The following is a 57,671-nucleotide window of genomic DNA, read 5'->3' as shown; positions in this document are numbered from 1 at the left end:
CACGGCCGGCGGGATGATCGCGCACGTGCTGACGTTCGCGGCGTACCGGCGGACGCTGGTTGCCGGGGCGCTGCACGACGCCGGGTGCGAGGACCTGGACAGCGGCGATCCGATCCGGTGGATCAGCTGATGTCCGGCGTGCTGGTGGCGGTCAACGTGGTGCACGAGCTGATCCGCGGGCCGACCCGGTGGACGGCGATCGACAAGCGGCCGGTGAACGGACCGGTTTCCGTGGGTGTGCTGGGCCTGATCGGCGACCGGCAGTGCGACACCCGGTACCACGGCGGCCCGGACAAGGCGCTCTACGCGTACGCCGCGGAGGACGCGGACTGGTGGGCCGCCGAGCTCGGGCGGGAGATCCCGCCGGGGCTGTTCGGCGAGAACCTGACGACGCGCGGTCTCGACGTCACCGGCGCCGCAGTCGGCGAGCGGTGGCGGATCGGTGAGGTGCTGGTGGAGGTGCGGTCACCGCGCACGCCGTGCGGCAACCTGTCCGGGCGGATGGGCATCAGACGCTTCCACCAACGCTTCGCCCGCACCGGCCGGGTCGGCGTCTACCTGAAGGTGCTGCAGACCGGCACCATCCAAGCCGGCGACCCCATCACGCTCGACGCAGATGCGTGACATCTCCAGCCGCCAACGGCCGGGGGCCGTCAGCTGTGTCCACGATGAGCCGACCGTCGTCCGCCAGGTCGCGGGCGGTTCCTTCGAGGAAGGCGCCGTCGGGGAGTTCTACGCGGACTGCTTGCCCGAGGGTGGCGGAGAGCTCGCGGTACTCCGGAAGCACCACCGCCGGATCCCCGTCCGCGTTGACCCAGGACTGATAACGGGAGGCGAGCTCCCGCAGTACGGCCGCCATGATCGTGGCCCGGTCGGTGGTGATCGCGTGCTCCAGAGCGAGAGAGGTGGCGGCCTCGTGAGGCTTCTCGGCTTCGCGGAGGGTCACGTTGAGGCCGATGCCGACCACGGCGGCCGGGCCCTCGATGCGTTCCAGCAGGATCCCCGCCAGCTTGCGGTTCTCCACCAGTACGTCGTTGGGCCACTTCACCTGGGCCGGCACCTCAGCGACTCGCCGTACGGCGGCCGCAACCGCAAGAGGCACCAGCAAGCCCAGCCACGGCCACCGTGCCGCGTCAACGCTCGTAGGGCGCAGCAAGGCCGACATCAACAAGGCAGAGCGCGGCGGTGTGGTCCACGTACGACCCAACCGCCCACGACCGGACGACTGGTACTCGGCAGCGACAACCAGACCCTCAGGCTGACCACCTGCGGCAGCAGCCGCCACAACAGCGTTCGTCGACGGTGTCTCGGCGACAACGTCGAGCTGCGTCCAGAACGAACCAGGACGCACCAACCGCCCCCGCAGGAACTTCTCGTCCAGCGGGGGCCGCTCCAGGTCGCTGAAACTCATCCTGTGTTCTGCAGACCCGCGGCAACACCGGAAACGGTCAGCAACAGCAGCCGTCGAGTCCTGACGATCTGCTGCTCGTCCAGCGAGTCATCGGTCCGCAGGGTCCGCAACGCCCGCAGCTGCAGGTAGCTGAGCGCGTCGACGTACGGGTTCCGCAGCTCGACCGCACGACCCAGCACCCGACGCCCTTGCAGCAGGCGTTCCTGGTCGAGCACCTTGAGCACCCACTCGGTCGTCAGCTCGTGCTCGTCCAGCATCTGCCGGGTCAGCTCGGGCCTGTCGCCCAGCTCCAGGTAGCGGCCGAGGATGCGCCGATCGGTCTTGGCCAGCGACATCTCCGCGTTCTCCAGCATCACCTGGAAGAGCGGCCAGTTCTGGTTCGCGTCCCGCAGCAGCTCCACGTCGCCGACTGCGGCCAGCGCCGTACCGAGGCCGTACCAGCCGGGAGCGTTCACCCGGGCCTGCGACCACGCGAACACCCACGGAATCGCCCGCAGGTCCTCCAGCGACGACACCGCGACACCGCGCCGCGCCGGCCGCGAGCCGAGCGGCAGCTGCCCGAGCTCCTCCAGCGGCGTCACCGTGCTGAACCACTCCGCGAACCCGTCCGCCTTCACCAGCCGGTGGTACGCCGTACGCGCCGCCTCGTCGAGCGTCTTCTCGACCACCGCGAATCGGTCCGCCGCCACCGCCGCGCGCTCCTCGACGGCCGGCGTCGACGCCAGCAGGGTCGCCGCGGTCACCTGCTCGATGTGCCGCTGCGCGATCGGCGCGTTGCCGTACCGGGCCGGGATCGCCTCGCCCTGTTCGGTGAGCTTGAACCGCCCGGCCACCGATCCGGGAGCCTGCGCCAGGACGGCGCGGTTCGCCGGGCCGCCACCGCGCCCGAGGGCGCCGCCGCGGCCGTGGAACAGGGTCAGCCGGATCGCGTTCCGCTGCGCCCACGCGGTGATCCGCGCCTGCGCGTCGTACAGCGCCAGCGTCGCCGACACCGGGCCGACGTCCTTCGCGGAGTCGGAGTACCCGAGCATCACCTCGAAGCGCCGGTCGTTCGCGGTCAGCCGGTGCCGGACCCGGGTGAGCTGGATCGCGTTGTCCAGCACCTCCACCGAGTTCTGCAGGTCCTCACCGGTCTCGAACAGCGGTACGACGTCCAGCTCGATCGGGCGCCCGTCGAGCGCGGCATCGGCCAGCTCGTACACGGCCGCCAGGTCCGCGGCGTTCCGGGTGAACGACACGACGTACCGACGGCACGCCTCCGGACCGAAGCGCTGCTGGATCTGCGCGATCACCCGGAGGGTGGCGAGCACCTCCTCGGTCTGGTCCGACAGCTCGCCGCCGCCGAGGACCTCCTCGAGCGCCTTCGCGTGCACGGACGAGTGCTGGCGGATCTCCAGCTCGGCCAGGTGGAAGCCGAACGAGTTCACCTGCCAGATCAGCTGCTGCAGCTCGCCGAACGCCTGCCGCGGCGCGCCGGCCGTCACCAACGAGTCCTGCAGGACCTTGAGCTCGTGCAGGAAGTCGGCGGACCGGGGGTACCCGAAGTCGGCGTCCCGGGACCGGGTCGCGGCCAGCCGGCGCGCGGCCAGCAGCAGGAGCTGCCGGTGCGGCTCGGCCGGCGAACGGGTCTCGATGTCCGCGATCAGCTCCGGGTTGACCGCGCGGGCGTCCTCCAGGATCCGGCGTACCGGCGCGGACGGCGGCGTGGTCGCGGCGTCCAGGGTCAGCGACCGGCCCAGCGCCTCGGTGGCCCGCTCCAGCGCCTGCAGCACGTGGTCGGCCTGGATCTGCATCGCCTCACGGGTGATCGCGGCGGTCACGTTCGGGTTGCCGTCCCGGTCGCCGCCGATCCACGAACCCAGGTGCACGAACGGCGCCACCACCGGCGTCCGGGTCCCGGCCGCGTCCCCGGCCAGCGCGTCGTCGAGCCGGCGGTACACGTTGCCGACCACGTCGAACAGGGTCTCCTCGAAGACCGCCATCGCCGAGCGGACCTCGTCCAGCGGCGTCGGCCGGCTGGTCCGGAGCTGCGACGTACGCCAGAGCACGTCGACCTGCTCGATCAGGCGGCGCCGGTTCTCCGCGAGATCGCTGTCGCCGGCGCGCGGGTCGTGGCGCTCGTCGAGGAGCGACGTGATCCGGCGGATCGTCGCCAGTACGGCGCGGCGCCGCGCCTCCGTCGGGTGCGCGGTCAGCACCGGGCGGAACTCCAGCCCGTTCAGCAACGCCCGCGCCTGCTGCTCGCCGCTGTCCCTGGTGATCTGCTCGACGGCCTGGGCCAGCTCGGACACCACTGCCTCGCTGCCGGCCCGGTCCCGCTCGCGGAGCACCCGGGCGCGGTGCAGCTCCTCGCTGAGGTTCGTCAGGTGGAAGTAGCAGGTGAACGCCCGGGCCACGTCCTCGGCCCGCTCGTGCGGCCACGACGCGACCAGCTCCTCGGCCGCCGCGCCGTCACCGGCGATGGTCAGCTCGCGCAGTTTCTCGACGTCGTCGAGCAGCGGCTGGCCGGCGTACTCGACGAGCACCTTGCCGAGGATCTCGCCGAGCAGGCGGACGTCGGCCCTGAGTTCCTCAGGCACCTCGAACCGCGCGCGGGTACGGGTCTCACTACCGGTCTCGGTCACGTTCGCCCACCCTATCGGCGGACGCCCGTCCGTGCTGCCGAGTCCGCCTACTGGAAGCCGATCGTGACCGTGCGTTCAGCTACTTCACAGTATGTGGATCAAACGTTTCGGAAACCGCCCGCGACCACCCGGGAAACGGTCCAGGCGAGCTCGGCCGGGGTGCGGTCGGTCGCGTCGTTGACGAGCAGCCGGGCACACCTTTCGGTCATCGCGGCGAGCAGCTCGGCCAGGACCGGGAGCTGGGCGTCCGGGTCGGAGACGTCCGGCAACGATTTCATCAGCGTCAGCCGCAGGCTCTCGACCAGGAACGCGCGGGCTGCCCGGACCCGGTCCTCGACGACGGGCGCGGCGCCGTACTGCGCCCCGAACACGATCCGCCAGGACTGCGGCTGCTTCGCGACCGCGGTCAGGACGGCGGTCAACCCGTCGCGGACGTGCTCCTCCGGCGTACCGGCGCTGGGATCCGCGGGCAGGGCTCCGACGATCGTGATCACCAGGTGCTGCTCCTCGCGGGCGAGCAGCGCCAGCAGGAGCTCGTCACGATTCGGGAAGCAGTCGTAGACGACGGGCTTGGTGACTCCTGCGGCGTCGGCGACCGCCTGCATCGTCGTACCGGCGTACCCCTTGGCCGCGAACACCTCCAGCGCCGCGTCCAGGATCAACGGCCGCCGCCGCTCCGGCCCGAGATGCGGCGCGCGCCGGCGTTTTCCACCGTCCCCAACCACTTGACAAAGCTACAACACCGTAGGAAATTCCTACAGTCTGGTAGGAACTGCCGCGGGGGTGGTCGATGACCGAACGAGGCAGTGCCCGCTGGCTCGAGTCCGAGGGTGTGACCGCCCTGGACGCGAGCGAGCTCGCTCGACTGGTCGACCGGACGTCGGAGCGGGAGCTTCGGCATCGACTCATCGGGGGAGTACGAGAGGTCGCGTTGCGCGAGATCTTTCGGCGGATGCCGGAGTACCTCCGACCCGCCCGGGCCGCCGGATTCGAGGCTGTCATCAACTGGCAGATCACCGGCGCGGGCGGGGCCGGCCGCACGGTCGACGAGTACTGGCTGCGCATCCACGACGGCCGCTGCACGCCCGTCGAACCGCAGCCGACTCCCCCCGACATCTCGATCCGCACCGACCCCACCACCCTGCTGCGCATCGTCACCGGCAACGAGGACCCGATCCTCGCCCTCCTCAAACAACGCCTCACCGTCCGCGGCGACCTGGCCCAGGCCGCCCGCCTCCCCAAACTCTTCACCACCGGCCCGGCCTGACGTCAGCTCACCGAGTGCCGGACGCACCGCCGTTCACGTGCAGCACGCTCGGGCTACCTGCCCGGACTGTCGGTGGTCCGGCCGGCCGACTGCTCAACGCCGCGCGAACCATCGCGCCGCGCCGAAGCCGCCTGACCGCAAGGCACTCGCGTCGCGTCTGACGCGGGCGCCTGGTTCTCGAGCACCGAACGCAACGCAGCCACCTCCGAATCCCGCGCCGCCGCCCCTCCACCCGCACCACCAGGCCCAGCACCCGGCCCAGCCTGACGCGCCTGCCCCTGCTGCCACCACTGCCCGTTCTGCACCCCTTGCCCAGCCCCGGTCTGCTGATGCGGCGACTGCTGCGCCTGCTGGTTCTGAGGCTGCTGGTACGGCGACTGCTGCGCCTGCGAGTTCTGAGGCTGCTGCGTTTGCGAGTACTGCTGATTCTGGGGCTGCTGCCATTGCTGATACTGCCCCAGCCGGGGCGCCGCTTGCGCCTGCTGGGATTGCTGGTACTGCTGCGGCTGACCAGGCTGCTGATACTGCGATTGCCCTTGCGCAGGCGCCTGCTGCTGGTACGGCGACTGCTGCTGCCACTGCGGCTGCTGCGGCTGTTGCCACTGCGCAGGCTGCTGCGGCCGAGCCGACTGCTGGTGCTGGTACTGCTGCTGAGGCTGCACCGGCTGTTGGTGCTGCGGCTGCTGCGGTTGTTGGGGTTGCTGCCACTGCGCAGGCTGCTGCGGTTGACCAGGCTGCTGATACTGCGGCTGTTGGTATTGCGGCGGCTGCTGCCACTGCGTCTGCGGCTGCTGCGGTTGTTGCGGCTGTTGCCACTGCGCAGGCTGCTGCGGCCGAGCCGGCTGCTGCGGTTGACCAGGCTGCTGATACTGCGGCTGTTGGTATTGCGGCTGCTGCTGGTACTGCGCCTGCGGCTGCTGTGGTTGCTGCCACTGTGCAGGCTGCTGTGGCCGAGCCGACTGCTGGTGCTGGTACTGCTGCTGAGGCTGCACCGGCTGTTGGTGCTGCGGCTGCTGGGGTTGTTGCGGTTGCTGCCACTGCGCAGGCTGCTGCGGCCGAGGCGGCTGCTGGTGCTGCGGTTGTTGCGGCTGGGGTTGTTGCTGCCACCACTGGTGGGGCTGCTGGGGCTGACCAGCACCTGGCTGCTGCTGAGTCTGAGCCTGCTGTGAGTGCGGCGATTGCTGCTGCCACTGCGCATGCTGCTGCGGCTGGGGCTGCTGTTGGGGCTGTGCCTGTGGCTGCTGCCACCACTGGCCCTGCGGCGACTGACCTGCGCCCTGCTGCGGTTGCCTCTGTCCAGGCGTCTGCTGTGAGTGCGGCGGCTGCTGTGGCTGGGCAGGCTGCTGGTGCCACCACTGCCCCTGCGGGGGCTGTCCGGGGCGTTGTTGCGGCTGCGCCTGGCCAGGCGTCTGTTGCGGCTGGCCGGGTGCGAACTGCGGGCGCGGCGTGGCCTGCGGCTGCGCCGGTTGGTGCTGGGGACGTGGTGGTGTCTGGGGTTGCTGGTTCGGTGGTTGAAGAGGCCTCGGCGGCAACGGCTGAAGCCGCGGGAACTGCTGCTGGGGCTGCTGCTGGGGCTGCTGCTGGGGCTGCTGCTGAGGCTGCTGCTGCGGGCGGGGGAATTCGACTGTGGGGCGTTCGCGGTTTGCGGTTTGCTGGAGTTGTTGGGTTTGTTGCTGACCCAACTGGTTGCGGTACTGCGTTTCTGTTGCGCGGACGGTCTGGCGGACGCCGTCGGCGATCTCGGCGCCGCGGAGGCGGGAGATCGTGCTCAGGTTGGGGTCTGTGCTCTCGCCCAGCTTCTGCAGTTCGCCGAAGTCGCGGTCGATCTGTTCGGCGAGGCGCTGGCGGACGCCTTCCTGCTCGTCCGCGGGCACGAGGTTGGGCAGGTCCGAGTTGTCGAACATCGCGTCCGCGGCCGCTCGGCCCTTCGACCGGGGTGGCTGGCTCGCCATCCGGCGGAGTACCTCGTCGCCGGACAGGTTCGACTCGATGCCGACCTGGTTCGCGAAGGCGCGGGCCGCCGGCTCGTACGCCGGGTACGAGTGCGGGCCCCGGACGGCCTTGACCTGTGCGGCCAGGTCCGGCGGAAGCGAGCGGTCGGCGATCTGGTCGAGCCTGGCCTGGCTCCAGGCCTCGGTGACACCCTCCTCGAGCGGGCGGTACTCCATCGGCACCAGGTCGGCGTGCCAGCGGGCATGGGTGTGGTCCGCAGGGCCGGCCAGATGATTGAACTCGTGGCTGACCGTCTTCAGTGCGTTCCGGCGTTCGATCCACTGGTTCTGCGTCGCGGGCTGCCCACGGGTCGCGTACATCTCCTGCAGCGGCTCGACCACCAGCGTCCGGTTGAGCTCCATCGTGCCGTCGGGGTACGCCGCGCCGCGATAGTCCGGGTTGGTGGTGTAGTTCAACTGGCCGTTCCACAGCGAGACGGGCGAACCGGACTCGGCCGCGACCGCGTTCATCACGCGTTCCCACAGCCCGTTGTCCAGGTCGGGCACCTGGCTGCCGGGGTTCCGGACGATCGGTCCAGCCATGTCAGTCCGCCGCGGGTCCGAGGTCGATCACCGCGATGATCGACATCAGGGTCCCGTTCATCTCGAGGGCGGCGTCGCGCTCGCCGACGGTCGGCGCGGCAGCGGCGATCCGGGCGATCTCGGCCATGGCGGCCTCGGCACGCGCCCTTCGCTCGGCCGGGGTGCCTTCGGGGCCCGATGCGCGCAGCAGTACGTCGGATGCCTGCCGTATAGTCGGGCTCTCCGGGGTCCGGGTCTCCTCGACGAGGTCGTCGAGTGTCGTGAGGTACCGCATCGCCTTCGCCCGGTCGGCGTCGTCGGCGATCGTCGGGGCCTGCGCCCGCAGTCGTTCGACGGCGGCCACCAACTGGTCCGTGTCGGTGATCTCGGTTCCCCAGGCACGCACGATCCGGCGGCGCTCGGCGTCGAACTCCCCGTAATCCATCCCGCCATCATCGCATCCGGCAGGTTGAACGCTGGGTCAACGGTCGCGGATCGGCTGCTTCGGAACTCCGGTGCCGGCGGACCGCGACGCCGGGGCACCCGCCGGGGGCCCGATCCGGCCCGGGGGCGTCATGGCCGGGTCACTCGCGAACCTGGCCGCCGGCTCGCCCGGGCCGCCCCGATCCCCGGCGATCATGACCAGGGTCTCGTTCATCTCGAGTACGGCGTCCCGCTCGCCGACGCTCGGCGCCTCGGCGGCGATCCGGGCGATCTCGGTGACGCCCGCGGCGGCGCGGGCCTGGCGTTCGGCCGGCGTACCCTCCGGGGCAGATGCCTTCAGCAGGACGTCGGATGCCTGCCGGATCGACGGGCTCTCCGGTTCCGAGGCCGCGGCGACCAGGTCGTCCAGCGTTCCCAGGTACCGCGTCGCCCGGTGCTGGTCGGCCGGGACGGTCATCGTCGCTGCCTGTTCGCGCAGTTGCCGGACAGCCTCCGCCAACTGTTCGGGTTCGGTGATCTCGGTACCCCAGGCACGAATGATCCGGCGGCGTTCCGCATCGAAGTCGGCGTAGTCCACGCCTCAATCCTGGTCAGTCGAAGGGTCAGCGGTCGTGGGTTCGGCTCGGGGTGGGCTGGGCGGGTCTGGTGGCGGTCGTGGACCGAGTGGCTGCGATGGGGACTGCTTGACGCGGCTTCGTAGGGGATGTCGCGGTCGGCGGCCGCATGGTCGTGGTGGCCTGTACGGCGGCGTACGAGCCTGTCGACACCATCCTTCGGCAGTCGGCGAACGTATCTGCGGCGGAGGTCACAGGCGGTACGGCGTACTGGCGCGTAGGCTGCCCGTTCATGGGAGAGACCGTGAACATCCACACGACCGCGGGGAAGATCGCGGACCTCGAGCACCGGCTCGACGAGGCCGTGCACGCCGGGTCGGAGCGGGCGGTGGAGAAGCAGCACGCCCGCGGCAAGAAGACCGCCCGGGAGCGGATCGAGCTGCTGCTGGACGAGGGCTCCTTCTCCGAGCTGGACGAGTTCGCCCGGCACCGGTCGACGAGCTTCGGCCTGGAGGCGAACCGCCCGTACGGCGACGGCGTGGTGACCGGGTTCGGCACCATCGACGGCCGGCAGGTGTGCGTGTTCGCGCAGGACTTCACCGTGTTCGGCGGCAGCCTGGGTGAGGTGTTCGGCGAGAAGATCGTCAAGGTGATGGACCTGGCGATGAAGATCGGCTGCCCGCTGATCGGCATCAACGACTCCGGCGGCGCGCGGATCCAGGAAGGCGTGGTCAGTCTCGGCCTGTACGGCGAGATCTTCCGCCGCAACGTCCGCGCGTCCGGGGTGATCCCGCAGATCTCGCTGATCATGGGCCCGTGTGCCGGCGGCGCGGTGTACTCGCCCGCGGTCACCGACTTCACCGTGATGGTGGACGAGTCGTCGTACATGTTCATCACCGGCCCGGACGTGATCAAGACCGTCACCGGTGAGGACGTCACCCAGGAGGAGCTCGGCGGCGCCCGGACGCACAACACCAAGTCCGGCAACGCGCACTACCTGGGCTCCGACGAGGAGGACGCGATCGAGTGGGTGAAGGCGCTCGTCGGTCACCTCCCGCAGAACAACCTCGAGGATCCCCCGGTGTACGACGCACCGGCCGACCTCGAGCCGAACGACACGGACCTCGCCCTGGACACGCTGGTCCCGGACTCGCCGAACCAGCCGTACGACATGCACACCGCGATCGAGGCGGTGCTCGACGACGGCGACTTCCTCGAGGTCCAGGAGCTGTTCGCGGCGAACATGATCGTCGGCTTCGGCCGGGTCGAGGGCCGCCCGGTGGGCGTGGTCGCGAACCAGCCGCTGCAGTTCGCCGGCACGCTCGACATCGACGCCTCGGAGAAGGCGGCGCGGTTCGTCCGGACGTGCGACGCGTTCAACCTGCCGATCCTCACGTTCGTCGACGTCCCCGGGTTCCTGCCCGGTACGGACCAGGAGTGGAACGGCATCATCCGCCGCGGCGCCAAGCTGATCTACGCGTACGCCGAGGCGACCGTGCCGATGATCACCGTGATCACCCGCAAGGCGTACGGCGGCGCGTACGACGTGATGGGCTCGAAGCACCTCGGCGCCGACATGAACATCGCCTGGCCGACCGCGCAGATCGCGGTGATGGGCGCGCAGGGCGCGGTGAACATCCTGCACCGCCGCGAACTCGCCGCGGCCGACGACGTCGAGACCCGCCGCCAGGAGCTGATCACCGAGTACGAGGACCACCTGGCGAACCCGTACATCGCGGCCGAACGCGGGTACGTCGACGCCGTGATCAAGCCGAGCGAGACCCGCGCCGAGATCGTCCGCGCGCTCCGCCTGCTGCGCACCAAACGCGACACCCTGCCCCCGAAGAAGCATGGGAACATCCCACTGTGAGCACTGTGAAGGTCGTCAAAGGAAACCCGACCCCCGAGGAACTGGCCGCTCTCGTCACCGTGATCGCGGCCCGCGCCGCGGCCCCCCGACCCGCGCCCGACACCGGCCGCGCCGGCAACTGGGCGACGTACTGGCGCAACACGCGCACCCCGTTCCACCCCGGTCCCGGTCAGTGGCGGGCGTCCGCACACCCTTAGTCAGCGTCGGCGGAAGCGGACCACGGGGTACGTCGGCGCGTTGCCGGTGTTGCGGACCGGGCCGGGGAAGGTGGTGGCGCCGTCCAGGACGAGGCCGTGCCGGGCGGCGAGTGCGGTCAGGTGGGCGAGGGAGTCCTGGGAGCGGGTGTCGTTCGGGCCGCGGGTGTCGGCGTACCTGCTGGCGTCGGTCTTCTCGGTGGTCGTGACGAAGACACCGCCGGTCCGCAGGACGCGGGCGACCTCGGCGATCACCGGTTCGCTGTCGTCGAGGAGGTGCAGCAGCCAGACCGCGACCACCGCGTCACACCGGCGGTCGGCGACCGGCAGGCGCGCGGCGTCCGCGGCCGCGACATGCCCGGGCAGCCGGACCTTCGCACGTTCCAGCATCGCGGTCGACAGGTCGAACCCGTGCACCAGGTTGCCGAGAGCAACAAGCTCGGCCCCCACAATGCCCGTACCCACAGCCAGCTCCACCACTCTCCCGGGGCTCTCAAGAAGACTGTCGACGGCTGCTGCGGCGCCTTGGGCTCGGGGTTCGCCGCCTCGGGTTTCGTCGTAGGTGGAGGCTACGGATTCGTCGTAGGTGAAGGGTTTCTGGGCTTTCCAGAGGGCCGGCCAGGAGACGCCTACCTCGGCGAGCATGCGGCGGAGCAGCGGAAGGGAGAGGCCGACGACGTTGTGGTAGTCGCCCTCGATCGCGGTCACGAACGGGCCGCCGAGCCCGTCGACGGTGAAGGCTCCGGCGACGACCAGCGGCTCGCCGGTGGCGACATACGCGTCGATCTCATCGTCGGTCAGGTCCGCGAACTGCACCTTCGTCGACGACAGTTCCCGCAACTCCTGCTTGCCGGAGGTGTCGATCAGGCAGTGCCCGGTGTGCAGTACGCCGCTCCGCCCGCGCATCATCTTCCAGCGCTCCCGGGCGACCTCGGGCGTCTCCGGTTTCCCGTACGGCTGCCCGTCGAACTCCAGGACCGAGTCGCACCCGAGCACCGTCGCGTGGTCGGTCAGGTTCGCGACCACGGCCCGCGCCTTCAGTGTCGCGAGCAACCGCGCCAGCTCCCCCGGACTCTCCGCGGTCACGTCGTCCTCGTACACGCCGGAGACGATCACCTCCGGCTCGATCCCCGCGCTGCGCAAGGTCTTCAGCCGGGCAGGCGACGCCGACGCCAGCACGAACCGGATGCTCACAGTTTCGCCAGCGCCCGGCGCAGCGGGTCCAGGCCGAGCGACCCGAGGTTCAGCGCGTCCCGGTGGAACTCGCGCAGGTCGAACGCGGACCCCTTGCGCTGCTTGGCCTCCTCGCGCGCCTGCAGCCACATCCGCTCGCCGACCTTGTACGACGGCGCCTGCCCCGGCCAGCCGAGGTAGCGGTTCAGCTCGGCCCGGAGGAACTCCGTCTCCATCCGGCAGTGCGCCCGGAGGAACTCGAACCCGAGCGCGGCGTTCCAGCGCTCCCCCGGCCGCCACCCGAACGGGTTGTCCCGCGGCACCTCCAGCTCCAGGTGCATGCCGATGTCGACGATCACCCGCGCTGCCCGGAAGCCCTGCGCGTCCAGCATCCCGAACCGGGCGCCCGCGTCCTCGAGGTAGCCGAGCTCCTCCATCAGCCGCTCGGCGTACAGCGCCCAGCCCTCGCCGTGACCGGAGACCCAGCAGGCGAGCCGTTGCCACCGGTTCAGCAGGTCGGTGCGCAGCATGGTCTGGGCGCACTGGAGGTGATGGCCCGGAACGCCCTCGTGGTACACGGTGGTGACCTCGCGCCAGGTGGCGAACTTCTCGACGCCGCTCGGCACCGCCCACCACATCCGGCCCGGCCGCGTGGTGAGGTCCTCGCTCGGAGTCGTGTAGTAGATCGAGCCGTCGGAGGTGGGCGCGATCATGCACTCCAGGGTGCGGATCTCGTCCGGGATGTCGAAGTGCGTGCCGCCGAGGTCCGCGACGGCGGTGTCGGACAGCTGCTGCATCCAGTCCCGGAACGCGTCCTTGCCCTGGATGGTCCGCGCCGGGTCGTTGTCCAGCAGCGCGGCGGTGGCCTCGATGTTCCGGTCGCCGCCGTTCAGCCCGGCGGCGATGTCCTGCATGTCGTTCTCGATCCGGGCCAGCTCCTGCCAGCCCCAGGCGTAGGTCTCTTCGAGGTCGACCTTCGCGCCGAGGAAGTTCCGCGAGGCCAGCTCGTACACCTCGCGGCCGCACGCGTCCCGCTCCGGCGCCCGCGGCGCGAGCTCGGCGGTCAGCCAGGCGCCGAACTCCTCGAACGCCTTCCGTGCCGACGACGCCGCCGCCTCGACGGCCGGCTGCACCGCACCGGACGGCGCCTGCGCGGCCAGTCCGGCGAAGAAGTCGTCGCCGTCGGCTCCCGTCCAGCTCGCGATCCGGTCGGCGAGACCGGTCACCTGCCGGACGGCGGACACCCGGCCCCGCGCGGCCTGCTCGAGCAGCGTGTCGCGGTACCCGTCGAGCGTCGTACCGATCTGGTTCAGCCGGATCGCGACCACCTCCCAGTCCTGCTCGGTGGCCGTCGGCATCAGGTCGAACACCTGCCGGAGCGCGGCCGGCACCGACGAGATCGCGTTCAACTGGTGCTGCGGTACGCCGGCCTCGTACGTCTCCAGCTGCAGCCCGAGCCGCTCCACGAAGGCGTCCTTGGCGACCTCCTCGCGGGGGCTCGACGGCTCGATCGCGCGGGCCTCGGCGAGCGACCGCCGGGTCAGGTCGATCCGCGCCGCGAACCCGTCCGGGGTGAAGTCCGGCAGCTCGTGGTCGTGGCCGGCGATGCCCATCTCGGTGGCGCCGATCGGGTCGAGTACGACGTCCTGCTCGAGGTGCCGCTCGGCAAGCTGGTCGATCGGGCTGTTCGGTGTCGTCACAGGCCGACCCTACCCGTCGGGGGGCCCGCAACCTGACCCGTTTACCGGTCGATACTGTGGCGGTCGCACTGCCTGCACAGAGGGACGAGAGGAACGGCGCGTTGAGCCAGCCACCCTATGGGCCGCCGGGCCAGAACCCGCCGTACCAGCAAAATCCGCAGTATCAGCAGCCCGGGCCGCCGCCGCAGTACGGCCCTTCGCAACAGCCGCAGTACGGCCCTCCGCAACAGATGCCCCAGAACATGCCGCAGTACACACCGCAGTTCGGGCCACCGCAGCAGGGTCCGGGCTTCGGCTGGGGACCGAACTTCGGCCCCGGCCCGGGAGGTCCCGGGTGGCAGCCGCCGCGGCGGAAGAAGTCGAAGGCCCCGCTGATCGCGATCCTGGCGCTGGTCGCCGTGGGCATCGTCGGCGGCACGCTGATCAGCCTGCTGCGGACGGCCACCGACGATACGACCACGTCGCCGGTCACGCCGAGCCGGTACACCCCGAAGCCGACCGCCTCCCCGACCGGACAGCCGACGTCGACCTCGACCGGCTCGCCCTCGCAGGCATCCAACGCGACGATCGTCGCGAAGAACCCGATCTACACCGTCGGCCAGATGGCGTCGGTGGGCTGCACGGAGCCGAAGGTCCGGCCGACGAACGCGAAGAACGCGGCCGCCTACTGGATCGCGGTCAAGCCGTGCCTGGACAAGTCCTGGAAGCCGCTGGTCGAGAAGGCCGGGTACACGTTCGAGTCGCCGCAGATGGAGTTCTGGTCCGGGACGACGGTGACGAACCCGTGCGGTGACGGCGCCATCAACGTGCCGTTCTACTGCTCGGCGAACAACATCCTGTACATGAAGGTCGACGTGTTCGTGGAGGCCTACACCGAGTACCCCGGCGATCCGATCGCGCAGGCGTACGCGCGGATGTGGTACACCCGGTCGATCGCCCACGAGTTCGGCCACGGCGTACAGAACATGACCGGCATCCTGCAGGCGGCCAGCAAGCTGCGGTACGAGCAGAGCGACTATGCCGGCCAGACCCGGATGACCCGGCGGATGGAGCTGCAGGCGAACTGCTTCGCCGGAGTGTTCCTGGCGGTGAACAAGGCCAGCTACCCGATCAACGGCAACATGCTGTACGTCTGGAACAAGTACGTCGTCACCGCGGGCGACAAGCCCGAGGAAGGTGACCACGGCAGCGTGGCCAGTCAGGGCCGGTTCATGGGCCAGTCGTTCAAGACCGGGAACCCGGCCAGCTGCAACACGTTCTCGGCGTCACCCTCGAACGTCAGCTGACAACTCGGGCGGCGCGACCTGCCGCCAGGAGTCGAACAGGATGTCGTGCAGCTCGTCGGCGTCCTCCAGCGCGCCGAGGCGGGCTCGAACCCAGTTCGAGCCCGCCTCGTGTTTCGGCACCCAGAACTTCTCCGGCTCGGCGGCGATCAGTTCGTCGCGTTCCAGCCGCGGGCACCGGACCGCGAACGAGGTCCGGTCGTCCGGGACCGTGACGAACATCCGCCCCGCGACGTCGAACGTCGGGTGTCCCCACCGCTGCTTCTCCACGGTCTCCGGGAAGGACAGCGCGATCCGTCGTACGTCGTCTGCGTCGAGCACGGTCACACTGTAATCACCGGAGAAGATCACACCGCGGACCGCCGGCGGCCGGGGAGAAGAAGCCCGACGAGAGCTCCGGCCGCGACCACCGCGGCGCCGGTCCAGACCGCGGGCACGAGCCCGTCGACGTACTGCGCCGGCGACCCGTACGAACCGGCCGAGGCGAACACCGACGCGAGTACGGCGACACCCATCGCGACCCCGACCTCGCGGATCGTGTTGTTCGTCCCGGACGCCACGCCCCGGTCCGCCTCGGACGCGCTGTCCATCACCACGCTCGCCGACGGCGCGAACGTCAGCCCCATGCCGACCCCGGCCAGCACGAACGGCGCGACCATCTCCCCGTACTGCGTGGTCGCCGTGGTGATCAGCGCGATCCAGGCGAGCGCGGTCGCGAGGAACAACTGCCCGGTCACGATCAATGTCCGCGCACCGACCCGGTCGACGATCAGTCCCGCGATCGGCGCCACCACGAGCGGCGCCGCGGTCCACGGCAACGTCCGTACGCCGGACTGGAACGGCGTGAAGCCCTGCACGACCTGGAAGTACTGCGCCAGCAGGAACACCGACCCGAACACCCCGACCGCGAACGTGAACGCCAGGACGTTGACCACGCTGAACGAGCGGACCGCGAACAACCGCAGCGGCAGCATCGGTGCCGCTGTACGACGCTCCCAGCCGAGGAACGCCGCGAGCAGGACGCCGCCGGCGATCAAGGTGCCGAGCACTCCGCCCGAGGTCCACCCGTCGTCGGCTCCGTGCACGACACCCCAGACGACGGACAGTACGCCGGTTGTCGCCAGGACCAGCCCCAGCGGGTCGAGGCGCCTCGACGTACCGGTGGACTCGGTCAGGACGCGCGCGGCGAGCAGGACGGCGACGACGCCGACCGGGACGTTCAGCCAGAAGATCCACTGCCAGTTCAGCCCGTCCACGACCGCGCCGCCGACGACCGGGCCGACTGCCACACCGAGTCCGGAGATGCCGCCCCAGATGCCGATCGCGGCGCTGCGTTGCTGCTCCGGTACGGCGTCCGCGAGCAACGTCAGCGACAACGGCATCACTGCCGCGGCGCCGATGCCCTGGATCGCCCGCGCGCCGGTCAGCATCCACGGCTCGGTCGCGAGAGCGCAGACGGCCGAGGCGATCGTGAACAACGTGATGCCGGCCAGGAACATCCGCCGCCGGCCGAGCCGGTCGCCGATCGCGGCCGCGGTCAGCAGCAGGGCGGCGAACGACAGCGTGTAGGCGTTCACGAACCACTGCAGGTCGGACAGCGACGCGTTCAGTTGGTGCTTGATCACCGGGAGCGCGTTGGTCACCACCAGGTTGTCCAGCGTGACCATGAACGTCGGGATCCCCACCGCCGCGAGCACCGCACCGAAGCCGCGGGTGGCCGTTGCCTGCCTCTCACCGAGAGCGGTCGATGTCATCTCGTACCCCTTGTTGTAATTGACTGATAACAAGCCTGATCACGACAGTATGCATCGACTGATAACATGTCAACCGATGAGAGGAGAACGCGTGACTCCGAAGGTCCGGCTGACCGCGAAGGAACGTGGTGACGAGGTGCTGCGGGCGGCGGTGCGGGCGTTCGCCGCGTCCGGGTACGAAGGCACCAAGACCGACGAGATCGCCCGGCTGGCCGGGGTCTCCCAGCCCTACGTGATCCGGCTGTTCGGGACCAAGCAGCAGTTGTTCCTGGCCGCGATCCGGAGCGTCTGCGACCGGATCGAGGAGATCTTCCGCGAGGCGGCGGCCGAGTCACCGGAGCTGAGCGCGCTCGGCCGCAACTACGAACGCCTGCTGGCCGAACGCGAACTCCTCCTGGTCCTGTTGCACGGCTTCTCCGCCAGCGGCGACCCGGTGATCGGCGACTGCGTCCGCGAACGATTCGGCAGCATCTACACGCTGATCCGCGACCTCACCGGCGCCACTCCGGAACAGGCCCGCGAGTTCCTCTCCGCGGGCATGCTGATGACCGTGATGTCCGCGATGCAGCTCCTCGGCCCGGACCCGATCCCGATGCCCTGGGCCGCCGAGATCGCGAAGACCTTCGACAACTAGTCGCGGTCGAGTTTCTGGCCGGCGGCCAGCCAGATGGTGACGGCCGTGAGGGCGATCGCCGCGGACGTCACGGCCAGGGAACCGGGGACGTTCGCGTAGTGGACGAGAGCCGCGGACCCGGCGATCAACCCGGTCAGCAGCGTCGCTGTTGCCGCGGGCAACCACCAGCGCCGCAGCGCGGAGCGGTGCACGCGGGCGTACGACGGGAGCTGGGCGGCGAAGGCGGACGACAGGTGCAGGACCACCAGGGCGACCGCGGCCAGGACCAGGCTCCAGCTGACCGCCGCGGGTGCGCGCAGCATCCAGCCGAGGGCGATCACCAGCATGAACACCGTCGCAGCCAGCGAGTCCGGTAGGACGACGGCGACGAGCAGCAGCGGTACGCCGACGTACGGCACGAGGTCCAACTGGTCCCACGACTGGACGGCCGACACGACGAGCGCGACCGCACCGCTCAGCGCGATCACCAACCGGGCGAGCAGCACCGTACGCCCGGCAGCACGCAACTGCGCCAGCCAGAGCGTGATCTTTTCGTCAGCCGTCATGAGCGGATCCTCGGTGCGGCCGACAGGCGGGCAGCGTCGCGGAGGACCTCGTCGAGTGTGCCGGACCCCTGCCACGGGACGGTCGGTACGCCGAGGTCGCTGAGCCGGTCCAGGTCGCGCCGTCGTTCGAGCAGCCGCAGCCGCCAGGCGAGCGGCCAGCACCGTGCGTCGTGGGTGTCGACGTCGATGATCGACGCGACGTCCGGCGGCAGCGTGTCGATCGCGATCACCGTGCAGCCGGAGTGCACGAGCGTGACGATGTAGCCGAGCATCGTCTGGCGGAGCAGCGGGCTGAGCACCAGCACCAGGCTGTCCGAGCGGACCCGGTTCCGCCGCGCGAGTTGCTCCTCGTCCTGCTGCCGGCCGCGCCGGTCCGCGTGCACCAGCGTGTCCAGGATCCGCCGCAGATGCCCGCGCCCGCTCCCCGACCGGACGCCGCGGAACAAGCTGCCGGTGTCGATCAGCCGTACCCGGTCACCGTTCCGCAGGTAGTGCTCGGCGACCGCGGCGGCCGCGCGTACGGCGGTGTCCAGGCTCGACGACCGTCCGTCGATGCCCTCGCTGATCCCGATCTCGCCGCCGGTGTCGACCATGATCACGACCTCGGTGTCGCGGTCCGACCAGGTCGACGTGACGTGCAGTTCCTGCGTCCGCGCCGACACCGCCCAGTTGATCCGGCGCAACCGGTCACCGGTCCGGAACGGCCGGACGCCGGACAGCTCGGTCCCCTCGCCCGGCCGCCGCGACCGGTGCAGCCCGACCAGCCCGGCCGGCCGCGGTACGGCGTCCACCGCCTCGAACCCTTCCCGCAGCGGCAGCGTGGTGACCGCCTGCGGCTCCGCCGAGGTCACCTGGATCCGGTACGCCCCGACCGCCGACGTCGCCGTCACCGTTGGCCGCTCCAACGACCGCAGTCCCCAACGCTTCGACCGGACGCCGACCTCCAGCGTCACCTCGCCGTCGGCGACCGGCTCCGCGATCGCGGCCTGCGGCGGGTCGTACTGGAACCACAACGTCCGCGGCAACGCCGCCACCACCAGGTCGATGTCCGGATCCACTTCCCCCGGGACCCGCAGGCGGTACGTCGTTCCCTGTCCTTCGAACAGCACGTCCGCGTCCAGCTCGGTGTGCACGTCGGGCCGCGCGTGCGGCCGGAAGTACCGTCCCCAGACGGCCAGGAACGCGATCGGCAACCCGAACACGGCCGCGTCCGGACGCCGCAGCAGCACCGCGGCACCGAGCAGCACCGCGGCAACACAGACCGCCCGGATCTGCGCGTGGGTAGGGCGCCACCTCATCGGGCGACCGCGACCGTGGGCGGTGCGGGCACCGACCCCAGCACGGTGCGTACCACGGTCGCGCCGGTCACCTCGTGCAGCCACAGCTCCGGCCGTACGGTGATCCGGTGCGCCAGCGCGGCCACGGCGACCGCCTTCACGTCCTCCGGTACGACGTAGTCCCGGCCCTGGATCACGGCGTACGCCCGCGCCGTCAGCAGCAGCGCCAACGATCCGCGCGGCGACGCCCCGACCAGGACCTGCGAGTCACGGCGGGTCGCGGTCGCGAGATCCACGCAGTACTGGCCGACGGTGTCGTCGACCGTCACCGTCTCGACGGCCCGTTGCGCGGCGAGCAGCCCCGCGGCGTCGGTCACCGCGTCGACGGCCTGGTCCTCGCGGCGGCGGCTCATCCGGCGACGCAGTACCTCCCACTCCTCCGCCGGGCTCGGATACCCGAAGCCGATCCGGAGCATGAACCGGTCGAGCTGCGCCTCGGGCAGCGGGTAGGTGCCCTCATATTCGACCGGATTCGCGGTGGCGAGCACGTGGAACGGCGTCGGCAGCGGGAACGTCTGGCCCTCGACGGTGACCTGGTGCTCCTGCATCGACTCCAGCAGCGCGGCCTGCGTCTTCGGCGGCGTCCGGTTGATCTCGTCGGCGAGCAGCAGCCCGGTGAAGATCGGGCCCGGCCGGAAGACGAACTCGGACTCCTTCTGGTCGTACACGAACGCGCCGGTGACGTCCGAGGGCAGCAGGTCCGGCGTGAACTGCACCCGCCGAAACTCCAGCCCGAGCGCCTGGGCGAACGACCGCGCGGCCAGCGTCTTCGCCAGGCCCGGGTAGTCCTCGAGCAGCACGTGCCCGCCGGCCAGGATGCCCGCCAGCACGAGCTCGAGCGCCTCGCTCTTCCCGACCACGGCCTGGCCGACCCGCTCCAGCACCTGCCAGCTCAGGTCGGAAACCTCTGCGAGCGTCAGCTCCTCAGTCACTATCCCTCACAGGTTCTCGATGGTGTGGATCGCGTCCTCGACCTCGTCGAGGGACGCGGTGCGTCTGTCGTCGCCGGTGATCAGCGCCCAGAGCCGGTCGCCGGTGAGCTCGCGAGCCCGGTCCGGTTCGAGCTCCGGGTCGATGCCGTGCCGGTGCACCAGGCGGTCGGTGGCCAGCTCGAGCAGCAGCGGACGGATCCGCCGGGCGAACGTCGGTGAACCCTCGCCGGCCCGCCGTTCGCGGCTCGCCTCCTGCAACCAGGTGGCGAGGAACTGGGTCCGGTTGTCGCTGTTCCGGCTCCGGAGCGCGGCCAGCCGGTCGTCGTGCCGGCCGGGCCAACTGGTCTCCAGCACCTCCGGCAGCAGCAGCCGGATCGCGAGCGTGACCAGCCCGGCGCCGAGCGCCGCCACCACGAACCACAGCGGGCGCGGCGCCATCCCGGCAGCACCGAAGATCGCCACCAGGACCAGGCTCACCAGCATGGCGATCCCCAGGTGCTGCACGAGCATCTTGTTCGGCAACCGCCGCTTCTTGACCTCGGGCGGCGGACCCTTCTCCTCGAGGGCACTCCAGCGGTAGGTCATGGGGCGACCTCCGACCGGTCGTCCGCAGTGTGGTCAGTGTGGTCGGCGTGGGCCAGTTCTTCGCGGAGGCGGAGGAGTGCGGCGCGGGCGGTCGCGCGGGCTTCCTCGGTCGAGCCGTGGCTGGAGTAGCGCGCCTCGCGGTACAGCCGCCCGAGCCGGATCAGCTCCGGCTCGGAGATCCCGCCGACGCCGAGCACCCGGACGGTGAACTCGGCCGGCGTCTCGGACGGCTCCCGCGCGGCACCCGCCGACGCGGCCGCCTCCTCGAGCGCCACCCAGCACGCGATCACCGCGTCGGACGCGGTACCGCTGTCGATCTGTGCGAGACCGGTGTCGACCGCCTCGGCCAGCCGCACGGCCTTGACCCGCTCCCAGTTCTCGTCCGCGGGCTCCGCCTTCGGCAACCGGATCCGGCGTACCACGCGGACGATCACCAGTACGACGAACACCAGCACCGCCGCGATGATCAGGTACACGATCGCCTGCCACAGCCCGAGCAGCCACCCGGGCGTATCGTGCTGCGGCAGCATCCGCGGCGACGGGGTGGCCTGGGCCGGCGGTGTCTCGGTGACGAGCCGGGTCGGCAGCGGGCGCGGGCTCGCTTTCAGCGTGCTCTCGCTGACCGGCCGCACCGGTCCGCTCGCCGACGCGAGCACGACGAACCCTGCCACCACGATCCCCACGAACACCACGACAGCCGCCGCGAGCGCACCCCTACGCTGCGTCTGCATCTGGGCAGATTACCCCCTCAGAAGCCCGTGTCGAGGAAAGGAAGTCGAGATGTGGAAAACGCTTCCGCGGTTGCCGCCACCGCGCCCGGGGTGTGTTCGGTGACCAGGCCCGCTCGACCGAGTCGTGCGAGTGACGGGCGGCCGAGGTACACCGCACCCAGATCGCGTACGTCGAGCGTGAGGTCGGGATCGCGCCGGACCTGCTCGCAGGACGCGCCGTCCGTACCGCCGGACAGGTGCCAGCGACCCGCGTTCCACGGCAGGAAGTCGTCGACGACCTCGATCACCACGTCGAGGTCCCGCGCGTAGGTCCGCCCGGCCAGCGCGCGGCCGACGTCGACCGTCCGCAGCCACAGCCCGTCCCGGGTGATCGCGCCCGGCGCCCTCGGGTCGAGCAACAGGTCCAGCAGCGGGTCGTCGGACGCCAGCAGTTCGCAGTGCGTCTGGCTGAGCAGATCCGGCTCGAGCAGGTAGCGCCAGAGCGCGGCGTGCGACGCGACGTCGACGGCATGCACGCGCAGTACGTCGACGTACCCCTTCTCGGCGCGCTTGGTCCGGTAGTGCGCGAAGCCGGTGAGCTCGCCGTCCCGCTCGGCGACGACGCACCGGATCTTGGACGCGCTCGCGATATCGCTGACGACGGTCGGGCTGATCGTGTACCGCTGCCAGTTCTCGTTGTGCTGGAACATCCCCGCGCGGTCGAGCGCGAGCTTGTTCCGCAGCTCCGCGCAGCGCGCCAGGCTCTCGGCGGCGTCGACGTACCGGATCCGGACGTCGTCGATGCCGGCGACCGGCCGCAGCCCGCGGGATGCCTTCGGTACGACGATCTCCTGGTGATCGGAGGCCAGGCCGTACCCGAACCGCGGGTAGATCACCGGCTCGCTCGCGGTCAGCGTCGCGAGCGGCTCGCCCGCCTCGTGTACGGCGGTCAGCTGCGCCCGCATCAGGTCGCGCAGGATCCCGCGCCTCCGGTGCGTCGGCCGGACGCCGACCATCGTCACGCCCGCCGCCGGCAACTGCCCGCCCGGCACCGTCATCAGCTGCGAGAACGTCCCGGTATGCCCGACGAGCTGACCGTCCTCACTCGCGACGATGCTGCGCTCACGTTCCCAGATCCCGCGCTCGGACTCGTACTGCTCGTCGGTCCACGGCGAGGAGAACGCCATGTCCAGCAGCTCCAGCAACTCGGCCCACTCACCCGCGAAGTTCCCGATCTCGATCGCCATGTGCCTTGCCTACCAGAAGAACGCGGTCTGCCGCCTCTTGTTTCGGACACGCCGTACCGGTGGACTGATGAAAACCGTTTTCATATAATGTGTCCCATGACCGCCCGAGCGAAGACTCCGTTGTCCTTGTTGGTGGGGCTTTCCGCGACCTTGCGGGCGCCTGTCCTGGAGGCGATGACCGACGCGACCACCGTGGTCGTCGAGGTGGACCAGGACGAGCTCCCCCGTCGCGGCGTGCTGTCCTGGCGCGTGCACGACCGGTCTGGGCCGATCGACGCCGGTGAGTTCACGGTCGGCGACGACTGCGGTGCGTGCCAGCTGATCGAGTCACTGGTGCCGTTGCTGGAGACGCTTGCCGAGCGCGCGCACTGGGACCACATCGTGCTCGCCGCGCCACCTGCGATGGAGGCGCGGCCGCTGGTCAGCACGCTCGTCTCGGTGCTGCCGGAGATCGTCGTCGACACGGTCACCTGTGTGGTCGACGCCGTACTGCTGGTCGCGCAACTGTCCGGCGACGAACTGCTCGCCGAGCGCGGTCTGGCGCTCGGGCTCCCGGACCGGCGCAACGTCGCGGAGCTGACCGCACGCCAGATCGAGTACGCCGACGTGTGCGTGCTGGCGAACGCGCATCGCAGTGCGTCCCCCGAGCGGCTCGAGCACCTGCTCGGGCACCTGAATCCGCGGACGGAGGTCGTGCCGGCCGGCGGTTCCGGCGTACCGGACGGTCAGGTGGCACGGACCGGGCGGTTCGACTTCGACGCCGCCGAGGCGTGGGCCGGTGAGCTGGCCACGTCCGACCGGCTGCAGCCGAGCGACGACGGGGTGACGACGGTGCTGTGGCGGTCGACGCGACCGCTGCATCCGGCCCGGCTGAACGACGCGCTCGAGGACATCGTCACCGGCGTCGTCCGCAGTCGCGGTGTGGTCTGGCTGGCGAACCGCCCGACCCAGCGGGTGCGCTGGGAGTCGGCCGGCTACAGCGCCTCCCTCGGGATGCTCGGCGAATGGTCGGACACCGAGCACCTGGCCGAGTGCACGGTGGTCGCCACCGGCATGGGCCTGGACCCGGCGCGGCTGCAGGCGATCCTGGACGCCTGCCTGCTCACCGAGTCCGAGCTCGCCAGCCTCGACTGGAGCGATCTGGAGGACCCGTTCGACGGAGTGTTCTAGGGATTGTCAGACATGCCCTAGCCGAGCAGCGGCAGCCGGCTCGCGTGCGGGCCGAGCATGTCGAGGTCGGACTCGTCGAGCGGGACCCGCCCGGTCGCCTTCAGGATGTACGTCGTGGTGTCCCAGGCGATCACGTCCCACGCCTCCGGGCCGAACAGTCCGTCCAGCGTCCGCGCGGTGACCTGCAGGGCCTCGGGATCCGGCTCCGGCGCATCCGGCAGGCCGACGGTCAGGTCGAGATGATGAACCGTTGCCTCCAGCACCAAGGTGGCGACGAAGTCCTTCGCCCGCAGCACGTGCCCCTGGGTCTCGACCCGACGGTTCCCGGAGGCCAGCCCGGCCGCGGCCGCGCGCGCCGCCGCCTCGGACACCTCGCGCCAGTGCTGCACGAGCTGGGCCGGTTTCCGGTACGCCGACGCGACCGTCCGCACGAAGGTGGTGCCGCCCTGCGGTGGCACATCCTTCCAGTACGTGACGAAGTCGCGGTCCGGCTCGACGGCGGCCGGGCTGGCGAACGCGATCAGCGCACGCTCGGCGTCGTACAGCAGGTGGACCAGCAGTGGACCGACGGGCATCCCCGGGCAGCGCGTCTCACGCGCGAAGTCCGCATCGTTCAACCCCTGCACGGTCTCCGTCAGCCGCCGGTACTCGCGCCCCAGCGTCGCCGCCAGCCCCAGCGGCAACGCGCCGCGCTCGGGTGCCCTCATCCCGGCCTCCTCGATCTGCTCTGTCTGAACTTAACCCCAGACCGCACCGAGGTGTTCCGGACCCGCACCACTCACTAACCTCCGCCGGCGAGCGCGCCCGGCCCTCCACCGAGCGCGAGCCGCCCGGAATGCGCGGAGTTGGTGAGTGCTGCAGGTCCGCCTACGACCGAGCTGTCTCCAGGTGGGCCGCCGCGATCGCCTCCAGGTGGCTGAGGTCGGACGAGACCGTGGCGAAGGTGTAGCCCTGGGCCAGGCGGAGCCTCGCGGACTCGCCGTCGAACGTGTGGATGCCGGCCGCGATCCCCGCCTCACGTGCGGTCCGCGCGATCAGCTCGAGCGCCTCCTCGAACGGCCCGTCGACGTCGGGGTCGCCCGGGAACCGCGCGCCCAGGGCGAGGCTCAGGTCCGACGGGCCGACGTACACCCCGTCCAGACCCGGCGTCGCGCAGATCTCCGCGACGTTCTGCAGCCCGAGCGGCGTCTCGATCATCGCCAGTACGACGGTCGCGTCGTTGCTCTCGGCCGGCACCGGGCCGATCCGCAGCGCCGCCCGCATCGGCCCGAACGACCGCACGCCCACCGGCGGGTACTTCGCCGCCCGGACCGCGCGCGCCACGTCCTCCGCGCCGTCGACCAGCGGCACGATCACCCCGCTCGCGCCGGCGTCCAGCGCCCGACCGATCGGCGTCGGGTCGTTCGCCTCGACCCGGACCAGGCCGACCGACGGCCGCGGGCCGATCGACGACCCCGCGTCGATCGCGAGCAGCCCGTTCACCAGGCCCTGGTACCCGATCAGCCCGTGCTGCGCGTCGAGCACCACGTAGTCGTACCCGAGCCGCCCGATCCGCTCGGCGGCCGCCGGCGAGTCCAACGTGATCCAGTACCCCACCAGTTGCTCACGAGCCCGGACCTTCAACGCGAAATCGTTTGCACTCATGGGTCCGGACACTATCTAGACCGGCGGGACCCCGTGCCGGCGGTGTGAAAACGTCCGGTCCTTGGACTGCGCCGCGGCCAGCCGGGCGATCAGGTCGGCGCGCAGGTTCTCCGGCTCGACGATCGCGTCGATCACCAGATCCGCGGCCAGCCGCAGGATGTCGATGTCGGTCTCGTACTCCTCGCGGAGCTTCGCGACGTACTCGACCCGCTCGCCCTCGTCCGCGATCTCCTGGATCTTGTTGTAGTACACGGCGTTGATCGCCGCCTCCGGCCCCATCACCGCGATCTTCGCGGTCGGCAGCGCGACGCACGCGTCCGGCGAGAACCCGGGCCCGCACATCGCGTACAGTCCGGCGCCGTACGCCTTGCGGACGATCACCGACACCGTCGGCACGGTCGCCTCGGACACCGCGGTGATCATCTTCGCGCCGTGCCGGATGATCCCGGCGCGCTCCACCTCGCTGCCGATCATGAACCCCGGCACGTCGCACAGGTACACCAGCGGCACGTTGAACGCGTCGCACAACCAGATGAACCGCGCGGCCTTGTCGGCGGAGTCGACGAACAGTACGCCGCCCTTCACCGCCGGCTGGTTCGCGACGATCCCGACCACCTGCCCGGCGAGCAGCCCGAAGCCGACCACCAACTCCGGCGCGTACGCCGGCTTGATCTCGAAGAACGTGTCCGCGTCCAGGACCGCGTCGATCACGTCGTGGATGTCGAACCCGACGCTCTCCTCGGCCGGGACCAGGTCCCGGGTGAAGTCGCGGCCCGCCTCCGAGGCGTCGTACGACGGTGGCCGCGAACGCCACGAGCCCGGCAGGTACGAGAAGTACTGCTTCGCGAGCTCGATCGCCTCGGTGTCGTCGGACGCGAGCAGGTCGCCGCAGCCGGAGACGCTGGTGTGCATCCGGGCGCCGCCCATCTCCTCCAGCGTGACCTTCTCGCCGACCACCATCTCGGCCATCCGCGGCGAGCCCAGGTACATCGACGCGTTGCCGTCGACCATGATCACGATGTCGCAGAACGCCGGGATGTACGCGCCACCGGCCGCGGACGGTCCGAACAGGCAGCAGATCTGCGGGACCTTGCCGGACAGCGCGACCTGGTTGTGGAAGATCCGCCCGGCGCCGCGGCGACCCGGGAACAGTTCGACCTGGTCGGTGATCCGGGCACCGGCCGAGTCGATCAGCCAGAAGATCGGCAGCTCGTCGCGGAGCGCGACCTCGGTGACCCGGACGATCTTCTCGACCGTCCGGGCGCCCCACGATCCGGCCTTCACGGTCGGGTCGTTGGCCACCAGCAGCGCCGGCCGGCCGTCGACGAGCGCGCGGCCGGTGACCACGCCGTCGGCGGGCAGGCCGGGGTTCAGCGCGTTCGCGAGCTGCGCGTCCTCGACGAAGCTGCCCTCGTCGACGAGCAGCGCGATCCGGTCGCGCACGTACAGCTTGTTCTGGCTGTCCAACTTCGCCTTGGCCTTCTCCGGCGGGGCGAGCGTGGCCTCGCGGGCGACCTTGACCTCGGTCCAGTGATCGTGGGTCATGCAGCCATCATTCCACCGGGAGGCCGAGGCCCCGGGCGATCAGCATCCGCTGGACTTCCGACGTACCCTCGCCGATCTCCAGGATCTTCGCGTCGCGGTAGAACCGGGTGACCGGGTACTCCTCCATGAAGCCGTAGCCCCCGAAGACCTGCGTGGCGATCCGGGTCGCGGTCACGGCGGACTCGGTCGCGTACAGCTTGGCGACCGCGGCAGCCTGCTTGAACTCCTGCATCGGCGCACCGGCGTCCTTCAGCGCGGCCGCCCGGTAGACCAGCAGCTCCGCGGCGTCGGCCATCACCTTGAGGTCGGCGATCTGGAACGCGACACCCTGCTTGCGGCCGATCGGTACGCCGAACGTCTGCCGCTCACCGGCGTACTGCGTGGACATCTCCAGGCAGGCCCGGATACAGCCGAGGGCGACCGCGCCGATCGCCACCCGCCCGTCGTCGAGCGTCGCGAGGAACTGGCCGAACCCCTTGCCGCGCTGACCGAGCAGGTTCGCCTCGGGGACCCGGCAGTTCACGAAGGACAGCGGATGCGTGTCGGAGGCGTGCCAGCCGAGCTTGTCGTACGCCGCCTCCGCGGTGAAGCCCGGCGTACCGCTCGGGACGATGATCGTGGAGATCTCCGGCTTGCCGTCCGCGCGCTCACCGGTGCGCGCCGTGACCGTCACGCAGGAGGTGATCGAGGAGCCGGAGTTGGTGATGAACTGCTTGGAGCCGTCGATCACCCACTCGCCGTTGTCGAGTACGGCGCGGGTCTTGGTGGCGCCGGCGTCCGACCCGGACTCCGGCTCCGTCAGCCCGAACCCGGCCAGCCTGGTGCCCGCGACCAGGTCCGGCAGCCAGGTGGCCTTCTGCTCGTCGGTGCCGAACGTCAGGATCGGGTTGATCCCGAGCCCGACCGCGGCCTCCAGCGTGATCCCCATCGACTGGTCGACCCGGGAGATCTCCTCGATCGCCACGCACAGGCTGGTGAAGTCGCCGCCGGCACCGCCGTACTCCTCCGGCGCTGTCAGCCCGAACAGCCCGAGCCGCCCCATCTTCTGGACGACCTCCACCGGGAAGTAGTGCTTCCGGTCCCACTCCGCGGCGTGCGGCGCGATCTCCGCCTCCGCGAAGTCGCGAACGCTACGGCGGAACTCCTGATGCTCCGCGGACAACTCGAACATGCCGCACCCCTTCACGCTTGACGCTTACGTAAACGTAAAGCACGCTAGGCAGCATGCACAACAGCCGGGTGCCCGAGACCTGGTCGATCGCCGAACTCGCCGCCGAGTACGACGTCACCCTGCGCACGATCCGGTTCTACGAGGACCGCGGCCTGCTCACCCCCGAACGCCGCGGCACCACCCGCGTCTACCACCCCCGCGACCGCATCCGCCTGGCCCTGATCCTGCGCGGCAAACGCCTCGGCTTCTCCCTCGACGAGATCGCCAAGATCGTCGACATGTACGACGCCGAACCCGGCGAGGAAGGCCAGCTCGTCTACCTCCTCGACCAGATCACGCACCGCCGCCAGGAACTCGAACAACGCCGCCGCGACATCGAAGAAACCCTCCAAGACCTCGCCGAGGTCGAATCCCGCTGCCACGCCGACCTGAACGCCCTCCGCAACCACAAGGCCTGAGCTACCGCTCGAGCCGCACCAACCCCGCACGCTCGGCGTCGGCCCGCGGGCAGTCGAACGCGCCGCGGTCGACGGTGAACTGCGACGGGTCCTCGACAGCAACCCGGCGGAGCGTCCACGGCTCACCCGGCGAGGCGTAGACAAGCGTGGCGGTCGATGGCGCCGGATGTACTGCGAAGCCGGCGATCATGAGCTCGGCAGCCGGCGCAGGCTCCCCTTCCGGTTTCGGGAACGCCAAGGCCATCGGGTCGTCGAACCACCGCGCCAACTCGGCGCCGCCCGCCGTACGCCACCGCTCGACGAGCCGCCGGAAGGCGTCCTCCCGGCGTACTGCGGACCCGGCGGCGAGAATGTCGGTGCCCGCATTCGAGAACACCCGGCCGAACGAGCGCACCGGGATCACGTGCGTCAACTGGAGCCCCCACACCCCACGAGTCAGGAGCAACGCGGCACGCAACAGTTCCGCGGCCTCGAGCGCCGTACCGCGAATCCTCGGGCGCGACTGCCGCGCCCGGCCGACCGGCTCCGGCGAATGGTTGCCGACCGCCCGCCAGCTGTGATGGCCGACCGAGAACGTGATCTCCGAGGCAACGACGTGCCCAGCCGCTCCGACGGAGACACCATGCTCCCCGAGAACCTCGAACCCGTGGCGGTCCATGCCATCGAACCGCATCGTCTCGACCCCGGAACACACGACGCGGATGTCGGGCAGGATGTACGAGATCTCGGTCCGCTCCGCGACGATCGACATCCGGCACTCCAGCCGTCCTCGCGAGCGCTCGATCGTCAACTCGGAGACTTCGGCCTGGGGCAGGTCGAAGTGGGCGTCCAGCTCGGCTGCCAGGTCCGGCGTCAGCGGCTCCAGCTCTGCCGGGTCCGACCGCCAGTCGCGGTACGCCGTACCGTCACGGGCGATCGCCGTCCGAACCCAGGGCCGCCGAGCGCAGGCCGCGCGGACGAAGGAGTAGATGCTGTTGTCCCAGCTGTCCGCGATCCGGTTCAGTCGCAGCCGATCGAACGTGCGGGCATCAGCGGCGATCTCACCGATCTCCGTGAACGACCGATCGAGCTCTGCAGCCCAGGCGTCGTAGATCCCCACCTGCGCAGACTAGTGCTCTGGCGGAGCAGGCAGGGCTCTAGCTCTCCAGGACTTGTTTTGCGCGGTCGAGGGCGGCTACTTCAGAGTTCATGGACTGCTGGACGGGCTTCGCCATCAGGAGCTTCTTCAGGCCGGACAGTTCCGCGGTGAGTTTGAGGGTTACCTCGGTTCCTTCGTCCACCGGTGCGAAGCGGTAGTCGCCGGTCGGGCGCACCGGCCCGGCGGTCACCTCGAACGCCAGGTGGGTGTCGGGTTCGTACGCCGTCACGCGGTAGTCCGACGGGATCGACCGGCCGCCCGGGCCGGCGATGCGTTGCCGGTACGTCATGCCCGGGCCGATCGGGCCGTTGCGGCTGATCTCCTTGACCAGGGGGCGCCATTGCGGGTCGTTCTCGCCGTCCGCGAAGTACGCGAACACCACGGCCGGCGGCCGGCCGATCCGGACCGTGTGCGCTGCTTCGGGCATGGTCCCCCCAAAACTGCTAGTCAGCCTTGCGGCGGCCGAAGAGCCAGTAGGCGATTGGGGCCGCGCCGACCGAGTTGAACACAGTGAGAAACACCGCCCACAGGGGCTTCGGTCCTCGTACCTGGGCGGAGGGGCGGCGGGCCAGGTCTGCCAGGGCTACGGCCTTCAGCACGGTCTCGGTCACCGCCCCGACCACGATCAGGCGCTGCTTCCCGGGGCTCAGCTCGTCCCACTTCTGTCTCCCGTTCACCTCTCCACGATGCTCCCTCGCCGCCCGGCAGGCAAGCACCGTCACACCCTGACGCAGTCCCCGCGCCGCACAGGTCCGACGGCTGCTACGGCTTCGTCGTACCGGCGGAGGGCGAGGGTGGCCAGGCGCGGGTCCGGGGCGAGGGGCGGGGTGACGGGATGAGGACCGGCGTGGCGGTGGACGAGGGTGTTGAAGAAGCCGGGCGCCAGGAGGTACGTCGCGATCGCGAGGCGGCCGGGGGTACGGGCGAGCACGGCCGGGAGGCGGTCGCCCGCGCCGGAGACGTACCCGATGTGGACCGGGCGGTCGACCCGCTGCGCGAGCAGGGCGGCGGTGGTTTCGCAGTCGGCGAGGGCCCGCGGGTCGGAGGAGCCGGCCGCGGCCAGTACGACCTGGTCGACACGCGAGAGGTCGCCGAGGCGGTCGGCGAGGATGTCGGCCAGAACCGGGTCGGGGCCGAGGGCGGCCGCGGCGTGGACGCGGCCCGGGTAGCGGCGGGCTTCGGCGGCTACGTCGACGTACACGTGGTAGCCCGAGCTGAGGAGGAGAGGTACGACGACGGCCCCGGCCGCGTCCGTGGTGACGCGGCGGACCAGGGACGGGAGAGCCGGGGTGAGGAGGTCGACGAAGCCCAGCGAGACCGGGAGGTCCGGGCGTTGCCGCGCCAACTGGCGGACGATCTCGTGGACAACCGCGATCCCAGCAGGATCAGCCGTTCCGTGTGCGACCGCGACAAGGTCGGTCATGTCGGAACTCCTGCCGGTTCGACAGCCAGGCGATATCCGCGGCGTACCACTGTGCGGACCAGCTCAGGGCGACCTATCGCGGTCCGGAGGCGGTTCACCGTCACCTCCACCGCGTGCACGTCCTCCGCCCCCGGCAGCACCGCCAGCAGCTCCGGCCGCGACACCACGTCGCCGCCGGCTGCCACCAACGCGGCCAGCACGGCCCGCGGCCCAGGACCCAACGGCAGTACGACGCCGTCCAGCACCGCCGCACCGCCGCGGATCACCAGCTGCCCGAACTCCGTCTCGATCGAGCGCGCGTTGTCGTCGGTGAGCCGGTCGGTGACGATCCGGATCAGCGCCCCCAACCGGAAACGGTCCGGCACCAACGGCTCCAGCCCCAACGCCACGAACGGGCCCGCTGTCACCGGACCGACGCACGCGTTCAGCACCCGCCCGGTCCGCAACGCCGCCACCAGTTCGTCGTACTGCCCGCTGAGCGCCGCCGCGTCGAGCATCGCCTGCGCACCGGGCGCCGACGTGTGTACGACGGCGTCGACGGTCCCGCCGCACACCTGCGAGATCATCCGCTCGACGGCCACCGGATCAGGCGCCGGGCCCCACCGGTAGACCTCCAGCCCACGTACGGACGCGCCCGCCGCCCGCAACGCCTCCTGCAGCGCGGGATCCGACAGCCCGTGCAGCTGTACGACGATCTTCCGCCCGCCGACGCCCTGTGCCCGGAGCCAGTCGACGACCTCGGCCGTCGTCTCGGACCGCGCCGACCAGTGCTCGACCAGCCCGGCCGCCCGGATCGCGCCGCGCGCCTTCGGGCCGCGGGCCAGGATCCGCGCCTGCTCGAGCGTGCTGAGCAGCTCCGCCGCGAGTCCGGCGGTATCGGCCGCCTCCACCCATCCGCGGAACCCGACGGCCGTCGTCACCACCACGTCGTCCGGCGGGTTCGCGATCACCCGCCGGGTCGCCTCGAGCAGCGCGTGGTCGTCGGCGACCGGCACGATCTGCAGCGTCGGCGCGTGCAGCACCTTCGCCCCGCGCCGCTCGAACGACGCGATCAGGTCCTCCGCGCGCCGGTGCGCGGAGACCGCGATCGTGCACCCGCTGAGCGGACCGCTCCTAGTCACCGGCACCGTCACCAGCACCCACCACAACCTGGCCGTCGCGGATCGTCACCGGATAGACCGGCAACGACACCGCCGGATCGTCCAGGCACGCCCCGGTGCGCAGATCGAAGACCTGCTTGAACATCGGCGACGCCACCGTAGGTACGTCGCCGCGGCTGCCGACGATGCCCCGCGACATCACGTTCGCCCCGCTGAACGGGTCCTGGTTGCCGATGGCAAACACCTCCCCGTCGTGGGTGCGGAAGAGCGCGATCTGTACGTCGCCGAGCAACGCGGCGACGCCCCGCTCCGGCAACAGTACGTCGAAGGCACAGACGTTCACGGGCGGACCTCCAATCGGGGGCCGGCCAGCAGCACCGGCTCGAGCTGCCCGCGTTCGGCCGGGGTGGCCGGACGCGGCTGGTTGCGCTCGACGACATACCGCAGGTCGGCGTCGGGCTGGTCCGGAGCGTTCACGAACGACACGAACCGGGCGAGCTTGTCCGGGTCGTCCAGTGTCGCGCGCCACTCGTCGACGTACGAGCCGACGTGCCGCGCCATCGCGGCGTCCAGGTCGGCGGCGATGCCGAGGCTGTCGTTCAGTACGACGTCCCGCACCTGGTCGAGCCCGATCTCGCGCATCCACACCGAGGTCCGCTGCAGCCGGTCCCCGGTGCGGATGTAGTACATGAGGAACCGGTCGATCGCCTGGAACAGCTCCTCGTCGCTCAGGTCGGACGCGAGCAGCTCGGCGTGCCGCGGCGTCATCCCGCCGTTGCCGCCGACGTACAGGTTCCAGCCCTTCTCGGTCGCGATCACGCCGACGTCCTTGCCGCGCGCCTCGGCGCACTCCCGCGCACAGCCGGAGACGCCGAGCTTGAGCTTGTGCGGCGACCGTAGCCCGCGGTACCGCAGCTCCAGCGCGATCGCCATCCCGACCGAGTCCTGGACGCCGTACCGGCACCAGGTCGAACCGACGCACGACTTCACGGTCCGCAGCGCCTTGCCGTACGCGTGCCCGGACTCGAAGCCGGCGTCCACCAGGCGTTTCCAGATCGCCGGCAGCTGCTCGATCCGGGCGCCGAACAGGTCGACCCGCTGCCCGCCGGTGATCTTCGTGTACAGCCCGAAGTCGCGCGCCACCTCGCCGATCGTGATCAGCCCCTCCGGCGTGATCTCACCGCCTGGGATGCGCGGGACGACGGAGTACGTGCCGTCCTTCTGCATGTTCGCCATCACGTGGTCGTTGGTGTCCTGCAGCGTCGCGCGCTCGCCGTCGAGGACGTGCCCGGCCGGGTCGATGCTCGCCAGGATCGACGCGACCACGGGCTTGCAGATGTCGCAGCCGCGACCGGTGCCGTGCCGCTCCACGATCTCGCTGAACGTCCGCAACTCGGTGACCCGGACGGCGTCGAACAGCTCAGCGCGGGACAGCGCGAAGTGTTCACAGAGCGCCTTGCTGACCTCGACGCCGGCCTTGGTCAGCTCGGTGTTGAGGAGGTTCTTGACGATCGGCAGGCAGGATCCGCACGAGGTCCCGGCCCTGGTCCGGCCGCACACGGACTTGATGTCGGTGCAGCCCTCGTCCTTCACCGCGCAACGGATCGTGCCCGCGGACACGTTGTTGCACGAGCAGACCGGCGCGTCGTCGGGCAGCTCGAGCTGGACCGGCGCGGCGCCTTCGGGGAGCAGGAACGCGGCCGGGTCGGCGCCGAGCTCGCGGCCGACCATCGGGCGGAGCCCGGAGTACGCCGACGCGTCGCCGACCAGGATGCCGCCGAGCAGCGTACGGGCGTCGTCGGACAGCACGAGCTTCTTGTAGACGCCGGCGACCGGGTCGGCGTACACGATGTCGAGCGCCCCGTCCGTCGTACCGAAAGCGTCGCCGAAGCTCGCGACGTCGACACCGAGCAGCTTCAGTTTCGTCGAGGTGTCCGCGCCCGGGAACGTCGCCTCGCCGCCCAGCAGCCGGTCGGCGACGATCTCGGCCATCGTGTAGCCGGGGGCAACCAGTCCCCAGACCCGGCCGTTGATACAGGCAACTTCTCCGATCGCCCACACCCCGGCGACCGAGGTCCGGCAGGCATCGTCGACCACGATGCCGCCACGCTCCCCGATCTCCAGCCCGGCGGCGCGTCCCAGCTCGTCGCGCGGCCGCACACCGGTGGCGAACACCACCACGTCCGCCGGAAGATCAGGGCCGTCGGCAACGGCCATCGCGCGGGCCGCGCCCTGGGAGGTGAGTCTCACCCGCTGGCAAGCGGTTTCGGTGAGTACGTCGACGTCGAGCCCCTCGATCAACCGAGACAGCGCGGCGCCGCCGCCTTCGTCGACCTGCAACGGCATCAGCCGTGGCGCGAACTCGACCACCTTCGTCGCCGCCCCCAGCGCCCGGAGCGCACCGGCCGCCTCCAGCCCGAGCAGACCACCGCCGACGACCACACCGCTGACCTGGCGACCTTCGCTCTTCAGCCGCTCCACGTACACCCGCAGCGCGGCCACGTCGTCCACCGTCCGGTAGACGAAGCAGCCCTGGGCGTCGTTGTTCTTGACCGGTGGCACGAACGCGGACGAACCGGTCGCGAGGACGAGTTCGTCGTACGCCACCTGCTCGCCGCGGGCCGTGGTGACGGTCTTCGCGGTCGTGTCGATCGCGGTGATCGTGACGCCCTTGCGGAGGTTCACCGCCGGGTCGTCCCACAGTTCGGGTTCGCCGAGCGAGAGGTCCTGCGGGTCGCGGCCGGAGAAGTAGCTGGTGAGCGCCACCCGGTCGTACGGGAGCCGCGGCTCCTCGGCGTAGACGGTGATCCGGTAATCGACGTCGGTGTCACGCTGCCGGAGCGCCTCCACCAGGCGGTGGGCGACCATACCCCCGCCGACCACCACCACGTGCTTGGCCTTGTTCAGCTCTGCCATCGTCGCCCTCCTGCTCGGGACGGGTTCGGTCTCGCCGCGCCGGAAGCGGTCGAGCAGTTCGCCGACGGCGCCGGTGCACGTCCCGCACCCGGTCGTCGCCCGCGTCGTGGCGGCGATGCCGGCGACACTGTCGGCACCCCCACGCCAGGCCGCTTCGATCGCGACCCGGGTGACGCCGTTGCACCTGCACACGGTCGCCACCTTCTTCTTCGGTACTTCGTTGGGCGTACCAAGCAACCCGTCCGCGACGACGGGCGTCCCCCGGTCCGCCAGCAACACCAGCTCCGCCGCAACCTCGGGGGCTCCCACCGCCACGGCAGCGCGCACCACCCCGTCCCGCAGGACGGCCCGCACGTACCTGGTTTCGTCCTCGAGCCGCACCACCTCCCCCAACGCGTCCTTGTCCCCCATCACAAGAACGTCCAGCCCACCAGCAGTAACCCGAACAACCTCCAGGCCGTTGTGAGCCGGAGCGGCTGATACTGCGTGCAGGTGGCTTGCCAGGAGTTCGGCGTGTTCCCATGCCGACGCGACCGTGCCCGATATCCCGTGCGGGAGCTCGGCGCAGTCGCCGATCGCGTGGACGTTGGGGTCGTCCGGGCTGGTGAAAGTGTTGTCTACGACGATTCCGGTGCGCACAGTCAGCCCGGTGGCCAGCTCGGTGCGCGGCTGAACGCCGCAGGCGACCACGAGAAGGTCACCGTAAACCTGGCTGCCGTTCTGCAACTGCAGGGCGTGGAAACGATCGCTCTTCAGCTGGGTGTGAGCGAGCTGAGTGTTGAGCAGGACCTCCACGCCGAGTCGGCGTACCGCTCGCGTCAGGCGCCGGCCAGCTGACGGGCGGATCGTCGTGTCGAGCAGGGTTTCACCGTCATGCACCAGGGTGACCGCAACACCACGCTCGCGGAGCGCGCACGCGGTTTCCACGCCCAGGACCCCACCACCGACCACCACGGCCCGCCGTGCCATGCCCGTCGCCGTGACCAGCGCCCGCGCGTCCTCGACGGACCGCAACACCAGCCCGCCCTCGACCCCGGCCGGCACCACCGGCACCGCGCCGGTCGCGAACACCAGCCGATCGTACGGATACTCGGCGCCGTCAGCCCCGACGACGACCCGCCGTCCCCGATCCACCGCGACCGCAGCCACCACGGCCTCGTTGCCAACAGCAACTTCAGCGCGCCCGGCCACGTATTCCGTCAGCCGCGAACGGTTGTACGACGGCTCGTCGCCGAGCACGGTCACGTCGTACGACGGCAACAACTCGGCCAGCCGCCGCCCGGCCATCCCGCCGCCGATGATCACCACCCTCATGCCGGCACCCCCGTCGCGCCGAGCTCGGCCGCGGTCAGCTGTACGGCGCACGCCTTGAACTCCGGCATCCGCGACACCGGGTCGAGCGCGTCGTTCGTGAGCTCGTTGACCGCCTCCGAACCGCCGAAATGAAACGGCACGAAAACGGTGTCAGGCCGGACGTCCGGCGTGATCCGGACCGGCAGCACCATCGACCCGCGCGCGGTCCGCAGCCGCACCGGTCGCCCGTCGCCGATCCCCAGCTGCGCCGCCACCCGCGGGTGAACCTCCGCGAACACCTCCGGCTCGGCCTCCGCCAACTCCGGCACCCGCCGCGTCTGCGCCCCACTCTGGTAGTGCTGCAACAGCCGCCCGGTCACCAGGTACAGCGGTGCCTCTCCCTGAAGGTCATCCGCAACGGGCCGGTGGTCGACCGGTACGACGTGCGCCCGCCCGTCCGGCGTCGCGAACCCGTCCGCGAACAACCGCGGCGTCCCCGGATGCCCCTCGGCCGGCACCGGCCAGAACAACTCCTCGCCCGCGTCCAGCCGCTCCCAGGTGATCCCCGAGTAGTCGGCCTTCCCGCCCGCGCTCGCCCGGCGCAACTCCTCGAACATCTCGGCCGGATCAGTCGGGAACCCCGGTACGCCGAGACGTTCGGCGATCCCCGCGAACACCGCGAGATCGCTCCGTACGTCGCCCGGAGCAGTCACCGCGACGCGCCGCCGCAGTACCCGCCCTTCCAGGGACGTCATCGTCCCGTCCTCTTCGGCCCACTGCGTCACGGGAAGGACGACATCCGCCAGCAGAGCCGTCTCCGAAGGCACGACGTCGGCGACCACCAGCAACTCCAGGGCGGACAAGCGGTCCCGGACCGAGGCGAGATTCGGCGCCGACACCAGCAGGTTGCTCCCATGCACGAACAACGCCTTCGGACCACCCACCGTACCGAGCGAGTTGATCAACTCGACCGCACTCTTCCCGGACCGCGGCAACTCGTCCGCATCCACACCCCAGACGCCCGCCACAAAAGCACGCGCTGCCGGGTCCTCGATGCTGCGGTAACCGGGCAGCTGGTCCGCCTTCTGCCCGTGCTCGCGACCACCCTGCCCGTTGCCCTGGCCGGTGATACACCCGTATCCGCTCCCGATCCGCCCGGGCAGACCGAGCGCCAGCGCGAGGTTGATACACGCGGTGACGGTGTCCGTGCCCTTGCTGTGCTGCTCGGCCCCACGCCCCGTCAAGATGTACGCCCCGGCGCCACCCCGCACCGGAGCAGCCGCTGCCAGCACCCGAGCCGCCCGCCGGATCATGGCGGCCGGCACACCGGTTACCCGCTCCGCCCGCTCCGGCCACCACGAGGCGGTCGAACGGACCAACAGGTCAGGGTCGTCGACCCGTTCGCCCAGGAATACGTTGTCCGAAAGGTTTTCCTGCAGTACTACGTGGGTCAGCGCGAGGATCAGCGCCAGGTCCGTGCCGGGGGTCGGCTGCAGGTGCAGGCCGTTGCCGTCGTCCGTGAGGCTCGCGGTGGCCGAGCGGCGCGGGTCGACGACCAGAAGTCCACCCGCGTCCCTCGCACCCTGCAGATGCCCGACCGCCGGCGGCATCGTCTCCGCGAGGTTGCTGCCGACCAGGAGTACGGCGTCCGCGCCGCCGAGATCCGCCAACGGGAACGGCAGCCCCCGGTCGATCCCGAACGCCCGGTTCGTCGCGGCCGCCGCGGACGACATACAGAACCGCCCGTTGTAGTCGACGTTCGGCGTCCGCAACGCGACCCGCGCGAACTTCCCGAGCGCGTACGCCTTCTCGTTGGTCAGGCCACCGCCGCCGAACACCGCCACCGAGTCCCGCCCGTGCGCGGCCTGCAGCGCCTTGATCCGATCAGCCACGAAGTCCAGTGCGTCGTCCCAGCTGGTCTCCTCCAGTTCGCCCGCGGCGTTGCGGACGAGCGGCACGGTGAGCCGGTCCGGCACCGTGAGTACGTCGGGAGCCGTCCAGCCCTTGCGGCACAGCCCGCCGCGGTTGGTAGGAAACTCGCGCGGTCGCACCTCCACGGCACCCGGCCGCGAGACCTGATGCAACGTGGTGGCGCACTGCAGAGCGCAGTACGGGCAGTGGGTGGGGACTGCTGTCATACCTGCTCCTGGCTGAGTGGACCGCCCTTGCGCAGGTAGCAGAAGTACGTCACCGCGAGGCACACGACGTAGAACCCGCAGAACACGTAGAGCGCCGGGATCAGCGACCCGAAGTGGCTCGTCGACATCGCGAACCCGCGCGGCACCAGGAAACCGCCGTACGCGCCGACCGCCGACGCGATGCCGATGCACGCCGCCGCCTCGCGCCGCGCCCGGCCCGGGTCGCCCACCGTGGTGAGCCGGAACACCGCCGGGATCATCCGGTACGTCGACCCGTTCGCGATCCCGCTGGCCACGAACAGCACCAGGAAACTCGCGAGGAACGCCGGAAAGCTCTCCGCCTTGAGCGAGAAGATCGCGGAAACAATTCCGAGGCCCATCACCACGAACGAGCAGACGGTGACCCACGCGCCGCCGACCCGGTCGGCCAGCTTGCCGCCGAACGGCCGCGAGACCGACCCGACCAGCGCGCCGAGGAACGCGTAGTGCGCCGGCGTCACACCCGCGAACGTGGTCTTGATCAGCAGCGGGAACGCCGCCCCGAACCCGATGAACGACCCGAACGTGCCGATGTACAGGAACGAGATCACCCAGGTGTGCGGACGCTTCGCCGCGGCGATCGACGTACGGAACGACGAGTTCGCGACCGACAGGTTGGCCATCGCCTTCCAGGCCCAGAACGCGGCCAGCACGATCAGCGGCAGCCACATCAGGCCGGACCGGTTCAGCGTCAGGCCGGCCCCGGCGACGATCACGATCGGCACCAGCAGCTGGACGACCGCGACCCCGAGGTTCCCGCCGGCCGCGTTCACCCCGAGCGCGAAACCCTTCTCCTTCTCCGGATAGAAGAACGAGATGTTCGTCATACTGCTGGCGAAGTTCCCGCCGCCGACGCCGGCGGTCGCCGCCACCAGCGCCATCAGCCAGAACGGCGTGCCCGGCTGCGTCATGAAGTACGACAACCCCGCGGTCGGGACCAGCAGCAGCAGCGCGGAGAACGTGGTCCAGTTCCGCCCGCCGAACCGCGGCACGGCGAACGTGTACGGCAGCCGCAGCGTGGCGCCGACCAGGCTCGGCAGCGCGACCAGCCAGAACAGCTGGTCCGTGCTGTACGTGAAGCCGGCCTTCGGCATCGACACCACGACGATGCTCCACAGCTGCCACACCGAGAAGCCGAGGAACTCGGCGAAGATCGACGGCCAGAGGTTCCGGCGGGCGACCGCGCGGCCCTTCCCGGCCCAGAACGTGGCGTCCTCGGGATCCCAGACATCGATCCAGCGCCCGCGTCGCGGGGCCTCGACCGTGCCGACCGCGCCACTGCCTTCGCGGTTGGCGACAGCCGCTTGTCCTGCCTCGAGCGTCATCGCAAGTCTCCGATCATCCGACCTCATCGATTAGGCCTGGACGTTATGACCGGGGTGTTTCCGCGTAGTCATCTTGTTGTTACGCCGCCGAAACGGCTCCCGCACACCTGCCGGTGGGGACTGAGAGATCCCGGGTACTGTGCCGGTTGTGAAGCAGCGGTGGATGTGGAGGGCGGGGATCGCCGCCGTACTGATCGTCTGGCTCGTGCTGGGCGCCGTCGGCGGCCCGGCCGTCGGCAAGCTCAGCGAGGTCCAGCAGAACGACAACGCCAACTTCCTCCCGAAGAAGGCCGAGTCCACCCTGGTCGCGAACGAGGCGGCCAGATTCGTCGACTCCAAGGCACTCCCGTACTTCGTCCTGATCGAACGCGACGACCCGATCAGCGCTGCCGACCAGGCGAAGGTCGCCGCCTTCGTGGCCGGCGTCCCGGCGCTCGACCTCGGGGACGGCAAGAAGCTCGCCGACTACCTGGTCGCGCCGGTCGGGACCCCACGACCGTCCGACGACCACAAGGCCCTGCTGCTCACCGTGCAGATCGACAGCGACCGCGCCGACGAGGTCGTCGGCCAGGGCGAGACCGTGCTGTACGCCGTGGCCAAGGCGCTCCGCGCCGACATCGCGGACAACCTCACCCCGGCCGGGCTGCAGGTGTACGTCACCGGTCCCGGCGGGGTGTTCGCGGACTTCGTGGTCGCGTTCAGCGGGATCGACGGCATCCTGCTCGGCGTCGCGCTCGCGGTCGTGTTCGTGATCCTGCTGATCGTGTACCGGAGCCCGATCCTGCCGATCGCGGTCCTGCTGACGGCCGTGTTCGGGCTCGCCCTCGCTGCCTCGGTCGTGTACCCGCTGGCGAAGCACGGCGTGCTGCAGCTGAACGGGCAGAGTCAGGGCATCCTGTTCATCCTGGTCGTCGGCGCGTCGACGGACTACGCGCTGCTGCTGGTCTCCCGTTACAAAGAGGAACTGCACGACTACGAGAGCAAGTTCCAGGCGATGCGGGTGGCGTGGCGGGCGGCGATCGAGCCGATCGCGGCCAGCGCGGCGACCGTCATCCTCGGGCTGCTCTGCCTGCTGCTCTCCCGGCTCGGCAGTACCAAGGGTCTCGGCCCGGTCGGTGCGCTCGGGATCGCCGGCGCGCTGATCGCGGCGATGACGTTCCTGCCCGCGATCCTGCTCGCGTTCGGGCGGCGGATCTTCTGGCCGTCGATCCCGCACGTCGACCACGTGCACACCCGCGACCAGGTCGGCGGGCGCCGGCTCTGGGGCCGGGTGTCCGGGCTGGTCGGGCGGCGGTCGCGGCGGGTCTGGGCGATCAGCGCGCTGGCCCTGCTGGCCTGCGCGGCGTTCCTGCCGACCTTCAAGGCCAGCGGTACGTCGCAGGAGGACCTCTTCCTCAACAAGGTCGAGTCGGTCACCGGCCAGGAGCAGCTCGCCAAGCACTTCGACGCCGGCGCGGGTACGCCGGTCGAGATCCTGACCCCGGTGGCGAAGGCGGATCAGGTCGTACAGGCCGCGCTCAAGGTCGACGGGGTCGGCGCCGCCTCCGCCTCGGTCGCTCCCGGCGTACCGCCGAAGGTGGTCGACGGGAAGGTGCTCGTCCAGGCCACGCTGAAGCTGCCGGCCGACTCGCCGGACGCGACCAAGGTGGTGAAGCACCTGCGGGCGGACCTGGACTCGATCAGCCCGGAGATCCTGGTCGGCGGCAACACCGCGATCAACCTGGACGTGCTGGACGCGGCGCAGCGGGACCTGAAGGTGATCATCCCGACGATCCTCGCGGTGATCTTCGTCGTACTGATGCTGCTGCTCCGCTCGCTGGTCGCGGCGATCCTGCTGGTGATCGCGAACGTGTTGTCGTTCGGCGCCACGGTGGGGGTCAGCGCGCTGATGTTCAACCACGTGTTCAAGTTCCCGGGCGCGGATCCGGGGATCCCGTTGTACGCGTTCGTGTTCCTGGTTGCCCTGGGCATCGACTACTCGATCTTCCTGATGACCCGGGTCCGCGAGGAGTCCCAGGAACAGGGCACCAGACCGGGCATCCTGGTCGGGCTCGCCGTCACCGGCGGCGTGATCACCTCCGCGGGCGTGGTGCTCGCGGCGACGTTCTCGGCGCTGGCGGTGCTCCCGATCCTGTTCCTCGTGCAGATCGCGTTCATGGTCGCGTTCGGCGTACTCCTCGACACCACCGTCGTACGCTCGCTGCTCGTCCCGTCGCTGGCCCACGACATTGGCAAGAAGGTCTGGTGGCCCAGCAAACTGGCGTCCTAGGCCTTCTTGAGGGACGCCAGTTCGGTGCGGTTGGCGACGCCCAGTTTGGTGTAGACGTGGGCGAGGTGGGTCTTGACCGTGCCGCGGCTCATGAACAGGCGTTCGCCGATCTCGGGGTTGCTGAGGCCTTCGACCGCCAGCGCCACGACCTGTTCCTCGGTCGGGGTGAGGCTGGCCCAGCCCGATGACGGGCGGCCACGGGCCCCTCGGGTACGGCGGGCGTAGGCGACGGCTTCGTCCAGGGTGAGCGCCGGTTCTCCGGACAGCGGTAGCTCGGGATGATCTGCCGGTACGCCGAGGCCGATGTCCTCGCGGGCGTTCGCCGCCGCGCGCGCCAAGCGGGCCGCGTCCGCCGGCCGGTTGGTGTGATTCGCCAGCAGGGCAAGGGATTCCAGGCTGTCGATGAGGTACGTCCGCAGACCGTGGTCGACGCGGATCGTCAGCGCCTCGTGCAGGAGCTCGGCAGCCTTGTCGGGTTGCTCGGCGATCGCGTCCCGGCCGAGCTGGTCCAGCACGTCGGAAAGCGGCCGCGGAAGCTTGTGAGCGCGGGCGAGGCCGGCGGCGCGTTCGAGCAGCTCGGTCGCATCCCGCCCGAGCGCACGCTTGGCTGCGGCGACAGTCGGCAGCAGCATCGCAGGCGCGAAGGTGCCGGCCAGCGGACTGTCCGGCGCGGCGTCACGGGCCAGCCATTCGACGGCAGCGTCGTACTCGCCGGTCCAGAGCGAGATCACACTCATCGCCTGACCGAGATTCGGTACGACGGACCCCGCGGTCTCGGCCAGCTCGAGCAGCGGTCGCATCAACGCGCGGGCCTCGTCGGCCTGGCCGGTACGCACCAGTACCGAGGCCAGCTGTGCGCGGGCCGAGCCGACGCGGTGGAAGTCGGCGAGCGGTTCGGCCGCGGCGAGGGCGCGTTCGGCGAGTTCGACGGCCTTGCGCGGTTCGCCGGTGGACATCAGGCTCTCGGACCAGGTGGTGAGGACGGTCGACGCGATCCCGCGCTCGCCGCTGGTGACCAGACCCGCGGCCGCGCGGTCCAGCAACGGACGGAGGTCGTCGTGGCGGTCCCACAGCGCGAGCAGGACGCACTGCAGGCCGACGTTCGCGTTCCGGGCGTGCTCGTTGCCGATCCCGTCGGCCAACCGCACACCCTCGACCGTCAGATCCCAGGCCTTCTGCAGGTCGGTGAAGAACTCCCCGACGGCAACCATCGCGAGGAACAGCGAGCGCAGCCGGTCGTCGCCCAGCTCCGTGGCGAGGTCGAGCCCACGCCCGGCGGCGTCGTACCCGAACGGGTCGACGGTGTCGGCGACGGTCGCGTAACCGTAGAACAAGCGGGCCTGCAGCAACGTTCGGTCGTCCGGGGCGCGCTCGATCGCGCGGCGCAGGTAGCCGATGCCCTCGGTGCCGGTGGCCTGCAGGTTCCACAGCCAGCGGAGCGCCGCGGCGAGCCGCCGGCCGCGGTCCGGGTCATCGGCGGCGAGGCCGTGGTCGAGTGCCGTACGGAAGTTCTCCCGGTCGGGCTCGATCAGCGCGCGCCAGGCGTCCCGATCGCTGTCCAGCAAGGGTTCCGCGGCCTCGGCGACCTGCAGGTAGTGGTCGAGATGCCGATCGCGGACGTCGTCGTCGGTCAGGCGGGCGGCGACGTACTCGCGGATCGTCTCCAGCAGCCGGTACCGCCCATTCTCCGCGACGACGAGCGATTTGTCGACAAGCCGCGCGAGCACAACCGGTACGGCGCCGCTCACGGTCGCCGCGGCTTCGAGCGTGAACCCGCCCGCGAACACGGCCAGCCGCCGGAACGCCCGCCGCTCGTCGTCGTCCAGCAGGTCGTAGCTCCAGTCGATCGACGCCGCCAGCGTCCGCTGCCGCGCCGCGACTCCGCGCACATTCTTCGTCAACAGGCCGAACCGGTCCTCCAGTCCCGCTTCGATCTGCGTCGGCGTCAACGTACGGCCCCAGGCGGCCGCCAGCTCCAAGGCCAGCGGAATCCCGTCCAAGCGTTGGCAGATCGCCCGCACGGCCCGCTCGGCCTCCACTCCGTCCGCCGGCGTGCCGGAGCGCTCGAGAAAGAGGGTTCGAGCTTCGTCGGGCGAGAGGGCGGGGACTCGCCAAACAGCTTCGCCGGGGAGGTCGAGGGGTTCGCGGCTGGTGGCGAGGACGGTGACCTCGGGACAGCCGATCTGCAGCGCGGTGACGAACTCGGCGACCCCGTCGATGATCTGCTCACAGTTGTCGAGGCAGATCAGAACCTGCTTGTGCCGCAGTTGTCCGATCAGGAGGCGATCGCCCGGCTCGACCAGCAGACCCACAGCTGCCGCGACTGCCTCGGGGATCTGTGTGCTGTCGGTGATCGCCGACAGGTCGACCCACCACACGCCGTCCGTCCACCGCTCTGCCAACTGCGCGGCGGTCTGAGCGGCCAGGCGGGTCTTCCCACTGCCACCCGGACCGGTCAGAGTGACGAGCCGGCTCCCGGCGAGCTGCGTACGCAGTGCGGCAACCTGCGTCGTACGCCCGACGAAGCTGGTGAACATCACCGGAAGGTTGTTGGGCACGAGGTCCAGCGAACGCAACGGCTGCGCGGTGGACGTGAGCTCGAAGATCCGCTCCGCCGATCCGAGATCCCGCAACCGGTGCACTCCGAGATCAGTGATGCCCGCGGCATCCGACAGTGCGGCAGTCGTTGCTGTCAGCAACGTTTGGCCGGGGTTCGCGATCGCCAGTAGGTGTTCGGCATGCCGCGTCGCCTGGACCGCGGTCGGCGCGCTGTGCAGCGCGATCCGCAGCAGTTCACCCGCGGGCCCCCGGGACGCCGACGAGCGGAGCGCCTCCGCGGCCGCGATCGCCGTACGCACGTCCTCGTACCCGACCACCGGCCACGCCGCGTCCCGCCGTACCAGCTGCTCCCCCGCCAGCTCGGCGGCCAGCTCCGCCAGCCGGGCGTACGCCGGCGCGCTCGCGGCCCCGGCGTACGACGCGGTCAGTACTGTTACCCCACCCATACGCGCCAGTCTGCCATTGGACACGCACCGGGTCGCCGTTGTCGACTGTATACGTTACCCTCCCGAGCAGGGGGTCGACAGAGTGAGGGAGCCTGATGACGGACACCGCACCCACCGACCACGGACACTTCGCGCTACCGACCAAGAACCTGCCCGCACCGCAGGTCCGCGACCTTCCCGAACCGCCCGCGAGCACCTGGAAGATCATCGGCCCCGGCATGGTCGGCGCCGGCGTCGGGCTGGCGTCCGGCGAGTTCATCCTCTGGCCGTACATCTCCAGCCAGGTCGGCCTGGTGTTCCTCTGGGGCGCCGTCGTCGGGGTTGTCGTGCAGTGGTTCCTGAACATGGAGATCGAGCGGTACACGCTGGCAACTGGTGAGACCGCGTTGACCGGCTTCAACCGGTACGGGAAGCACTGGGGCCTGTTCTTCGCGATCATGACGTACTTCGCGAACCTCTGGCCCGGCTGGGCGACCAGCTCCGCAAGCATGCTCACGTACCTGTTCGGCGGCGGCGATCCGCGCTGGATCGCGATCGTGATGCTGCTGGTGATCGGCGCGATCCTGACCTTCGCGCCGGTCGTCTACGTGATGCTCGAGCGGCTGATCGCGGTCAAGATCGCGGCCGTCGCACTGCTCGTCGTCCTCGCGCTGGTGTTCGCGATCCGCGGGAAGACCTACAGCGCGCTCGGGCACGCGGTCACCCAGCCGCAGTTCCCGGCCGAGCAGCTCGGGTTCGCGCTGGTGATGGGCGCGATCGCGTACGCCGGAGCCGGCGGCGGGCAGAACCTCGTGCAGAGCAACTGGATCCGCGACAAGGGTTTCGGGATGGGCGTGCACGTCCCGCGGCTGACCTCACCGGTGACCGGTGAGTCCGAGGCCGACCCGACCGCCAACGGCTACACGTTCCCGCCCGACGACGCGAACCTCGCGCGCTGGCGGCGCTGGTGGCGGTTCGCGAACATCGAGCAGGCCGCGACCTTCGTCGCGATCACCGTGCTGACGATCGCGTTCACCTCGATGCTCGCGCACGCCACGCTGTACGGCAACGACGGTGTGCAGAACAGCATCAGCTTCCTGAAGATCGAGGGGACGACGCTGCAGACGATCGTCGGCGGCTGGTTCGGGTACCTGTTCTGGGCGGTCGGCGCGTTCTCGCTGTTCGCCGCGGCGGCCGGGATCGTCGACTACACGTCCCGGCTCACCTCGGACATGATCAAGGCCAGGTACCTGCGGACGTCGAAGGTCACCGAGTCCAAGCTCTACTTCTGGCTGGTCTGGGGACTCGTTGCCTTCGGCATCATCGTGCTGCTGGCCGGCCTCACCCAGCCGCTGGTCCTGCTGGTCATCTCGGCCTGCACCGCGGGCACCATGATGTTCATCTACTCCGGCCTGCTCTGGTGGATGAACTCGAGAGCCCTCCCCGAGGCCATCCGCATCACGACCTCGCGGACCGCGGTCCTGCTCTTCTCGTTCCTGGCCTTCGGATTCCTCGCGGTCTTCACCGCCATCGACCAGCTCAAGAAGCTCTGAGGAACGCGACAACAGCCTCCTCGGCGGCGGTCCGGCGTACCATCGGCACGCCCTCACGGACCGTGCGGTAGACGTCGACCGCCGCCCGCAACGCCCGCCGGCAGTCGTCGGCGTCGGCGGTCGCGATCGTGGCCCGCAACTGTGGCAGGAGTTCGGGCGCGAGCGTCTCGAGTCGTCGTACGCCGGCCGGTCGCGCCGTACGTCCCAGAGTGGCGAGCGGAGCGATCGCGGCCGACCGCAGCGCGCCGAGGACCTCGATCGCCTCGAACAACTCACCGCGGGCGATCTTCACCGCCGCGTAGTGCACCCACACCCAGAAGCGGTCCTCGATCCACTGCGGATCCGGCGGCGGCCACGAGGCCTCCGAGTCCGCACGCACCTTGTCGACGGTGTCGTCACGCTGCCACAGCACCACGCCGTCCTCGACCCGCGTCCGCAGTCCGTCCGGTGTCACGAACTTGAGGTCCACGTGGACCGGCGGTGGGCCGTACAACGCGATCAGCAGCCGCGGCTCTCCTACGTGCTCCCCGGTGAAGCTGGAGAGCAGCGGGCCGACCCGCGCCGCGAACTCCTTCGCCTCGGCCAGGCAGGCCGGCTGCCCTTCCGCCGTACACACGAGCACCAGATCGAGGTCGGAGTACTCGTCACTGGTGCCGGAGGCAACCGATCCGCCGGCCACCACCGCCAGCACCCGCGGATCCTTCGCCGCCTCGGCCACCACGTCGTCCGCCACTTGCCGGAGATGCTCCGGAATCATGCTCACCAGTCCTCCCTGGATCAGGTCAGCAGACCAGAGTCTCACAGCCCGCCTGTCGCGGCGACCCTTTTCCTCACGGCCTGACCAGGACGCTGCCCGGGCGCGCGGCGTGGAACGGTACCGTCGAGCGGCAGTCGGCGATCGCCGTCCGGCCGTCCGACCAGCTCCACAGCCAGCCGACCCGGTCGGTCGAGCCGTCCTCGAGCGAGAACGAGACCGGCTTGCCGAGCTTCGCCGGGTCGTCGGAGCCGGTCACGACCCCGGTCGCCATCGCCACCGGACCGCCGAGCGCGAGACAGTCGATCGTTCCTTCGACATACGCCGCGCCGCGCGGGGCCCGGAAACGGAAGTCACCGGTGACGTCCTTCGGCCCGCCGCCGGGCGGGATCGCGGCCGTGAGGTCGAGCCGAACCGTGCGATCGTCAACCGCGGCCCGCACGGCCTTCCCGGTGCCCGACGGGCCCACTGGTGGAGCCACCCGGCGGGTGTGGTTCACCGCGAAGCCGCCATCGGTCAGCGCGAGGTCCGGCGCGGTCCCCTGCAAGAGGTCCACCGGTGCGCCGAAGAAGCCCCACATCCACCCGATCCGGTCCGAGCGGCCGCCGTCGTACACCGTGAGGCTGACCGGCTTCCCGACCAGCTCCAGCGGGACGCCGGGATGGTCCGCGGCCTCGATCACACCGGTCACCACGGCGACGTCGCCGACCGCGGTCAAGCTGGTGAGCCGGCCCCGGAAGTCGGCCAGCAACCGGCCGTCCGGTTTCCGGTGCACGACATGAAAGGTCCCCGACGGACGAAGCGGATCGGTCGCCGTTCCGTCGATCTCGAACCGCACCGGGTCACCGGCGTACGGTCCCCATTCCGGCCCGAGGGTGCCGCCTCCGCCGCCGGTCACGCTCATCACGTGCCGCTTGTGGTTGCTGTCAGCAACTGATGGCGCGGCGGCGCCCGCCGACACCAGAACCGCAGCGGCCAGACTCCACGCCAGCAAGCGCCGGATCCGCATTCGCACTCCTCGATCGGGGCCCGCCTGCCGCGGACCGACCAGGACCGAGGTTTCCAGGCGCCGCCCGGTCGGCACCTCCCGCCTGCGGGCGATCCGGGTCCCCCGCCAGAGGGAATTCGCTCAGCCCCGCGGGCCGTACGCCTCCGGGGCGCCGTTGGCGGTGGTGAAGAGGGAGTAGACGGAGGTGGTCGCGGTGAGGAACAGGCGGTTGCGTTTCGGCCCGCCCCAGGTCAGGTTGCTGACGGTTTCGGGGACCAGGAGTTTGCCGAGCAGGGTGCCGTCGGAGTGGTAGATGTGGACGCCGTCGGCGGCGCTCGCCCAGATCCGGCCGGCCGTGTCGAGGCGGATGCCGTCGAAGATGCCGTTGCCGCACTCGGCGAACAGTTCGCCGCCGGAGAGCCGGTCGCCGTCGACGCTGAAGACCCGGATCGTCGCCTCCTCGGAGTCGGTGATGTAGAGCAGCGACTCGTCGAGCGAGAAGGCCAGGCCGTTCGGGCGGTTGAAGTCGTCGGCGACGCGGGTCAGGACGCCGTCCGGCGCGACCCGGTACACGTGGCAGCCGCCGGTCTCGATCTCGCCCTTGTAGCCCTCGTAGTCGGAGTCGATGCCGTACGCCGGATCCGTGAACCAGACGGATCCGTCGCGCTTGACGACGACGTCGTTCGGGCTGTTCAGGCGCTTGCCGTCGTACTCGTGGGCGAGCACGGTGATGCCGCCGTGGTGCTCGGTGCGGGTCACCCGCCGGTTACCGTGTTCGCAGCTCACCAGACGGCCCTGGGTGTCCCGGGTGTGGCCGTTGGTGTTGCCGGCCGGGTGCCGGAAGACGGAGACCTGGTACGACGTCTCGTCCCAGCGCAGGATGCGGTCGTTCGGGATGTCGCTCCAGAGCAGGTAGCGGCCGGCCGCGGAGTACACCGGACCCTCGACCCAGCGGCCGCCGGTCCACAGCCGTTCGAGCAGGCTGTCGCCGCGGATGCCCGCGAACCGGTCGTCCAGCTTCTCCCAGACCGCCGGAGCGGTGCCTGCCAACGGCTCGAGAATTCCGGTCATCACGTCTCCTCCTGGTTGGGCCTCTGGGACGGAAGGATATGCGTGGCGCCGCTTAGGGGGGCTCCAGGTCCGGCGCCGCTCAAGTGACCGTCACGTGGAGACAATCCTCTTGAAGCTTGACACCGTCCATGAAGAGAAGGCGATCGAGAATCTGACCGGCAGGCTCATCGCCGGCGACCCGGTCCGCGACTACGTACCGATCCTGATCGAACGAATGGTCAAGGAAGAGCTCACCCCCAAGCCCGAGGCCGAGCCGGAGACCGACGGCGCCTCGAAATGGACCGGACCACCCTCCGGTACGGCGGTCGCCGCCGATGCTCCGCGGCGCCGGATCCCGGTCGCGCTGCCGGCCGCCGTCGCCGGGGTTCTCGTCCTGGCGACCGTCGCCACCGTGCTCGCCGTACGCGACGGGAACGACGCCCGGGCGACCTCCGGACTGATCACCGTCAGCGGGGTGATCGGGTCCGAGAAGCGCGCGTACTTCGAGGATCCCGACGTCAAGGCCGCGCTCGCCGAGCACGGGTTCGAGGTGAAGGTCGACGCCGCGAAGTACCCGGTGTTCTCGTCGCCGATGGCGATCGCGACGTTCCAGCCGATCGTCGACCTGCTCTCGGCCGGCGGGATCGCCCGCAAGGTCGACGGCACCTGGTACTTCGACGTCCGCAAGTACGTCGACCTCGCGAAGGCGAACTGGCGCTGGACGAACATCCGCGGCAACATGACGTACCCGGTGAACAAGCGGATCCTGATCACCACCACCGACCCGCGGACCTCGAACTCGGCGGCGATGTTCCTCTCGATCGTCACGTATGTTGCCAACCACAACAGTGTGGCGCAGAGCGCGGCGGACGAGAAGAAGGTGCTGCCGCTGGTCACGCCGCTGTTCGTGAACCAGGGCTACACCGACAACTCCAGCGAGGGCCCGTTCGACGACTACCTGTCGCTCGGCATGGGCAAGTCTCCGATGGTCAACATCTACGAGGCGCAGTTCGTCGAGGCCGCGGTGGAGCACAAGCTCAAGCCGGGCATGGTGCTGATGTACCCGTGCAGTCCAAGCACACGCTGGTCTCGCTGAACGCGAACGGAGACAAGCTCGGCGAACTGCTCTCGACCGACCCCGAACTGCAGCAGCTCGCGGCCCGGTCGCGAAGGACGTGATCGACGTCGCGGACACCCCGACGTACGACACGCTCGAACGACTCCTGGGCGCGGTCTCGAAGTCCTACCGCTGAACGTTCGTCAGCCAGGACCAGAGCGTCGTGGTCGCGGTGACGAACAGGCGGTTCCGTTTCGGGCCGCCGAACGTCAGGTTCGACACGACCTCCGGTAGCAGCAGCTTGCCGATCAGGGTGCCGTCCGGGTCGAAACAGTGCACGCCTTCGTGCGTCGCCGCCCAGACCCGGCCGGCACCGTCCAGCCGGATCCCGTCGAACATGCCGGCCGTGCAAGGAGCGAACACCTCGCCGCCGGTCAGCTTGTCCCCGGTGACGTCGAAGCGACGGATGTGTTTGCCAGGTGTGTCGACGACGTACAAGTGGGCCTCGTCGTTGGAGAACGCGAGTCCGTTCGGCCGGAGGAAGTCGTCCGCGACGACGGTCAGCGTGCCGTCCGGGTCGATCCGGTAGACGTGACAGCCCGGGATCTCCTGCTCGGCGGCGTGCCCCTCGTAGTTCGAGGTGATGCCGTACGGCGGGTCCGTGAACCAGATCGACCCGTCGCTGCGCTCGACCACGTCGTTCGGGCTGTTGAGCCGGCGGCCTTCGAGGTGCGCGGCGAGGACGGTCAGACTGCCGTCGTACTCCGTCCGCACGACGCGGCGGTCGCCCTGGGAGCAGCTGATCAGCCGGCCGGCGCGGTCGATCGTGTTGCCGTTGACGTAGCCGGACGGCTGCCGGAACACGCTGACCTGCCCGGACAGCTCGTCCCAGCGGAGCATCCGGTCGTTCGGGATGTCGCTGAAGACCACACAGCGCCAGGCGGCGGAGTAGGCCGGTCCTTCGAGCCAGCGGCCGCCGTCGTACAGGCATTCGAGGTACTCGTCGCCCGCGACGGTCCGGAACCGGTCGTCGAGCACCACGAGCTCGGCCCGGAGCCGCGGCGGAGCCGGGTTGATCGTCATCGTCATACTCTGAATGTAGTCTTGCCAATGACCAACTGAACAGAACGAGATTCGGTATGTGATGCAAATGACCCTAGATGATCTGGATCGCGGCCTGCTGGCCGCACTGCAGGAAGACGCCGGCCAGTCGTACGCCGCGCTCGGCGAGGCGGTCGGACTGTCGGCCGGGTCCGCGCACGAGCGGGTGCGGAAACTGAAGGCCGCCGGGGTGATCCGCCGCACGACGGTCGACGTCGACCCGGCGGCAGTCGGGCTCGGCGTCCTGGCGTTCGTGCTGCTGGAGTCCGGCGCCTGGATGGGTGACGAGCCGACCCTGACGGCGCTCCGGAAGATCCCCTCCGTCGAGGAGGCGCACGTGATCGCGGGGCCGGCGTCCGTGCTGGTGAAGGTGCGGACGGCAACCACCGAGGACCTGCAGGCGACCCTGCGGGCGCTCCATCAGGTGGACGGTGTGACCAGCACTCAGACAGTCGTGGTGCTGGAGACATTCTTCGAGCGGCAACCCGCCGTGGTGTGAGCAACACCCTGTCCTCCTGGACGGCCGGTTGACCCTAGACTCGGGCCCAGCCGAAGGGAGTCAGCTGTGTCCGACAGCAAGCAGATCACCAAGGTGCTGGTCGCCAACCGGGGCGAGATCGCCGTCCGGGTCGTCCGGGCCGCCGCCGACGCGGGGCTGGGCAGCGTCGCGCTGTACGCCGACCAGGACCGGGACGCGCTGTTCGTCCGGCTCGCCGACGAGGCGTACGCACTGGACGGGTCGACGCCGGCCGACTCCTACCTGAACATCGCCAAGATCCTGGACGTCGCGGCCCGCTCCGGCGCGGACGCCGTCCACCCGGGCTACGGTTTCCTGGCCGAGAATGCCGACTTCGCACAGGCCGTGATCGACGCCGGGCTGATCTGGATCGGCCCACCGCCGTCCGCGATCGACTCGCTCGGCGACAAGGTCAAGGCCCGGCACATCGCCGAGCGGGTCGGCGCCCCGCAGGTCCCCGGTACGCCGGACCCGGTCGCGGACGCGTCCGAGGTGGTCGCGTTCGCCGAGGAGTACGGGCTGCCGATCGCGATCAAGGCGGCGTACGGCGGTGGCGGCCGCGGGATGAAGGTCGCGCGGACCATGGAGGAGATCCCCGAACTGTTCGAGTCCGCGACCCGCGAGGCGGTCAGCGCGTTCGGGCGCGGCGAGTGCTTCGTGGAGCGGTACCTGGACAAGCCGCGGCACGTCGAGACGCAGTGCCTGGCCGATGCCCACGGCAACGTTGTGGTGGTGTCGACGCGGGACTGCTCGCTGCAGCGGCGCTACCAGAAGCTGGTCGAGGAGGCGCCGGCGCCGTTCCTGTCGGATGAGCAGCTGGAGATCCTTTACACGTCGTCAAAGAAGATCCTGCGCGAGGCAGGGTACGTCGGCGCCGGGACGTGCGAGTTCCTGGTCGGGCAGGACGGGCTGATCTCGTTCCTCGAGGTGAACACCCGGCTGCAGGTCGAGCACCCGGTGTCCGAGGAGGTCACCGGCCTGGATCTGGTCCGGGAAATGTTCCGGATCGCTCAGGGCGAGCCGTTGGGATACGACGATCCGGCGGTGTCCGGGCATTCGATCGAGTTCCGGATCAACGCCGAGGACGGCGGCCGCGGGTTCCTGCCGGCGCCGGGCACGTTGCTGCGCTGGCACGCGCCGTCGGGTCCCGGCGTACGGCTGGACGGCGGGTACGACCAGGGCGAGACCGTGCCGGGTGCCTTCGACTCGCTGGTCGCGAAGCTGATCGTCACCGGGCGGGACCGGACACAGGCGCTGGAGCGGTCCCGGCGGGCGCTGCGCGAGTTCGTCGTCGAGGGGATGCCGACGGTGATCCCGTTCCACGCAGCGGTGGTGTCCGACCCGGCCTTCGTCGGGACGGACGGATTCAAGGTGCACACCCGGTGGATCGAGACCGAGTACGACAACCAGCTCACGCCGTACGACGGCCCGACGGCCGAGGCGCCGGAGGACGCGGAGCGGTCGCGGGTCACCGTCGAGGTCGGCGGCAAACGGCTCGAGGTCGTGCTGCCGGGCGGTCTGGGTGACGTCGCGCCCGCGGCCGGGGCCAAGAAGAAGCCGGCCCGGCGCGCGGGCGGCACCAAGAGCTCCGCGGCATCGGGTGACTCGCTGACGTCGCCGATGCAGGGCACGATCGTGAAGATCGCCGTCGAGGAAGGCGCGACGGTCACCGAGGGCGACCTGATCGTGGTCCTCGAGGCGATGAAGATGGAACAGCCGCTGAACGCCCACAAGTCCGGTACCGTCACCGGCCTGACCGCCGAGGTCGGCGCCACCGTAGCGGCCGGCGCCGCCATCTGCGAGATCAAGGACTGATCCGGGTGGAGCCCGTCCCGGTCATCGACGCGGTGGCCTTCGACTGCGAGGACCCGGACGGGCTCGGCCAGTTCTGGCAGGCCCTGCTCGGCGGCGACCTGCGCCCCGACCACGACGGCGTGACCGAGCTGCACGGCGGCCGCATCCGCCTCGACTTCGCCCAGGTCCCCGAGGGCAAGCAGTCCCGCAAGAACCGCCTGCACCTGGACCTGTACGTACCCCCGGAAGCCAAGGACGAAGCCATCGCCAAGGCCCTACGCCTGGGCGCCACCCGCGCCGACGACATCTACGACGGCAACCTCTGGCAGGTAATGCGCGACCCAGAAGGCAACGAGTTCTGCATCGTCTGGGGCGGCGACCGCTCTTGACCCGCGCCACTCCCGTCCTGCACCGGCGCGTCCGCCGCCAGGTCCGCAGGCCGTAGGGCTGCACACGTCAACAGCTCTCCCAGTCCACTCCTCAGCGTCGCGGCCGAGCCGATCGCCGACGCCAGTTGTCGGGCCTCACGTCACCGAGAGCGACGGTGCGGACCGTGGCCAACTGAGGCTGATCACGAACAATGCCCGGGCCAGTGCCCAGCGGCTGAGGTTCGTCCCCGACCGGACGCCGTACCGCCGGCGCCCTGACCCCGACCGCCGACGATGCCGAGCACCACTGCGCCCGACGACGACCAGCCTGTGGCCGAGCCTGGTGACAGCGCGAGCGCAGTAGGGCTCGGGCTGACCTGCAGTCCGGACTGCGCGGTCCGTGGATCCAAGTTCTTCACCAGCGACGGCTTTGATGAGCGTGCAGGTCCAGCCACGAGGCTGCCACCCCAACCGTTGGCCGGTCCATCGATAGCGCCCTCAGCAGCCCGAGCATGGCGACCCCAGCAGGCCGGAGCCCCAGCCGTCAACGACGGCGGACAGGCGGGCGCCCCGTCACGCGACAGAATCGGGGAGGCCACGATCAACAGCATCGGGCCGGCCGCCGACTGCCGAGGCAAGGTTGAACCCGCCCCTCGTGGCGCCCATCCTCGCCGGCCTCACCCTCCTCCGGCCATCTCTCCCTCGATCCGAGACCGCATCGCCTCGCAGATTTTGCTGAATCGAACATATGTTCTAATATAGCTCTATGAAAGCAGCGGTCATCACCCCATGCGACGCCCCGCTGGGCGATCCGCTGCCGGTAGATCTATGGCCGCCTGAACAGCCACCGGATGACTCCTACGATCTGGACTCGCTGTACGACGTCGACGGTTCGTGTCCGTCGCGGTACCTGTCCGAGGAAGACCTGTACGACGACCTCCCGCCGATGTCCCGGGTCGACCAACTGGACTGGGAAGAATGGGCCGGTGTCGACCAGGACGATGCCGAACGGACGATGCTCCGCCTCCAAGCCCCGCCCTGGGTGTTCCTGCCCCCGGGCGCCGAACTGGCCGCGGCACTGGAAGAGCTCCGTCCGCAGTGCGAGTCACCGGTCGCGTTGATCGAGGCCATGAAAGCCGCCGCCCGGATGGAGGCCTGGGCCGCGTCGATCAAGACCGCCGCCCAAGCCTCCTTCGCCCGGCAACGCAAAGCCCAAGCCGCCGACATCCCCCGCCCCACCCAGATCGACACCTCAGGCCGCCCGATCGACCCCGAACGCTCCTGGGCCGCCGAAATCGCCGCCGCCCTGCACCTGTCCCACAACACCGCCGCCAAGCACATCGACACCGCCCTCCACCTCACCAGCACCCTGACCGACACCCACACCGCCCTACGCTGCGGCGCCCTCACCTTCTCCAAAGCACTCGCCATCTCCGAAGCCACCCGCGCCCTACCACCCACCGCAGCCCAAGCCGTAGAAACCCACGTCCTCAAACGCGCCCCCGGCCAAACCCACCGAAACCTCAACAACTCCCTACGCCGCCAAGTCGCCAAACACACCACCCACGAAGACACCGACCGCCACCGCGACGCCGTCCGCGACCGCACCTGCAAAATCGTCCCCCTCGCCGACGGCATGGCCGGCCTATGGGTCGTCCACACCGCCGACAAGATCCAGCAAATGTGGACCGTCATCCAAGCCATGTCCGACCTCGCCAAACGCCCCACCCCACCCGGTCCGTCCACCGCGCCCAGTACGTCCAACGCCCCTGGCACGTCGACAGCGCCCGGTACATCCACCGCCCCCGGCACGTCCACCTCGCCCCGTACATCCACCGCCCCCGGAGACTCCACCCCGGCCAGCACGTCCACCACCCGCGACTGCTCCACCGCGCTCGGTGCCTCTAGCGCGCCGGGTGCCTCGAGCGCGGCTGGGCCGGATGGATTCGAGGGACGGACCGGGCCGGTGAAGGATGAGCGGATGGCGCCGCAGCGGCGCGCCGACGTGGTGGCCGATCTGTTCGAGCACATGCTGCACAACGGGCTCGACTGGCTGGGCCGTCGACTCCCCGACCAGCACCGGCGACGACCTCACATCGAGGTCCTGATCCCGATCACCACGCTGCTCGGCGTGGACGATGACCCGTGCGAACTCGCAGGGTACGGCCCCGTCCCGGCCGAGATGGCCCGCCGAATCGCTGCCGGCGGCACCTGGCGCCGGCTCCTCACCGATCCGGCGAACGGCACAGTTCTCGAAGCCTCGACGACCCGCCACGACCCGGGCGCACTGGTCACCGAAACCTTGCTGGCCAGGCACCCCGTCTGCGCCTGGCCGGGCTGCAACCGCGCATCACGCGAATGCGACCGCGACCACATCACCCCGTTCGCCCGCTCCGGGGAGACGGCTCTGGCGGGACTCGCACCGTTCTGCGAATACCACCACGTCATCAAAGACACCCCCGCGTGGGGCTGGTCCACCGTCAACCACCCCGACGGGTCGGTCACCCTGACTGCACCGACCGGCCACCGCTACACCACCGTCCCACCAGCCCGCGGCCCGGTCACCCAACGAGTACCCTCGCCAGACTCACACGACCCACCTCCCTTCTAGAGGTCCGCAGACGCTCAGGCCAGACCATCGATACACGGACTGGGATCCGGCCTGGCCCCGTGGCAATGGTGTACGACGGCCCTGCAGAGCCGACCTACCGCCGATCGTTCGGCGCCGTCTGGGACCAACCCGCCCCGGTAGCGTTAGCGCCATGGGACGAAGGGGCTGCTACGACGACCCCAACGCACCGAAGCCCAACTCGTCCGTTGTCGCCGCGTCTGCCGTCGCCACCGATAAGCAGGGCGGGTTCGCGTGATCCGCCGAGCCCACTCAGGTACTTGGGTCGCCCGCGGGGCGTTGCAGCTTGGCGAGTCCATCGCTGACTGCGTGGTCCGAGAGGTCCGCGAGGTCCGCGAGGAGACCGGGTTCGAGGCCCAGGTGACCGGGTTCGAGGCCCAGGTGACCGGGTTCGAGGCCCAGGTGACCGGGTTCGAGGCCCAGGTGACCGGGTTCGAGGCCCAGGTGACCGGGTTCGAGGCCCAGGTGAC

General features: G+C 70.3%; 51 protein-coding genes (1 of these 51 running past the window's edge). 17 read left to right on the top strand and 34 right to left on the bottom strand.

Going from position 1 to position 57,671, the window contains the following annotated elements; translation table 11 throughout:
* Positions 1–130, top strand: partial view of an AraC family transcriptional regulator gene (locus AB0M51_RS39015; protein WP_344199069.1) — the end only. 767 nt of this gene lie to the left of the window's left edge; only the last 130 of its 897 coding nucleotides appear in the window; its start codon lies off the left edge, out of view; it ends in the stop codon at positions 128–130.
* Positions 130–624, top strand: coding sequence for an MOSC domain-containing protein (locus AB0M51_RS39010; RefSeq protein WP_344199071.1), 495 nt, complete (start codon positions 130–132; stop codon positions 622–624). Before AB0M51_RS39015 ends, AB0M51_RS39010 begins: the two co-directional genes overlap by 1 nt.
* Here AB0M51_RS39010 and AB0M51_RS39005 read toward each other — a convergent pair.
* The 3 genes from AB0M51_RS39005 to AB0M51_RS38995 all read right to left on the bottom strand — a co-directional run bounded on the left by AB0M51_RS39005 (position 602) and on the right by AB0M51_RS38995 (position 4,760).
* On the bottom strand, positions 602–1,411 hold the full coding sequence (locus AB0M51_RS39005; protein WP_344199073.1) for a biotin--[acetyl-CoA-carboxylase] ligase: 810 nt from the start codon (positions 1,409–1,411) through the stop codon (positions 602–604). The genes AB0M51_RS39010 and AB0M51_RS39005 overlap by 23 nt on opposite strands.
* Positions 1,408–4,035 (bottom strand): phosphoenolpyruvate carboxylase, encoded by a 2,628-nt coding sequence (locus AB0M51_RS39000; protein ID WP_344199075.1) that lies wholly within the window; start codon positions 4,033–4,035, stop codon positions 1,408–1,410. Before AB0M51_RS39000 ends, AB0M51_RS39005 begins: the two co-directional genes overlap by 4 nt.
* A gap of 98 nt (positions 4,036–4,133) precedes the next feature.
* A complete protein-coding gene (locus AB0M51_RS38995; RefSeq protein WP_344199077.1) occupies positions 4,134–4,760 on the bottom strand; it encodes a TetR family transcriptional regulator in 627 nt (208 codons plus the stop codon).
* 65 nt (positions 4,761–4,825) lie between these two features.
* On the opposite strand from AB0M51_RS38995, the gene AB0M51_RS38990 reads away from it, so the two are divergent.
* Positions 4,826–5,302, top strand: coding sequence for an SCP2 sterol-binding domain-containing protein (locus tag AB0M51_RS38990; protein ID WP_344199079.1), 477 nt, complete (start codon positions 4,826–4,828; stop codon positions 5,300–5,302).
* Between the two features lie 53 nt (positions 5,303–5,355).
* Here AB0M51_RS38990 and AB0M51_RS38985 read toward each other — a convergent pair whose 3' ends face one another.
* The 3 genes from AB0M51_RS38985 to AB0M51_RS38975 are packed head-to-tail and all read right to left on the bottom strand — an operon-like array spanning position 5,356 to position 8,836.
* On the bottom strand, positions 5,356–7,836 hold the full coding sequence (locus AB0M51_RS38985; protein ID WP_363753641.1) for a hypothetical protein: 2,481 nt from the start codon (positions 7,834–7,836) through the stop codon (positions 5,356–5,358).
* Position 7,837: 1 nt separating this feature from the next.
* Positions 7,838–8,260 carry a hypothetical protein gene (locus AB0M51_RS38980; RefSeq protein ID WP_344199083.1) on the bottom strand — a complete coding sequence of 141 codons (423 nt, stop codon included), beginning with the start codon at positions 8,258–8,260 and terminating at the stop codon, positions 7,838–7,840.
* A gap of 36 nt (positions 8,261–8,296) precedes the next feature.
* Complete coding sequence (locus tag AB0M51_RS38975; RefSeq protein ID WP_344199085.1) at positions 8,297–8,836, bottom strand: hypothetical protein; 540 nt, start codon at positions 8,834–8,836, stop codon at positions 8,297–8,299.
* Positions 8,837–9,105: 269 nt separating this feature from the next.
* Between AB0M51_RS38975 and AB0M51_RS38970 the strand changes: the two genes are divergently transcribed.
* On the top strand, positions 9,106–10,683 hold the full coding sequence (locus AB0M51_RS38970) for an acyl-CoA carboxylase subunit beta (protein ID WP_344199087.1): 1,578 nt from the start codon (positions 9,106–9,108) through the stop codon (positions 10,681–10,683).
* Complete coding sequence (locus tag AB0M51_RS38965; RefSeq protein WP_344199089.1) at positions 10,680–10,880, top strand: acyl-CoA carboxylase subunit epsilon; 201 nt, start codon at positions 10,680–10,682, stop codon at positions 10,878–10,880. The genes AB0M51_RS38970 and AB0M51_RS38965 overlap by 4 nt, the downstream gene beginning before the upstream one ends.
* Here the strand turns inward: AB0M51_RS38965 and AB0M51_RS38960 are convergent, their stop codons facing one another.
* Entirely contained in the window at positions 10,881–12,071 is a 1,191-nt protein-coding gene (locus AB0M51_RS38960) for a Maf family nucleotide pyrophosphatase (RefSeq protein WP_344199091.1), read from the bottom strand.
* Complete coding sequence (locus AB0M51_RS38955) at positions 12,068–13,750, bottom strand: DUF885 domain-containing protein (protein WP_344199093.1); 1,683 nt, start codon at positions 13,748–13,750, stop codon at positions 12,068–12,070. The genes AB0M51_RS38960 and AB0M51_RS38955 overlap by 4 nt, the downstream gene beginning before the upstream one ends.
* Before the next feature lie 101 nt (positions 13,751–13,851).
* On the opposite strand from AB0M51_RS38955, the gene AB0M51_RS38950 reads away from it, so the two are divergent.
* Positions 13,852–15,036: a neutral zinc metallopeptidase gene (locus AB0M51_RS38950; protein WP_344199095.1), complete on the top strand. Its 1,185-nt coding sequence runs from the start codon at positions 13,852–13,854 to the stop codon at positions 15,034–15,036.
* On the opposite strand, the gene AB0M51_RS38945 is transcribed toward AB0M51_RS38950, so the two are convergent.
* Together AB0M51_RS38945 and AB0M51_RS38940 are read right to left on the bottom strand one after the other, a co-directional pair.
* Complete coding sequence (locus AB0M51_RS38945; protein WP_344199097.1) at positions 15,016–15,354, bottom strand: MmcQ/YjbR family DNA-binding protein; 339 nt, start codon at positions 15,352–15,354, stop codon at positions 15,016–15,018. The two genes, AB0M51_RS38950 and AB0M51_RS38945, sit on opposite strands and share 21 nt — an antisense overlap.
* Before the next feature lie 26 nt (positions 15,355–15,380).
* The gene (locus AB0M51_RS38940; protein WP_344199099.1) at positions 15,381–16,787 is read right to left on the bottom strand and encodes an MFS transporter; all 1,407 of its coding nucleotides are present in this window, start codon (positions 16,785–16,787) and stop codon (positions 15,381–15,383) included.
* 91 nt (positions 16,788–16,878) lie between these two features.
* On the opposite strand from AB0M51_RS38940, the gene AB0M51_RS38935 reads away from it, so the two are divergent.
* Positions 16,879–17,421, top strand: a complete 543-nt coding sequence (locus AB0M51_RS38935) for a TetR/AcrR family transcriptional regulator (protein ID WP_344199101.1) — start codon at positions 16,879–16,881, stop codon at positions 17,419–17,421.
* Here the strand turns inward: AB0M51_RS38935 and AB0M51_RS38930 are convergent.
* Genes AB0M51_RS38930 through AB0M51_RS38905 form a run of 6 tightly spaced genes read right to left on the bottom strand, consistent with a single transcriptional unit; the run spans position 17,418 to position 22,777 of the window.
* The gene (locus AB0M51_RS38930; protein WP_344199103.1) at positions 17,418–17,966 is read right to left on the bottom strand and encodes a hypothetical protein; all 549 of its coding nucleotides are present in this window, start codon (positions 17,964–17,966) and stop codon (positions 17,418–17,420) included. The two genes, AB0M51_RS38935 and AB0M51_RS38930, sit on opposite strands and share 4 nt — an antisense overlap.
* Complete coding sequence (locus tag AB0M51_RS38925; RefSeq protein ID WP_344199105.1) at positions 17,963–19,264, bottom strand: DUF58 domain-containing protein; 1,302 nt, start codon at positions 19,262–19,264, stop codon at positions 17,963–17,965. Before AB0M51_RS38925 ends, AB0M51_RS38930 begins: the two co-directional genes overlap by 4 nt.
* On the bottom strand, positions 19,261–20,235 hold the full coding sequence (locus AB0M51_RS38920) for a MoxR family ATPase (protein WP_363753630.1): 975 nt from the start codon (positions 20,233–20,235) through the stop codon (positions 19,261–19,263). Before AB0M51_RS38920 ends, AB0M51_RS38925 begins: the two co-directional genes overlap by 4 nt.
* Before the next feature lie 6 nt (positions 20,236–20,241).
* A complete protein-coding gene (locus tag AB0M51_RS38915; RefSeq protein ID WP_344199109.1) occupies positions 20,242–20,820 on the bottom strand; it encodes a hypothetical protein in 579 nt (192 codons plus the stop codon).
* The gene (locus AB0M51_RS38910; protein ID WP_344199111.1) at positions 20,817–21,551 is read right to left on the bottom strand and encodes a DUF4129 domain-containing protein; all 735 of its coding nucleotides are present in this window, start codon (positions 21,549–21,551) and stop codon (positions 20,817–20,819) included. Before AB0M51_RS38910 ends, AB0M51_RS38915 begins: the two co-directional genes overlap by 4 nt.
* 17 nt (positions 21,552–21,568) lie before the next feature.
* Entirely contained in the window at positions 21,569–22,777 is a 1,209-nt protein-coding gene (locus AB0M51_RS38905; RefSeq protein ID WP_344199113.1) for a GNAT family N-acetyltransferase, read from the bottom strand.
* Positions 22,778–22,873: 96 nt separating this feature from the next.
* Here AB0M51_RS38905 and AB0M51_RS38900 point away from each other — a divergent pair, with 96 nt between their 5' ends.
* Entirely contained in the window at positions 22,874–23,947 is a 1,074-nt protein-coding gene (locus tag AB0M51_RS38900; RefSeq protein WP_344199115.1) for a GTP-binding protein, read from the top strand.
* 17 nt (positions 23,948–23,964) lie between these two features.
* On the opposite strand, the gene AB0M51_RS38895 is transcribed toward AB0M51_RS38900, so the two are convergent.
* The 4 genes from AB0M51_RS38895 to AB0M51_RS38880 all read right to left on the bottom strand — a co-directional run bounded on the left by AB0M51_RS38895 (position 23,965) and on the right by AB0M51_RS38880 (position 28,307).
* Positions 23,965–24,654, bottom strand: coding sequence for a maleylpyruvate isomerase family mycothiol-dependent enzyme (locus tag AB0M51_RS38895; protein ID WP_363753623.1), 690 nt, complete (start codon positions 24,652–24,654; stop codon positions 23,965–23,967).
* Between the two features lie 160 nt (positions 24,655–24,814).
* Positions 24,815–25,591, bottom strand: coding sequence for an aldolase/citrate lyase family protein (locus tag AB0M51_RS38890; RefSeq protein ID WP_363753620.1), 777 nt, complete (start codon positions 25,589–25,591; stop codon positions 24,815–24,817).
* Positions 25,592–25,606: 15 nt separating this feature from the next.
* Positions 25,607–27,136 carry an acyl-CoA carboxylase subunit beta gene (locus AB0M51_RS38885; protein ID WP_344199121.1) on the bottom strand — a complete coding sequence of 510 codons (1,530 nt, stop codon included), beginning with the start codon at positions 27,134–27,136 and terminating at the stop codon, positions 25,607–25,609.
* 7 nt (positions 27,137–27,143) lie between these two features.
* A complete protein-coding gene (locus AB0M51_RS38880) occupies positions 27,144–28,307 on the bottom strand; it encodes an acyl-CoA dehydrogenase family protein (protein WP_344199123.1) in 1,164 nt (387 codons plus the stop codon).
* 53 nt (positions 28,308–28,360) lie between these two features.
* Between AB0M51_RS38880 and AB0M51_RS38875 the strand changes: the two genes are divergently transcribed.
* Positions 28,361–28,765, top strand: coding sequence for a MerR family DNA-binding transcriptional regulator (locus AB0M51_RS38875; RefSeq protein WP_344199125.1), 405 nt, complete (start codon positions 28,361–28,363; stop codon positions 28,763–28,765).
* A gap of 1 nt (position 28,766) precedes the next feature.
* Here the strand turns inward: AB0M51_RS38875 and AB0M51_RS38870 are convergent, their stop codons facing one another.
* From AB0M51_RS38870 to AB0M51_RS38830, 9 genes are read right to left on the bottom strand one after another with little or no spacing between them, the layout of a single operon-like run.
* Positions 28,767–29,864 (bottom strand): hypothetical protein, encoded by a 1,098-nt coding sequence (locus tag AB0M51_RS38870; RefSeq protein ID WP_344199127.1) that lies wholly within the window; start codon positions 29,862–29,864, stop codon positions 28,767–28,769.
* Between the two features lie 37 nt (positions 29,865–29,901).
* Positions 29,902–30,330: an SRPBCC family protein gene (locus AB0M51_RS38865; RefSeq protein ID WP_344199130.1), complete on the bottom strand. Its 429-nt coding sequence runs from the start codon at positions 30,328–30,330 to the stop codon at positions 29,902–29,904.
* A 16-nt stretch (positions 30,331–30,346) separates the two neighbouring features.
* A complete protein-coding gene (locus AB0M51_RS38860) occupies positions 30,347–30,580 on the bottom strand; it encodes a PLD nuclease N-terminal domain-containing protein (RefSeq protein WP_344199132.1) in 234 nt (77 codons plus the stop codon).
* Between the two features lie 41 nt (positions 30,581–30,621).
* Positions 30,622–31,326 carry a CbiX/SirB N-terminal domain-containing protein gene (locus tag AB0M51_RS38855; protein ID WP_344199135.1) on the bottom strand — a complete coding sequence of 235 codons (705 nt, stop codon included), beginning with the start codon at positions 31,324–31,326 and terminating at the stop codon, positions 30,622–30,624.
* Positions 31,323–32,459, bottom strand: a complete 1,137-nt coding sequence (locus AB0M51_RS38850; protein WP_344199137.1) for a uroporphyrinogen-III synthase — start codon at positions 32,457–32,459, stop codon at positions 31,323–31,325. Before AB0M51_RS38850 ends, AB0M51_RS38855 begins: the two co-directional genes overlap by 4 nt.
* Positions 32,440–32,769, bottom strand: a complete 330-nt coding sequence (gene nirD / locus AB0M51_RS38845; protein ID WP_344199139.1) for a nitrite reductase small subunit NirD — start codon at positions 32,767–32,769, stop codon at positions 32,440–32,442. Before nirD ends, AB0M51_RS38850 begins: the two co-directional genes overlap by 20 nt.
* On the bottom strand, positions 32,766–36,656 hold the full coding sequence (gene nirB, locus AB0M51_RS38840; protein WP_344199142.1) for a nitrite reductase large subunit NirB: 3,891 nt from the start codon (positions 36,654–36,656) through the stop codon (positions 32,766–32,768). The genes nirD and nirB overlap by 4 nt, the downstream gene beginning before the upstream one ends.
* Entirely contained in the window at positions 36,653–38,773 is a 2,121-nt protein-coding gene (locus AB0M51_RS38835; protein ID WP_344199145.1) for a molybdopterin oxidoreductase family protein, read from the bottom strand. Before AB0M51_RS38835 ends, nirB begins: the two co-directional genes overlap by 4 nt.
* Entirely contained in the window at positions 38,770–40,137 is a 1,368-nt protein-coding gene (locus tag AB0M51_RS38830; RefSeq protein ID WP_344199148.1) for an MFS transporter, read from the bottom strand. The genes AB0M51_RS38835 and AB0M51_RS38830 overlap by 4 nt, the downstream gene beginning before the upstream one ends.
* A 148-nt stretch (positions 40,138–40,285) precedes the next feature.
* On the opposite strand from AB0M51_RS38830, the gene AB0M51_RS38825 reads away from it, so the two are divergent.
* The gene (locus tag AB0M51_RS38825) at positions 40,286–42,406 is read left to right on the top strand and encodes an MMPL family transporter (protein WP_344199151.1); all 2,121 of its coding nucleotides are present in this window, start codon (positions 40,286–40,288) and stop codon (positions 42,404–42,406) included.
* Here AB0M51_RS38825 and AB0M51_RS38820 read toward each other — a convergent pair.
* A complete protein-coding gene (locus tag AB0M51_RS38820; protein ID WP_344199154.1) occupies positions 42,403–45,411 on the bottom strand; it encodes a LuxR C-terminal-related transcriptional regulator in 3,009 nt (1,002 codons plus the stop codon). The two genes, AB0M51_RS38825 and AB0M51_RS38820, sit on opposite strands and share 4 nt — an antisense overlap.
* Positions 45,412–45,506: 95 nt before the next feature.
* On the opposite strand from AB0M51_RS38820, the gene AB0M51_RS38815 reads away from it, so the two are divergent.
* Positions 45,507–46,943 (top strand): Nramp family divalent metal transporter, encoded by a 1,437-nt coding sequence (locus AB0M51_RS38815; protein WP_344199157.1) that lies wholly within the window; start codon positions 45,507–45,509, stop codon positions 46,941–46,943.
* On the opposite strand, the gene AB0M51_RS38810 is transcribed toward AB0M51_RS38815, so the two are convergent.
* The 3 genes from AB0M51_RS38810 to AB0M51_RS38800 form a co-directional block, all read right to left on the bottom strand.
* On the bottom strand, positions 46,930–47,706 hold the full coding sequence (locus tag AB0M51_RS38810) for a hypothetical protein (RefSeq protein ID WP_344199159.1): 777 nt from the start codon (positions 47,704–47,706) through the stop codon (positions 46,930–46,932). The two genes, AB0M51_RS38815 and AB0M51_RS38810, sit on opposite strands and share 14 nt — an antisense overlap.
* A 67-nt stretch (positions 47,707–47,773) precedes the next feature.
* Entirely contained in the window at positions 47,774–48,706 is a 933-nt protein-coding gene (locus AB0M51_RS38805) for a hypothetical protein (protein ID WP_344199162.1), read from the bottom strand.
* Between the two features lie 120 nt (positions 48,707–48,826).
* Positions 48,827–49,756 (bottom strand): SMP-30/gluconolactonase/LRE family protein, encoded by a 930-nt coding sequence (locus AB0M51_RS38800; RefSeq protein ID WP_344199164.1) that lies wholly within the window; start codon positions 49,754–49,756, stop codon positions 48,827–48,829.
* A 109-nt stretch (positions 49,757–49,865) separates the two neighbouring features.
* Here AB0M51_RS38800 and AB0M51_RS38795 point away from each other — a divergent pair, with 109 nt between their 5' ends.
* The gene (locus AB0M51_RS38795; RefSeq protein WP_344199167.1) at positions 49,866–50,831 is read left to right on the top strand and encodes a hypothetical protein; all 966 of its coding nucleotides are present in this window, start codon (positions 49,866–49,868) and stop codon (positions 50,829–50,831) included.
* A 147-nt stretch (positions 50,832–50,978) separates the two neighbouring features.
* Here AB0M51_RS38795 and AB0M51_RS38790 read toward each other — a convergent pair whose 3' ends face one another.
* Complete coding sequence (locus tag AB0M51_RS38790) at positions 50,979–51,881, bottom strand: SMP-30/gluconolactonase/LRE family protein (protein WP_344199170.1); 903 nt, start codon at positions 51,879–51,881, stop codon at positions 50,979–50,981.
* A 61-nt stretch (positions 51,882–51,942) separates the two neighbouring features.
* Between AB0M51_RS38790 and AB0M51_RS38785 the strand changes: the two genes are divergently transcribed.
* The 5 genes from AB0M51_RS38785 to AB0M51_RS38765 all read left to right on the top strand — a co-directional run.
* Positions 51,943–52,392 (top strand): Lrp/AsnC family transcriptional regulator, encoded by a 450-nt coding sequence (locus AB0M51_RS38785; protein WP_344199173.1) that lies wholly within the window; start codon positions 51,943–51,945, stop codon positions 52,390–52,392.
* 66 nt (positions 52,393–52,458) lie between these two features.
* Entirely contained in the window at positions 52,459–54,225 is a 1,767-nt protein-coding gene (locus tag AB0M51_RS38780; protein WP_344199175.1) for a biotin carboxylase N-terminal domain-containing protein, read from the top strand.
* Positions 54,226–54,230: 5 nt separating this feature from the next.
* Complete coding sequence (locus tag AB0M51_RS38775) at positions 54,231–54,593, top strand: VOC family protein (RefSeq protein WP_344199177.1); 363 nt, start codon at positions 54,231–54,233, stop codon at positions 54,591–54,593.
* A gap of 745 nt (positions 54,594–55,338) precedes the next feature.
* A complete protein-coding gene (locus AB0M51_RS38770; protein ID WP_363753600.1) occupies positions 55,339–57,183 on the top strand; it encodes a DUF222 domain-containing protein in 1,845 nt (614 codons plus the stop codon).
* Positions 57,184–57,435: 252 nt separating this feature from the next.
* A partial coding sequence (locus AB0M51_RS38765; protein ID WP_363753597.1) for a DUF1720 domain-containing protein occupies positions 57,436–57,671 on the top strand: 236 nt, incomplete at its 3' end.

The sequence above is a fragment of the Kribbella sp. NPDC051137 genome (assembly GCF_040682535.1).
Classification (GTDB): Bacteria; Actinomycetota; Actinomycetes; order Propionibacteriales; family Kribbellaceae; genus Kribbella; species Kribbella karoonensis.
This window is presented reverse-complemented; position numbering and strand designations above follow the sequence as displayed.

Bases quoted from the DNA above. Each gene is read 5' to 3' on its own strand.
- AB0M51_RS39010 (WP_344199071.1), top strand. From the start codon at position 130: ATGTCCGGCGTGCTGGTGGCGGTCAACGTGGTGCACGAGCTGATCCGC.
- AB0M51_RS39005 (WP_344199073.1), bottom strand. From the start codon at position 1,411: ATGAGTTTCAGCGACCTGGAGCGGCCCCCGCTGGACGAGAAGTTCCTG.
- AB0M51_RS38990 (WP_344199079.1), top strand. From the start codon at position 4,826: ATGACCGAACGAGGCAGTGCCCGCTGGCTCGAGTCCGAGGGTGTGACC.
- AB0M51_RS38985 (WP_363753641.1), bottom strand. From the start codon at position 7,836: ATGGCTGGACCGATCGTCCGGAACCCCGGCAGCCAGGTGCCCGACCTG.
- AB0M51_RS38980 (WP_344199083.1), bottom strand. From the start codon at position 8,260: ATGGATTACGGGGAGTTCGACGCCGAGCGCCGCCGGATCGTGCGTGCC.
- AB0M51_RS38970 (WP_344199087.1), top strand. From the start codon at position 9,106: ATGGGAGAGACCGTGAACATCCACACGACCGCGGGGAAGATCGCGGAC.
- AB0M51_RS38940 (WP_344199099.1), bottom strand. From the start codon at position 16,787: ATGACATCGACCGCTCTCGGTGAGAGGCAGGCAACGGCCACCCGCGGC.
- AB0M51_RS38930 (WP_344199103.1), bottom strand. From the start codon at position 17,966: ATGACGGCTGACGAAAAGATCACGCTCTGGCTGGCGCAGTTGCGTGCT.
- AB0M51_RS38925 (WP_344199105.1), bottom strand. From the start codon at position 19,264: ATGAGGTGGCGCCCTACCCACGCGCAGATCCGGGCGGTCTGTGTTGCC.
- AB0M51_RS38915 (WP_344199109.1), bottom strand. From the start codon at position 20,820: ATGACCTACCGCTGGAGTGCCCTCGAGGAGAAGGGTCCGCCGCCCGAG.
- AB0M51_RS38910 (WP_344199111.1), bottom strand. From the start codon at position 21,551: ATGCAGACGCAGCGTAGGGGTGCGCTCGCGGCGGCTGTCGTGGTGTTC.
- AB0M51_RS38905 (WP_344199113.1), bottom strand. From the start codon at position 22,777: ATGGCGATCGAGATCGGGAACTTCGCGGGTGAGTGGGCCGAGTTGCTG.
- AB0M51_RS38900 (WP_344199115.1), top strand. From the start codon at position 22,874: ATGACCGCCCGAGCGAAGACTCCGTTGTCCTTGTTGGTGGGGCTTTCC.
- AB0M51_RS38895 (WP_363753623.1), bottom strand. From the start codon at position 24,654: ATGAGGGCACCCGAGCGCGGCGCGTTGCCGCTGGGGCTGGCGGCGACG.
- AB0M51_RS38890 (WP_363753620.1), bottom strand. From the start codon at position 25,591: ATGAGTGCAAACGATTTCGCGTTGAAGGTCCGGGCTCGTGAGCAACTG.
- AB0M51_RS38885 (WP_344199121.1), bottom strand. From the start codon at position 27,136: ATGACCCACGATCACTGGACCGAGGTCAAGGTCGCCCGCGAGGCCACG.
- AB0M51_RS38880 (WP_344199123.1), bottom strand. From the start codon at position 28,307: ATGTTCGAGTTGTCCGCGGAGCATCAGGAGTTCCGCCGTAGCGTTCGC.
- AB0M51_RS38875 (WP_344199125.1), top strand. From the start codon at position 28,361: ATGCACAACAGCCGGGTGCCCGAGACCTGGTCGATCGCCGAACTCGCC.
- AB0M51_RS38865 (WP_344199130.1), bottom strand. From the start codon at position 30,330: ATGCCCGAAGCAGCGCACACGGTCCGGATCGGCCGGCCGCCGGCCGTG.
- AB0M51_RS38855 (WP_344199135.1), bottom strand. From the start codon at position 31,326: ATGACCGACCTTGTCGCGGTCGCACACGGAACGGCTGATCCTGCTGGG.
- nirB (WP_344199142.1), bottom strand. From the start codon at position 36,656: ATGAGGGTGGTGATCATCGGCGGCGGGATGGCCGGGCGGCGGCTGGCC.
- AB0M51_RS38835 (WP_344199145.1), bottom strand. From the start codon at position 38,773: ATGACAGCAGTCCCCACCCACTGCCCGTACTGCGCTCTGCAGTGCGCC.
- AB0M51_RS38830 (WP_344199148.1), bottom strand. From the start codon at position 40,137: ATGACGCTCGAGGCAGGACAAGCGGCTGTCGCCAACCGCGAAGGCAGT.
- AB0M51_RS38820 (WP_344199154.1), bottom strand. From the start codon at position 45,411: ATGGGTGGGGTAACAGTACTGACCGCGTCGTACGCCGGGGCCGCGAGC.
- AB0M51_RS38815 (WP_344199157.1), top strand. From the start codon at position 45,507: ATGACGGACACCGCACCCACCGACCACGGACACTTCGCGCTACCGACC.
- AB0M51_RS38805 (WP_344199162.1), bottom strand. From the start codon at position 48,706: ATGCGGATCCGGCGCTTGCTGGCGTGGAGTCTGGCCGCTGCGGTTCTG.
- AB0M51_RS38800 (WP_344199164.1), bottom strand. From the start codon at position 49,756: ATGACCGGAATTCTCGAGCCGTTGGCAGGCACCGCTCCGGCGGTCTGG.
- AB0M51_RS38790 (WP_344199170.1), bottom strand. From the start codon at position 51,881: ATGACGATGACGATCAACCCGGCTCCGCCGCGGCTCCGGGCCGAGCTC.
- AB0M51_RS38785 (WP_344199173.1), top strand. From the start codon at position 51,943: ATGACCCTAGATGATCTGGATCGCGGCCTGCTGGCCGCACTGCAGGAA.
- AB0M51_RS38770 (WP_363753600.1), top strand. From the start codon at position 55,339: ATGAAAGCAGCGGTCATCACCCCATGCGACGCCCCGCTGGGCGATCCG.